This is a genomic window from Candidatus Zixiibacteriota bacterium (assembly GCA_036480375.1).
Lineage (GTDB): Bacteria > Zixibacteria > MSB-5A5 > GN15 > JAAZOE01 > JAZGGI01.
Genome location: JAZGGI010000029.1, coordinates 1 through 57,671, shown reverse-complemented (window position 1 = coordinate 57,671; position 57,671 = coordinate 1). Strand labels below are relative to the sequence as shown.

At 42.5% G+C, this 57,671-nt stretch carries 50 protein-coding genes and 1 riboswitch (1 of these 51 running past the window's edge); of the genes, 32 read left to right on the top strand and 18 right to left on the bottom strand.

Going from position 1 to position 57,671, the window contains the following annotated elements; genetic code table 11:
* From V3V99_09760 to V3V99_09700, 13 genes are all read left to right on the top strand, one after another.
* Window positions 1-201 carry the 3' end of a DUF4384 domain-containing protein gene (locus tag V3V99_09760; GenBank protein ID MEE9442939.1) on the top strand. 1,266 nt of this gene lie to the left of the window's left edge, so only the last 201 of its 1,467 coding nucleotides appear in the window; the start codon falls outside the window, past its left edge; its stop codon occupies window positions 199-201.
* A 56-nt stretch (window positions 202-257) separates the two neighbouring features.
* Entirely contained in the window at window positions 258-557 is a 300-nt protein-coding gene (locus V3V99_09755; GenBank protein ID MEE9442938.1) for a hypothetical protein, read from the top strand.
* 140 nt (window positions 558-697) lie between these two features.
* Window positions 698-1,732 (top strand): heat-inducible transcriptional repressor HrcA, encoded by a 1,035-nt coding sequence (gene hrcA, locus V3V99_09750; GenBank protein ID MEE9442937.1) that lies wholly within the window; start codon window positions 698-700, stop codon window positions 1,730-1,732.
* Window positions 1,733-1,755: 23 nt separating this feature from the next.
* Window positions 1,756-2,388, top strand: coding sequence for a nucleotide exchange factor GrpE (gene grpE / locus V3V99_09745; protein MEE9442936.1), 633 nt, complete (start codon window positions 1,756-1,758; stop codon window positions 2,386-2,388).
* A gap of 20 nt (window positions 2,389-2,408) precedes the next feature.
* Complete coding sequence (gene dnaK / locus V3V99_09740) at window positions 2,409-4,346, top strand: molecular chaperone DnaK (protein ID MEE9442935.1); 1,938 nt, start codon at window positions 2,409-2,411, stop codon at window positions 4,344-4,346.
* Between the two features lie 17 nt (window positions 4,347-4,363).
* Window positions 4,364-5,521, top strand: a complete 1,158-nt coding sequence (dnaJ, locus tag V3V99_09735) for a molecular chaperone DnaJ (protein MEE9442934.1) — start codon at window positions 4,364-4,366, stop codon at window positions 5,519-5,521.
* A 10-nt stretch (window positions 5,522-5,531) separates the two neighbouring features.
* A complete protein-coding gene (locus V3V99_09730; protein ID MEE9442933.1) occupies window positions 5,532-6,401 on the top strand; it encodes a 50S ribosomal protein L11 methyltransferase in 870 nt (289 codons plus the stop codon).
* The gene (locus tag V3V99_09725; GenBank protein ID MEE9442932.1) at window positions 6,401-7,141 is read left to right on the top strand and encodes an RsmE family RNA methyltransferase; all 741 of its coding nucleotides are present in this window, start codon (window positions 6,401-6,403) and stop codon (window positions 7,139-7,141) included. The genes V3V99_09730 and V3V99_09725 overlap by 1 nt, the downstream gene beginning before the upstream one ends.
* A gap of 24 nt (window positions 7,142-7,165) precedes the next feature.
* Window positions 7,166-7,951, top strand: coding sequence for an A24 family peptidase (locus V3V99_09720; protein MEE9442931.1), 786 nt, complete (start codon window positions 7,166-7,168; stop codon window positions 7,949-7,951).
* An 81-nt stretch (window positions 7,952-8,032) separates the two neighbouring features.
* Window positions 8,033-9,889, top strand: a complete 1,857-nt coding sequence (locus tag V3V99_09715) for an ATP-binding protein (GenBank protein MEE9442930.1) — start codon at window positions 8,033-8,035, stop codon at window positions 9,887-9,889.
* A gap of 65 nt (window positions 9,890-9,954) precedes the next feature.
* Window positions 9,955-10,515: an elongation factor P gene (efp, locus tag V3V99_09710; GenBank protein MEE9442929.1), complete on the top strand. Its 561-nt coding sequence runs from the start codon at window positions 9,955-9,957 to the stop codon at window positions 10,513-10,515.
* Window positions 10,515-11,159, top strand: coding sequence for a ribonuclease HIII (gene rnhC / locus V3V99_09705; protein MEE9442928.1), 645 nt, complete (start codon window positions 10,515-10,517; stop codon window positions 11,157-11,159). Before efp ends, rnhC begins: the two co-directional genes overlap by 1 nt.
* The gene (locus tag V3V99_09700) at window positions 11,156-11,950 is read left to right on the top strand and encodes a hypothetical protein (protein ID MEE9442927.1); all 795 of its coding nucleotides are present in this window, start codon (window positions 11,156-11,158) and stop codon (window positions 11,948-11,950) included. Before rnhC ends, V3V99_09700 begins: the two co-directional genes overlap by 4 nt.
* 39 nt (window positions 11,951-11,989) lie before the next feature.
* Here V3V99_09700 and V3V99_09695 read toward each other — a convergent pair whose 3' ends face one another.
* Window positions 11,990-12,724: a hypothetical protein gene (locus V3V99_09695; GenBank protein MEE9442926.1), complete on the bottom strand. Its 735-nt coding sequence runs from the start codon at window positions 12,722-12,724 to the stop codon at window positions 11,990-11,992.
* 261 nt (window positions 12,725-12,985) lie between these two features.
* Here V3V99_09695 and V3V99_09690 point away from each other — a divergent pair, with 261 nt between their 5' ends.
* The 11 genes from V3V99_09690 (at window position 12,986) to V3V99_09640 (ending at window position 25,408) form a co-directional block, all read left to right on the top strand.
* Window positions 12,986-15,094 (top strand): GAF domain-containing protein, encoded by a 2,109-nt coding sequence (locus tag V3V99_09690; protein ID MEE9442925.1) that lies wholly within the window; start codon window positions 12,986-12,988, stop codon window positions 15,092-15,094.
* Between the two features lie 121 nt (window positions 15,095-15,215).
* Window positions 15,216-15,343, top strand: a riboswitch (FMN riboswitch).
* Between the two features lie 84 nt (window positions 15,344-15,427).
* Entirely contained in the window at window positions 15,428-16,513 is a 1,086-nt protein-coding gene (gene ribD, locus V3V99_09685) for a bifunctional diaminohydroxyphosphoribosylaminopyrimidine deaminase/5-amino-6-(5-phosphoribosylamino)uracil reductase RibD (GenBank protein MEE9442924.1), read from the top strand.
* Between the two features lies 1 nt (window position 16,514).
* Window positions 16,515-17,153 carry a riboflavin synthase gene (locus V3V99_09680; GenBank protein ID MEE9442923.1) on the top strand — a complete coding sequence of 213 codons (639 nt, stop codon included), beginning with the start codon at window positions 16,515-16,517 and terminating at the stop codon, window positions 17,151-17,153.
* A gap of 14 nt (window positions 17,154-17,167) precedes the next feature.
* Window positions 17,168-18,373, top strand: a complete 1,206-nt coding sequence (locus V3V99_09675; protein MEE9442922.1) for a bifunctional 3,4-dihydroxy-2-butanone-4-phosphate synthase/GTP cyclohydrolase II — start codon at window positions 17,168-17,170, stop codon at window positions 18,371-18,373.
* Between the two features lie 10 nt (window positions 18,374-18,383).
* Window positions 18,384-18,860 carry a 6,7-dimethyl-8-ribityllumazine synthase gene (gene ribE, locus V3V99_09670; protein MEE9442921.1) on the top strand — a complete coding sequence of 159 codons (477 nt, stop codon included), beginning with the start codon at window positions 18,384-18,386 and terminating at the stop codon, window positions 18,858-18,860.
* A complete protein-coding gene (gene nusB / locus V3V99_09665; protein MEE9442920.1) occupies window positions 18,857-19,264 on the top strand; it encodes a transcription antitermination factor NusB in 408 nt (135 codons plus the stop codon). The genes ribE and nusB overlap by 4 nt, the downstream gene beginning before the upstream one ends.
* A gap of 171 nt (window positions 19,265-19,435) precedes the next feature.
* Complete coding sequence (locus tag V3V99_09660; protein MEE9442919.1) at window positions 19,436-21,910, top strand: DUF2723 domain-containing protein; 2,475 nt, start codon at window positions 19,436-19,438, stop codon at window positions 21,908-21,910.
* A gap of 45 nt (window positions 21,911-21,955) precedes the next feature.
* Entirely contained in the window at window positions 21,956-23,023 is a 1,068-nt protein-coding gene (locus tag V3V99_09655; protein ID MEE9442918.1) for a glycosyltransferase family 4 protein, read from the top strand.
* Window positions 23,023-24,027, top strand: coding sequence for a lysylphosphatidylglycerol synthase transmembrane domain-containing protein (locus V3V99_09650; GenBank protein ID MEE9442917.1), 1,005 nt, complete (start codon window positions 23,023-23,025; stop codon window positions 24,025-24,027). The genes V3V99_09655 and V3V99_09650 overlap by 1 nt, the downstream gene beginning before the upstream one ends.
* A 102-nt stretch (window positions 24,028-24,129) precedes the next feature.
* Complete coding sequence (locus V3V99_09645) at window positions 24,130-24,660, top strand: hypothetical protein (GenBank protein MEE9442916.1); 531 nt, start codon at window positions 24,130-24,132, stop codon at window positions 24,658-24,660.
* A 559-nt stretch (window positions 24,661-25,219) separates the two neighbouring features.
* Window positions 25,220-25,408 carry a hypothetical protein gene (locus V3V99_09640; protein MEE9442915.1) on the top strand — a complete coding sequence of 63 codons (189 nt, stop codon included), beginning with the start codon at window positions 25,220-25,222 and terminating at the stop codon, window positions 25,406-25,408.
* Between the two features lie 159 nt (window positions 25,409-25,567).
* Here V3V99_09640 and V3V99_09635 read toward each other — a convergent pair whose 3' ends face one another.
* Both V3V99_09635 and V3V99_09630 read right to left on the bottom strand, forming a co-directional pair.
* Window positions 25,568-26,935 carry a pitrilysin family protein gene (locus tag V3V99_09635; GenBank protein ID MEE9442914.1) on the bottom strand — a complete coding sequence of 456 codons (1,368 nt, stop codon included), beginning with the start codon at window positions 26,933-26,935 and terminating at the stop codon, window positions 25,568-25,570.
* Window positions 26,932-28,257: a pitrilysin family protein gene (locus tag V3V99_09630; GenBank protein MEE9442913.1), complete on the bottom strand. Its 1,326-nt coding sequence runs from the start codon at window positions 28,255-28,257 to the stop codon at window positions 26,932-26,934. Before V3V99_09630 ends, V3V99_09635 begins: the two co-directional genes overlap by 4 nt.
* Before the next feature lie 181 nt (window positions 28,258-28,438).
* Between V3V99_09630 and V3V99_09625 the strand changes: the two genes are divergently transcribed.
* Entirely contained in the window at window positions 28,439-28,960 is a 522-nt protein-coding gene (locus V3V99_09625) for a rhodanese-like domain-containing protein (protein ID MEE9442912.1), read from the top strand.
* On the top strand, window positions 28,957-29,412 hold the full coding sequence (locus tag V3V99_09620) for a MauE/DoxX family redox-associated membrane protein (GenBank protein ID MEE9442911.1): 456 nt from the start codon (window positions 28,957-28,959) through the stop codon (window positions 29,410-29,412). The genes V3V99_09625 and V3V99_09620 overlap by 4 nt, the downstream gene beginning before the upstream one ends.
* Here V3V99_09620 and V3V99_09615 read toward each other — a convergent pair whose 3' ends face one another.
* The 8 genes from V3V99_09615 to V3V99_09580 all read right to left on the bottom strand — a co-directional run bounded on the left by V3V99_09615 (window position 29,413) and on the right by V3V99_09580 (window position 37,258).
* Window positions 29,413-30,699: a secretin and TonB N-terminal domain-containing protein gene (locus tag V3V99_09615; GenBank protein MEE9442910.1), complete on the bottom strand. Its 1,287-nt coding sequence runs from the start codon at window positions 30,697-30,699 to the stop codon at window positions 29,413-29,415.
* Window positions 30,696-31,166 (bottom strand): hypothetical protein, encoded by a 471-nt coding sequence (locus tag V3V99_09610; protein MEE9442909.1) that lies wholly within the window; start codon window positions 31,164-31,166, stop codon window positions 30,696-30,698. The genes V3V99_09615 and V3V99_09610 overlap by 4 nt, the downstream gene beginning before the upstream one ends.
* A complete protein-coding gene (locus V3V99_09605) occupies window positions 31,159-31,731 on the bottom strand; it encodes a hypothetical protein (GenBank protein MEE9442908.1) in 573 nt (190 codons plus the stop codon). The genes V3V99_09610 and V3V99_09605 overlap by 8 nt, the downstream gene beginning before the upstream one ends.
* On the bottom strand, window positions 31,728-33,308 hold the full coding sequence (locus V3V99_09600; GenBank protein ID MEE9442907.1) for a hypothetical protein: 1,581 nt from the start codon (window positions 33,306-33,308) through the stop codon (window positions 31,728-31,730). The genes V3V99_09605 and V3V99_09600 overlap by 4 nt, the downstream gene beginning before the upstream one ends.
* A 38-nt stretch (window positions 33,309-33,346) precedes the next feature.
* The gene (locus tag V3V99_09595; GenBank protein ID MEE9442906.1) at window positions 33,347-33,799 is read right to left on the bottom strand and encodes a prepilin-type N-terminal cleavage/methylation domain-containing protein; all 453 of its coding nucleotides are present in this window, start codon (window positions 33,797-33,799) and stop codon (window positions 33,347-33,349) included.
* Between the two features lies 1 nt (window position 33,800).
* On the bottom strand, window positions 33,801-34,223 hold the full coding sequence (locus V3V99_09590; protein MEE9442905.1) for a prepilin-type N-terminal cleavage/methylation domain-containing protein: 423 nt from the start codon (window positions 34,221-34,223) through the stop codon (window positions 33,801-33,803).
* Window positions 34,224-34,308: 85 nt separating this feature from the next.
* Window positions 34,309-35,526, bottom strand: coding sequence for a type II secretion system F family protein (locus tag V3V99_09585; GenBank protein ID MEE9442904.1), 1,218 nt, complete (start codon window positions 35,524-35,526; stop codon window positions 34,309-34,311).
* Complete coding sequence (locus tag V3V99_09580) at window positions 35,504-37,258, bottom strand: ATPase, T2SS/T4P/T4SS family (GenBank protein MEE9442903.1); 1,755 nt, start codon at window positions 37,256-37,258, stop codon at window positions 35,504-35,506. The genes V3V99_09585 and V3V99_09580 overlap by 23 nt, the downstream gene beginning before the upstream one ends.
* A gap of 85 nt (window positions 37,259-37,343) precedes the next feature.
* Between V3V99_09580 and V3V99_09575 the strand changes: the two genes are divergently transcribed.
* The 3 genes from V3V99_09575 (at window position 37,344) to V3V99_09565 (ending at window position 41,248) form a co-directional block, all read left to right on the top strand.
* Entirely contained in the window at window positions 37,344-39,020 is a 1,677-nt protein-coding gene (locus V3V99_09575) for a hypothetical protein (protein MEE9442902.1), read from the top strand.
* A 139-nt stretch (window positions 39,021-39,159) separates the two neighbouring features.
* Window positions 39,160-40,857 carry a dockerin type I repeat-containing protein gene (locus V3V99_09570; GenBank protein ID MEE9442901.1) on the top strand — a complete coding sequence of 566 codons (1,698 nt, stop codon included), beginning with the start codon at window positions 39,160-39,162 and terminating at the stop codon, window positions 40,855-40,857.
* Between the two features lie 175 nt (window positions 40,858-41,032).
* Complete coding sequence (locus tag V3V99_09565; GenBank protein ID MEE9442900.1) at window positions 41,033-41,248, top strand: zinc-ribbon domain containing protein; 216 nt, start codon at window positions 41,033-41,035, stop codon at window positions 41,246-41,248.
* A gap of 91 nt (window positions 41,249-41,339) precedes the next feature.
* Here V3V99_09565 and V3V99_09560 read toward each other — a convergent pair whose 3' ends face one another.
* From V3V99_09560 to V3V99_09550, 3 genes are read right to left on the bottom strand one after another with little or no spacing between them, the layout of a single operon-like run.
* Window positions 41,340-43,043 (bottom strand): M6 family metalloprotease domain-containing protein, encoded by a 1,704-nt coding sequence (locus tag V3V99_09560; GenBank protein MEE9442899.1) that lies wholly within the window; start codon window positions 43,041-43,043, stop codon window positions 41,340-41,342.
* Between the two features lie 6 nt (window positions 43,044-43,049).
* Window positions 43,050-44,345, bottom strand: coding sequence for a DUF5723 family protein (locus V3V99_09555; GenBank protein MEE9442898.1), 1,296 nt, complete (start codon window positions 44,343-44,345; stop codon window positions 43,050-43,052).
* A gap of 2 nt (window positions 44,346-44,347) precedes the next feature.
* The gene (locus V3V99_09550) at window positions 44,348-46,375 is read right to left on the bottom strand and encodes a hypothetical protein (GenBank protein MEE9442897.1); all 2,028 of its coding nucleotides are present in this window, start codon (window positions 46,373-46,375) and stop codon (window positions 44,348-44,350) included.
* Window positions 46,376-46,952: 577 nt separating this feature from the next.
* Here V3V99_09550 and V3V99_09545 point away from each other — a divergent pair.
* On the top strand, window positions 46,953-48,467 hold the full coding sequence (locus V3V99_09545; GenBank protein ID MEE9442896.1) for a carboxypeptidase M32: 1,515 nt from the start codon (window positions 46,953-46,955) through the stop codon (window positions 48,465-48,467).
* A 64-nt stretch (window positions 48,468-48,531) separates the two neighbouring features.
* On the opposite strand, the gene V3V99_09540 is transcribed toward V3V99_09545, so the two are convergent.
* The 3 genes from V3V99_09540 to V3V99_09530 form a co-directional block, all read right to left on the bottom strand.
* Window positions 48,532-50,787 carry a C10 family peptidase gene (locus V3V99_09540; protein ID MEE9442895.1) on the bottom strand — a complete coding sequence of 752 codons (2,256 nt, stop codon included), beginning with the start codon at window positions 50,785-50,787 and terminating at the stop codon, window positions 48,532-48,534.
* A gap of 646 nt (window positions 50,788-51,433) precedes the next feature.
* Window positions 51,434-52,132: a DUF1573 domain-containing protein gene (locus tag V3V99_09535; GenBank protein MEE9442894.1), complete on the bottom strand. Its 699-nt coding sequence runs from the start codon at window positions 52,130-52,132 to the stop codon at window positions 51,434-51,436.
* Window positions 52,129-53,121 carry a cysteine synthase family protein gene (locus V3V99_09530; GenBank protein ID MEE9442893.1) on the bottom strand — a complete coding sequence of 331 codons (993 nt, stop codon included), beginning with the start codon at window positions 53,119-53,121 and terminating at the stop codon, window positions 52,129-52,131. Before V3V99_09530 ends, V3V99_09535 begins: the two co-directional genes overlap by 4 nt.
* Window positions 53,122-53,271: 150 nt before the next feature.
* Between V3V99_09530 and V3V99_09525 the strand changes: the two genes are divergently transcribed.
* A complete protein-coding gene (locus V3V99_09525; GenBank protein ID MEE9442892.1) occupies window positions 53,272-53,745 on the top strand; it encodes an SPOR domain-containing protein in 474 nt (157 codons plus the stop codon).
* A gap of 117 nt (window positions 53,746-53,862) precedes the next feature.
* On the opposite strand, the gene V3V99_09520 is transcribed toward V3V99_09525, so the two are convergent.
* Entirely contained in the window at window positions 53,863-55,896 is a 2,034-nt protein-coding gene (locus tag V3V99_09520; protein ID MEE9442891.1) for a tetratricopeptide repeat protein, read from the bottom strand.
* Between the two features lie 218 nt (window positions 55,897-56,114).
* Between V3V99_09520 and V3V99_09515 the strand changes: the two genes are divergently transcribed.
* Window positions 56,115-57,506 (top strand): hypothetical protein, encoded by a 1,392-nt coding sequence (locus tag V3V99_09515; protein MEE9442890.1) that lies wholly within the window; start codon window positions 56,115-56,117, stop codon window positions 57,504-57,506.
* Window positions 57,507-57,671: the final 165 nt, after the last annotated feature.

Sequence of the window (57,671 nt, the reverse complement as noted above, 5' to 3'; positions counted from 1 at the left end):
CCGAAATCGATCAAATCAAGACCGACACAGCGCTCAACCCCGGCCAAGAAAAAAGGTGGGGGCTCTTCGAGCGTGAAGTCCTCCTCAAAATCCTCCGGTAGCCATAAAAGCTCCGGAGGTTCAAAAAGCGGTTCTGTCAAGTCGAGCAAATCCCCAAAATCATCATCGTCATCTAAAAGAGGAGGTTATAAAAAACGTTAAGACAAGGGATTATTTTTATGGCATTTGCCGATGAATAGCATATATTGAATGATATCATGAAGAAAGTTTTCAAAATATTTGTAGTTTTCTGGCTGGTACTCTTTTTGGCAGGTGGCGCCGCGGCCATCGATAAGTCCAAAAAGAAAGAAAATCCAAAACCGGATACCAAAAAGGTCGAAAAGCAAAAGCAGGCTACCAACAAGGATCAATCTCCCAGCCAGAAGAAAAAATATGATAATTTTATAGATAACAATAACAACGGAATCGACGATCGAGCGGAAAAAAACAAAACAACGACAACAAAAAAAGAGAAATCCAAAAAAACCGTAAAGAAAGATAAGCCGCCAACCCAATAAATCACTTCATTTCGTCGGGAACTTCTTAATCCTTACTCAGTTAAATAATGGTTGACAAATAGTGAATTTATATATTTTTTGTCACTCGCTAAGGGAGAGTGCCAATTTGACGCTATCCCATTGAATGATTGGATATTATCATGGCGTTTGAGAATCTTTCCGCTCGTGAAAAAGAGGTACTGGCATGCTTGGTTTCTCATTACGTGGAATCGGCTGATCCGGTAGGCTCGCGCGTCATTGCCAATAAATTCAAACTGGGCATATCACCGGCGACGATCCGTAATACAATGCAGGACCTCGAGGAATTGGGATTGGTTATTCAGCCTCATACCTCTGCGGGGCGGGTTCCGACCGATACCGGTTATCGCCTGTACGTAGACATGTTACTTGGCCGGGAAATGCTAACCGAATCCGAGAAAAAGGCGATTGATGATCGCTTAAGCCCCGGATTTGGTGGAATTGATTCAATCCTTGAGCAAACGTCAAGAGTACTGGCAAACCTGTCCAATCAGATAGGTGTGACCGTTTCACCTAAGCTGGATAATTCAATCTTATCCCGAATTGAATTGATCCATATGGCCGAGGGGAAGGTTTTGGTGGTGTTGGCTTTTCGTTCGGGGTTGGCCAGAACGATTCTTCTTGAGATTGAAGCATCCATAGGAAATGACGAATTATCGATGATGTCGCAAGTATTAAATGAGAAATTATCGGGATTGACGCTTGGTGAAATAAGAAACACAATCCAGGAAAGATTGTCAGGATCTGATGGTAATCCACGTTTGTTAAGAATTTTTCTTGATGAGGACTCAGAAATTTGGGATAGTGTATCGATCAATCAATTGCATGTTGGCGGTACTGAGAATCTTTTGAGTAAACCGGAATTCGCCAACCGTGAAAAATTACAGGATTTGATTAGATTGCTGGAAACTCCGGCAGAGCTAATTCAGGATTTAAATGCTGAATCTGATTCGGACGGCGGTATAATTATCACAATCGGCGCGGAAAACAAGGCTAAGGAGATTCAATCCTGTTCGGTTGTATCGGCTTCGTATAAGGCCGGTTCCACATCGGGTACGATTGGAGTGATCGGACCGACACGGATGCCTTATGGTAAGCTGGTTTCATTGGTAAAATACGCTGCCGGCCAGCTGAGTAAAGCCTTTAAAAGCGATTAGAACAAGTTTATGGTATCTGGACTATGGGAAAGAATAAAGACAATACTGAAAATGAAGTAAAAGACGAAAAGCCGGAGATCGACGAATCCGGAGTTTCTGGCCATGAAGTTGAAATAAAAAAAGAATCTGATGACTCGTCAGAGGCTTCCGGTGAAGAGGAAATAAAAATACCTGCTGAGCAAGAAGTGCAACCACCGGAATCGGAATCAGAAAGGTACATTCGGCTGGCCGCCGAATTTGACAATTATAAAAAACGCACGGCTCGCGAGTTTGGAAATTTAATAAGGACAGCCAATGCTCGCTTGCTGCGATCATTGGTAGAGATTGCGGATAATTTCGAACGGGCTCTTGATAAGAATAACAGCAATGACAATGTTGATGCATATATACAGGGCATCGAACTGATTTATAATCAAATCACCGAACTTCTGAGTAAGGAAAATGTTAAGCCGATCGAGGCGGTTGGCAGGGCTTTTGATCCTAATTTACATGAAGCGATGATGCAGCAGGAATCCGATGAATACGAAGAAGGTATAGTCATTCAGGAGATTCAAAAAGGGTATCAGATTGATGAAAAGGTTTTGCGGCATGCTGGCGTTATCGTAAGCTCGGGTTCCAAAACGAAAAATGACAAAGAAGAGAATTCCGAAAAATAAATATACGGAGGATTTGATAGATGGGTAAAGTTATAGGGATTGATTTGGGGACGACCAATTCATGCGTCGCGGTTCTCGAAGGCGGCTCACCGGTTGTTATTCCCAATGCCGAAGGTGGGCGAACGACTCCATCGATTGTCGCCTTTACCAAGGACGGTGAGAAACTTGTGAGCTCATCCGCGAAAAGACAGGCCATTACCAACCCTGAGAATACGATTTTTTCAATAAAAAGATTTATGGGCCGCCAGCATAATGAGGTTAGTACGGAAGAGAAAATCGTACCTTATAAGGTAGTCGCCGATGACGGTGGAGATGTCCGAATTTCGGTAGAAGGTAAAAGCTATGCTCCGCCCGAAATTTCAGCGATGATCCTGCAAAATCTTAAGAAAACCGCGGAAGAATATCTTGGCGGCGAGGTAACCCAGGCGGTCATCACCGTACCGGCTTATTTCAATGACAGTCAGCGTCAGGCCACCAAAGATGCCGGTCGTATCGCCGGTCTGGAAGTTTTGCGCATAATCAATGAGCCGACAGCCGCTTCATTGGCATATGGTCTCGATAAGAAAGAAAATAAAAAAATCGCCGTTTATGATTTGGGCGGCGGCACGTTTGATATATCGATTCTGGAATTAGGCGAGGGCGTTTTTGAGGTACGTTCAACCAATGGCGATGGGCATCTTGGTGGAGATGATTTCGACCAGAAGATTATTGACTGGATGGCGGATGAATTCAAAAAGTCAAACGGGATCGACCTGCGCCAGGATCGCATGGCTTTGCAGCGCCTGAAGGAAGCAGGTGAAAAAGCCAAAGTTGAGCTCTCATCTACAATGCAGACCAATATAAATTTGCCGTTTATCACCGCCGATCAAGCGGGACCCAAGCATCTTGACTTAACTTTAACGCGGGCCAAATTTGAGGCGTTGTGCGACGATTTGATTGAACGGACAATTAAGCCCTGCCGTAAGGCTCTTGATGACGGCAAAGTCGCCCCGTCTGATATTGATGAAGTCATACTTGTCGGCGGGATGACTCGAATGCCGAAGGTTCAGGAAACGGTTAAAATGTTATTCGGTCGCGATCCCAATCGATCTGTAAATCCGGATGAAGTGGTCGCGGTGGGCGCCGCGATTCAGGGGGGAGTGCTGGCCGGTGATTTAAAAGACGTCGTTTTGCTCGATGTGACACCGCTATCGCTGGGGATTGAAACTCTGGGCGGTGTTATGACGAGATTAATCGAACGCAATACCACTATCCCGACCCGGAAATCCCAGATATTTTCGACCGCTTCGGATAATCAACCGGCGGTTTCAATTCATGTTATGCAGGGTGAGCGCGAGATGGCAATTGATAACCGGACTTTGGGGCGATTCGATTTGGTCGGAATCCCTCCGGCGCATCGCGGCATTCCGCAAATAGAAGTGACTTTTGATATTGACGCCAATGGTATCGTTCACGTTTCGGCCAAAGACCTCGGAACAGGAAAAGAGCAAAAAATAAAAATCGAATCATCTTCGGGATTATCCGAAGAAGAAATCGAAAAGATGGTCAAAGACGCGGATGCCAATGTCGAGGCCGATAAAGCTAAGAAAGATTTGATACAGGCCCGCAACGAAGCCGACCAATTGATTTATACGTCCGAAAAAACCCTCAAGGAATACGGCGATAAAATCAGTGAAGAAGAAAAGAAAGCCATTGAAGAAGGTATTGAGAAAGTAAAATCCACGCTTACTTCAGAAGAAGCTCAAGCGATTAAATCCGCATGCGAGGAGTTGATGCAGGCTTCGCATAAACTGGCTGCCGAAGTGTATAAGCAAGCCGGTGCTCAGGCGGGCGAACAGGCCGCAGGTCAACCTGGCCCTGAAACGACAGAAGCCGGAACCACTCAGGACGCGGCTGGCGCTCAAGACGGCGCTGTTGACGCTGATTTTGAAGTCGTTGATGATGACGAAAAAAAGTGATTTAGCTTAAGGCACGGATGGAGAAAAGAGATTACTACGAAATCCTGGGCGTTGATCGTTCAGCTTCCGAAGATGATATAAAAAGGGCGTATCGCAAATTGGCGATGAAATATCACCCGGATCGAAATCCGGGCGATGCTCAGGCCGAGGCTAATTTCAAAGAAGCGACCGAAGCTTACGAAGTTTTGAAAGACTCCCCAAAGCGCCAGACCTATGATCAATTCGGACATGCCGGATTGGGGCAGGGCACCGGGTTTGGCGGAGGCGGATTTGGTTTCGAGGGCTTTGATCTATCCGATGCCTTGCGGGCTTTCATGCGTGATTTCGGAGGGTTTGGCGGGTTTGATGATATTTTCGGAGGGAGCGGCCGAAGGCAAAGGGTTAACAATCGCGGCCGCGATCAACAGATTCGGATAATGTTGTCTCTGGAAGAAATCGCCACCGGCATCAAGAAAAAAATCAGAGTAAAACAAAGAGTGTCGTGTCCTGAATGCTCGGGGTATGGCAGTGCACCCGGCAGCGGTAAGAAAACCTGTCCGCAATGTAAAGGCAGTGGCCAGATTCGGCGCGTAACAAGATCGCTATTCGGCCAGATGGTCAATGTCACTACCTGTGATGTATGCCGCGGGGTCGGCCAGGTAATTTCGACACCCTGTCCGGTATGTCGTGGTGAAGGACGAGTGCAGGATAATATAACGGTAAGTGTCGATATCCCGGCCGGGGTGGCTGGCGGTAATTATATCCCCATTGAAGGCAAAGGCGAGGCCGGTTTGCAGGGAGGGCCACCGGGAGATTTAATTGTCGTTATCGAAGAAAAGGATCATGATATTTTTACGCGGCAGGATAATCATATAATCTGCCAGCAATCAATTTCGTTTTTATCGGCGGCATTGGGAGATACAATTGAAATTCCGACTCTCGATGGAATGACCCGGCTCAATATTCCGGCCGGCACTCAGACCGGCAAAGTTTTCAGACTCAGGGGTAAGGGTATCCCATTTTTACGGCGTAACAGTCGAGGGGATCAGTTAGTGCAGGTTCAGGTTTGGACGCCTAAAAAACTCAACTCGGAAGAGAAAAAGATTCTGGAAAAGTTAATGCGCTCGCAATCATTCCAACCGCCCAAATCGACTAAGTCATTTTTCTCGAAACTGAGAGATTCGCTCGGTGTGTAGGTGATTGTCTATGGCGGAAGACGATTTATATTTTGAGATTTCCGTCCCAGTTTTACATTCTGATGTTGACGCTGTTTCCAATTATATTATAGAGAATATCGCCAGCGGAATTCTTCTTGAGGATGAAGACGACAATTTACAGACTATTATAAAATTCTATCCTTCAAATGGCATTGACATAAATTCCAAATTGGAATGGCTTCGAAAATACCTTCGCGCGATAAACCCCGAATATGAAAAGATAGAAACGTCTCGAAAATCAATTAAGAGCCTCGATTGGATTGAATCGTACCGGGCTTCGGTTACGCCTATATTCGCGGGAAATTCAATAGTTATAATCCCGCCATGGGATGATGAAGATTACCAGGACAAAACAACGATTATTATCGAGCCTAAGATGGCATTCGGCACCGGTCGACACGAAACGACTCGGAGCTGTTTGGCCGTTATGGAAAAGATTGATTTTAATCATAAAGTGGTTTTGGATTTGGGGTGTGGTTCGGGAATTTTGGGCGTTTATGCCGCCAAAAAAGGAGCGTCAAAAGTTCAAGGATATGATATAGATACTCTGGCGGTAGATAATAGCCTTGAGAATTTTGAGATCAATCACGTATGTGATAAATGCAAGGCTGAATTGGGATCGATAGAAAATATCACGGATGAAAAATATGACGTGGGTATTGTCAATATTATAAAGGCCGTTATTCTTCCAATTATGCCTCGTCTCAAGGAGATTATTTGCCTGGGAGGATACTTGATTCTGTCGGGATTATTGATAAATGACAGGACCGCTATTGAGAACGCATTAAGTGAGCATAACCTTGTCGATTGCGAAATTCATCTTGACGGTGAATGGATTACTTATAAGATTCAGATGTGATGCATACGTTTATTTATAAAGCGGCTAACAAATGCGATGATATAATTTTTCTGATCGGAGCAGAAGCGCGTCATGTTGCTACTGTTTTGAGATTGTCTGAAGGCGAGATTGTACGTTTGATTGATGGTCAGGGTGATACGGAGATTTGTGAAATCGCAGAAATTTCAACGGGGCGAGTTGAATGCCGAATAATTAAGAAAGTAAGAAATAGTGGCGAAGCTTCTTTATCAGTAACATTGGCGGCAGGGTTGTCGCAAGCCTCCAAATTTGATTCTATAATCGAAAAAGGTACCGAGGTTGGTGTGCGGAATTTCGTGCCGTTGTTAACCGATAAGGGAAAAGTAAAGATCGATAAGCCGGGCACACTGACTCGAAAAATGAATCGCTGGCAACGAGTCTGCGAAGCGGCCGTGAAACAAACGGGACGATCAATAATACCTCACATAAATGAGCCTATATCGTTAGAGGAATATTTGGGTAAGACTGATTCTCAGTCAACAATCTTGTTTCATCCCGAGGGTACTCAATTGAACGCAACGGATATATTTTCTAACTTTCGGGGCAAAGCGTTAACAATCATAACGGGTCCTGAATCGGGATTTTCGCCCAATGAAATTGACATGGTGATCAAGAAAGGCTGTGCCGTTTACAGTCTGGGGGAGAGGGTTTTAAGAGCTGAGACGGCCGGTATCGTATTTTCAGCCCTGGCCATTTATTTATTTGAATCGGTGAAAGCTTAAATAAATACTTCCGATACTGTCTATATGGATAAACAGTTGTATATATATTTATTCCTGACATTGATAGGGCTTTCAATCGGTTCGTTTATGAATGTCCTGATTTATCGTCTTCCGAGAAAAATACCCTTGATATTTTCTCGTTCATCATGCCCCAATTGCCGCATGCCAATACCTTTTTATTGCAATATTCCGGTGCTTTCTTATTTGATATTATTGGGCCATTGTAAAATATGCCGCCATCCGATTTCACCCAGGTATCCGTTTGTGGAAATATTAAACGCCGCCGCCTATATTCTGTTCTATTATCTATATGGATGGTCACTGCAGTTGCCGGTCCATTGCTTTCTGGTGTCATCTTTGATTGCAATATTCTTCATTGATCTTGAGTTTCAGATAATTCCCGATGCCATTACGATTCCTGGAATGATTATTGGATTGGCCAGCGCGATTTTTGTTACTCCTCCCGGAATAATAAACTCCGTTATCGGGTTTTTTGTCGGCGGACTGTCGCTTTTGGCGATTGCCTATTTGGGCGAATGGTTATTCAAGAAAGAATCGATGGGAGGCGGGGACATAAAAATGGCCGCGATGCTGGGGGCCTTCGTAGGGTGGCAGAAAATTATTCTCATATTTTTCGGTGGAGCCGTAATCGGTATGTTAGTTTCCATTATCTGGATGCCATTATCGAAGAAAGTCCGGCATGAGCGGGTAATTCCATTCGGACCGTTCCTTGCGCTGGCGGCGTTTATTATTGTCGTTTACGGTGATCAAATACTGAAGTATTATATAGAGAACTTCCTTACCGCTTAAAGCACCATAATGCAATAAAATCAATAATTCGGATATTACTTCATTCTCAACGAAAACCATCTTTATGCCGAAGTATAAAATATGCGTACCCTGATAAATCGATATGAGACTGAAATCAGAATGGGGTTACTCATCATCGTAGTTCTCCTTCTGCTTCTTAATATCAGTACCACGTATTTGTTTTACCAGGCCAAGCGTCGGGCAATTTCCGAAATAGACGAAAATCTCGCGTCCGCTCTGGATTATGGCGCGGCAATGATCGGGAAAAACAAAAAGGGTATATTATTACCCGAGCAAGAGGAATATCTGAAAAGGAATTTTGGGCTGCTGGGGGCGCATTTGCATATCATGGATTCCCTTGAGGCTTTTAATAAAGTTCCCGGCAATTTAAGTAAATTAGACAAAGCATTCCCCTCCATTGAAGCCGAGGACTGGAAACGATTATGGCAAGGGGAGATGAAATTCCATCGTGGCAGAATCGCCGGAATAAGATATGGTCTTGCCGTTAATCGTCTTTCTAACGGGAAGGTTATTCTTTTAGCCTTGCAGGCCGATTCCCGAGTCGTCGATGACATCGGTCAGGCATCGCGATATGCTATTTATCCGGCCATTATAATTCTAATCCTGCTGGTACCTCTGACAATAATCTTACCCCGCTTGATTTTGCGGCCATTTAAGCAAATGCGTAAGACGGCGGAGGAAGCCGGGCATCTCAAGTCGATTTCCGATGATGATGATGATGTAACGCAGGTAATAAATTCCTATAAAGATAGCATTAGACAATTAAAAGAGAATGAGATTGAACTAAAACGCTTATATGAGGAAAGCTCAAATAAAGCCGATCGACTGGAAAGGCTGAATAAATATATTCTAAAATCCATTGGCTCAGGTATTATAAACGTCGATTTGACCGGTAAAATTATGGGCTATAATCACGCCGCGGTTGAGATTTTATGTTATGAAGAAAGTTCGGTGCTTGGAAGGCATTATCTGACCGCTTTCTCCGACGAACCGGAAATAAATCGTATTATTGAAGCAGGACTGGAACGAGGTGAAACTGTCTGCCGGAGAGAGCTGGAATTGTTCCGTCAGGGCAATATGCGGGTATGGTTGGGTATTGAAAGTTCTCAAATTTTCGATGACCGGAACCGGGCTATGGGCATCACCCTATTGATTACGGATTTAACCGAAGTAAAACAACTTCAATCGGAATTGGAGATAAATAGACAAATGGCCGCCCTGGGAGAAATGACGGCGGGACTTGCGCATCAACTCCGTAATTCGCTGGCGGCAATCTCAGGATTTTCCCAACTTCTCAAGAAAAAAACCAAGGGAGAATCATCAATGTCCGAAATTGCCGATTCGATTCGGTCGGAATCGGCCGCCTCGGAACAAATGGTTCGCAGATTTCTTGATTTTTCCCGACCGCTGTCTTTATCGCCGGATCAGATAGATCTTGGGGAATTAATAGATGACATTGCCCAAAAATTTATGCTAATTGGACAAGAACGAAATATATCGATTATCATAACCCTGCCGATCGAACAAATTGGAATAATTGGAGATTCCCTGCTACTGAAAGAAGCGTTCTCAAATGTAATTGATAATTCGATTCAGGAAATAGATCACGACGGCAGAATTGAGATTTCGGCAAAAGTCCATGCCATGAATGAAGTAATTATTTCCATAATCGATAACGGCCCAGGAATTGATAAAGAAATGATGAATAAATTATTCACGCCATTTGTCTCTTCGAAGCCTTCCGGTACGGGATTGGGCCTTGCCTTAACGAGAAAAATAATAAATCTACATGAAGGCAGCATTGGCTTTGACGGCACATATCAATCCGGAGCTCGCTGCGAAATTCGCCTTCCCCTATCAGTCGCCACGGATACAAATAATCGAATTTTTGATTCTCGCGACATCAAAAATGTGTAGCGAACTGCCGTATTTTTATTATATTTGCCCCGTCAAAAATATAGCGAAGTAAATTTGGAGGTACAATGATAACAGCTGGTGATTTTCGCAAAGGTATGAGAGTTCTTATTAATGGAGAACCGTATATAATCGTGGATTTTTCGATCGCCAAGATGGGGCGTGGGCGCCCTCATACCAAGGCCAAAATGAAACACCTGATTACCGGTTCAGTTTTTGAAAAATCCTATTTGTCTAATGAAACTTTTGAGCTGCCGGATCTGGAAAATAGAAAAATGCAATATTTATATAACGATAACGACGGCTATCATTTCATGGATTCACGCACCTTTGAGCAAAGCGCTTTATCCGATGAGAATCTGGGTGATACCAGATTTTATTTGATGGAAAATCATGAGTACTCCATTTTGTTTTTTGAAGGTCGGCCGATATCGCTCGATATGCCGGCTTCGGTAATTCTTGAGGTTGTCGATGCAGAACCGGCGGTCAAGGGAGATACAGTATCAAATATTCAAAAAGGCGCTACCCTGGAATCAGGTCTTAAAATAAAAGTTCCTCTATTCGTTAAACCGGGCGATAAGATTAAGGTAGATACGCGCACCGGGCAGTATATTGAGCGGGCTAATTAGTGGACGATTATAACGGACCCATAATCGGCGTCGATGAATCGGGGAAAGGCGATTTTTTTGGCCCGCTGGTGATTGCCGCGGTTTGCCTTAAACCGGATCAAAATCAAAAATTGATTGAATTGGGAGTTAAAGACTCCAAAAAAATCTCAGATAAGAAAATTCAGCGTCTGGCCGAAGAAATTAAAACTCAATGTGATTTTGATGTTATTGTCATAAATCCCCTGAAATATAATCAGCTGTATCAAAAGATAAAAAATCTGAATAAATTATTGGGTTGGGGGCATGCTCGAGCTATAGAGAATATATTGGCAAAAACATCCGCAAACAGAGCAATCTCCGATAAATTCGGAAAGGAAAGATTTATCAGGGATAATTTGCAGGAAAAGGGGAAACAGATTGAATTGATTCAGATGGTCAGGGGCGAGGCTCATCCGGCCGTTGCGGCAGCATCGATTGTGGCTCGATCTGAATTTGTACGGCGCATGGATTATTTGTCAAAAGAAGTGGGACTAAAACTTCCTCTGGGCGCTTCATCGATTGTAGACAATGCCGGAAAAGAATTAGTAAAAAAAGAGGGACGCGGCGTTTTGGATAAGACAGCCAAGACGCATTTCAAGAATTATAAAAAGATATTTACCGGATGAAATTGCTGCATGAAATATTAAATGATCAAACCTCCGGGGCATCCGCTCTGTATAAGAAAACACTATATCTTCTTCAATCTGAATCAAAATACCGCTCGCCGGATAAAGCTCTCAAGGTAATTTATAAGATAAAAACTCAATTCCCCGAAATGGCTGTGTTTGAATATCTGTTTCAGTCTCTCAACCGAGTAAATAAAGAGGATCTCACTTCGCGGCTGCGGTTATTAATGTTGGAATGCTCTACCGAATTGGAATTCATAAATGATAACTTGAAGAGATTGTGGCGTAAAAAACGAAGAGTCATAACTTTTTCAAATTCATCTATAGTTGAGCATATCCTTTGTAAAAGCCAAAATAAAGTTGAGTCGGTTCTGTTATCCCAGGCTTCTCCGAGGAATGAAGGAATAATTCTCGGTAAAAAGTTAAACAAAGCGGGATTAAAGGTTGAAATATGCACCGACGCCGCCTTAGCAAATTTGATTAGAAAATCTGATTATGTATTTCTTGGCGCCGATTGTGTAACAAGGAAATACTTCGTTAACAAGACGGGAACCTATCCGTTACTTTTGGCCGCGAAGGCAAAAGGCGCCAAATCATTCATTCTTTGTGAAAAATTCAAATTTGTTCCATCATATAAGTTCGCTCCAAGACCGCAAAAGACCTCAGAAATAGCAAAAGCCTTGAGCGAGAAATTGAAGGTTCAGAATTACTATTTCGAGAAAATTCCCTTATTTCTCGTGGATTATTTAGTTTCGAGATCGGGAATGAAAAAAATAACCGGGAGACAATAGGCTCCCGGCCAAGTTATAACATGGGGATGGCGACAAGTTTTAATATTCTACTTTTTGGTAATCCGTAATTATGCTTAAAATTTTATTAGTATTGCTGCTCAAAGCATCTGAAACACTTTCATATTTTACAAGACCAATCCCGGCGGCATACCAGAAGTGGGCATAAGAATTTTCGCCGGTTGGCCATTCCACCTTCAAACAATTACCGTAGGATGTCCCGTCAAGAGTTGCTATGGTTTCTTTGCCAACAATGGTCATCATCGTATATTCAGAGCCGAGGGTTTTATTAAATTCACCGTACTCATCGGGAGGATCATCGCCCCCATCACCCCAATCATAACCGGAATCATTGTTGTCGGATGAGTTACTCTCTTCGATACGACTCCAGCTATGACCAATTACGAACGGAGCTTCCAGAATTTTTTCCCCTGACTGATTGGTCGAAAAGGATTCATAAATCGCGTTGTCTTTGGAATACATATAACTGTACCACAACTCATTGGTAGTGCTATTGACGTGTCTGATAGTATATCCGGGATTACCATTTATCGATATAGGTTCAGTCACTTCAACGCTATAATACTCGGTAGATGGTTCAACGGTCGCATAATTGATTCGCCAACCTTGTTCCAAAGGCACGTAGACCGTGGCTGGCGCATTTTCAGAAACGGATGATGTTGAACTGACAAATGAATTATCGGAACAGCCGACAAGCCAGATCGATAGTGCAACAATTGCGATTAATGTCATCCGGAATAGTTTTCTCAAAAACATATAACCTCCCCTCATAGTCGGGTCAGTGGTTTTTCTTCTTTGCCGTGAGAATTGCAAAGTTGGTGCCAGAACAGGAGAGAAATATAAGATATTGTGTTTTAAGAGGATCGAGAGATCGATTTACCGCCGGCGAGTTTTTAATTCAATTCAAATATTGGGATTAACCCACAGATTGTGGATACAAAGCCCCATGGCTTAAATAAAAATGCGAGTTGCCGATAATAGAAAAGGAGACAAAGGCTTAAAAAGGTGGAGGCGGCAATGCCACAATTGTATTATGATATGCTCTATTTCGCGACGTTTGTAATTGTATTTTGGGCGATAGTTCGTGCGGGCGGAGGAGCATTCAAGGCTACCCCCGGGGCATTTTCAAAAATAGTTATGGGATTATCTTTTCTTACCGGATTTTCAATTATTCAGCTACTGGGAAATCAAGGCTTGATGAGCGGATTACCCTTTATGAATGATCCCTTGATTAGGCAAATGATAGAAGCGGCCTTAATAGTTATCGGACTAATTACTCTTCTTACCGGAGTGGGAACATGGTTGCCGTCATGGACGCGATCAAAAACCCCCAGGTCCAAATATCAAAAACGATATTATTGTCTCAAAATGATCAATCAGATTTTGACTAAGAAACTTGATTTTGATACGGCAATGGATCAAATTACAAGCTTCTTATCGGTCTATCTTGAAATACCCAAATGCGCCGCCTTTAAGTACTCCAATCGTAACGAAACTTTATACCTTGCAAGCGCCTGTGGCTTTGAATCGAGAAAACCGGAAGTGTTTCGTGAGATTACTTTGTCTCAGACCGAATTAAAAAATACGCTTTATAAATCGCGGGTTATTATAAATGTCGGAAATCATCCGGTATTTAGTCATGGCCGTGAACCGAGCATTTTAATACCTATTCATAATCAGGGACAGATATACGGCGCCATTTTGTGCTGGATGGGCGACAAGCCTAAGATTGACGATGATTTTATGGATTTCCTTTCTTCGATTAGTGAAGTGACCGGAACTTTTACGGCCAATCTGATTAAAACTACCGGCGTCAAGATTATGAGAAAACATCAAAAAACTAATCAGGAAATCGCCTCGCTATGCAATCAAGTTTCATCGGCTCAACAATTGATGCATCCCTTTTATAGGACCTTAAAGAAAAACCTGGGTGTCGAATATATGTCGCTGGCCGATCTTGATAATTCGGGTGAAAATATGATGCGCTATACAATTGGTGCGAGTGGTCGTATGCTTTTGGAAAAGGGCGTCAGTTTATCGACTAAGGGTACTGAGATAGAAGCAATATTCAAAAATTGTGCTCCGATTCTATCTCCCCAGGTTACTCCGGAAATGAAGTTGGCGGGCGACGATGGATTATTTATTTCTTCCCGCATGGAATCGAAATTGGCATGCCCGATAAAATCAGGAAATAAAGTCCTGGCCGTTATGGTCCTGGGTAATTCTCATCCCGGTTATTTCAAACAAATGCATCTGAATCAGGTTATGAATCTGACGGATTTGATATCTCCCGTATTACAGCGTGAGCGGCTCAGCCGGAAACTGGAAACGCTGGATGACCAGGTGGTACGTTTGCAATTGATGGAAAGAAAATTACAGGGCGAAGTCGATATCGATGAGTTTTTTGAAAATGCCTGCGAATTATTAACCAAGCGAATGAAATGTACCATGGCTAGAATTTCTTTGGTGGATGAGGATAAAAAGACCTTAATTAGCCATGCCCATCGAACCGTCAGAGAAACTGGAATTTCATTGAATGATAAATCAATCATTCCTTTAAGTCTTTTACCGTGGCACAAGATGGCTATAGATGCCGAAAAACCGATGATGATAAATCAGGAAGATGCCGAATCACGAATGCAACCCCAGGAATCTACTCAAACTCTAATGCCGAATATTAAATCGGCGATGCTGGTACCGATAACTCTTAATAACAAGGTGCGGGGTATCATATCCATCGGTGAAGTGCGTAATTGGAATCGGCGGTCATTCAATACCGGCGATATGTTGATTGTGCGCGATGTCGCCGCCAAGTGCTCAACCGCGTTGAAAATCAATAAACTGGAATCGGGGCCTAAACATTCTATTATGGAACCGGTTTTCGAGGAAAGCTATGCATCGGCTAACCGAGAATTTCTAACAAAAATAAAAAGTCCGATTACGTCGATTATGGGTGCCGTTGAACTGCTGCAAAACCATACCGATACTGAAGACGAAAAAGCAATTCGGTATCAGATTATGATTATGAAATCAGCCGATCGATTGAAAGAATTGACCGATTGGGACGCTGTTTCTTCTTTTGTTCATGATAGTGAGGAAATCGAACCGGAGCAGGTCATCGGATAAAAATTATTCAATATTGTTATATTCGCTACTTATCGGAGAATGTGGAAAGCCCATATTATCCGATAAAATTTATCTCTTTTTATTCTATTGACAAAATTCAAAGATCGTATATATTCCATGCAAATATCTTCGGGGTGAGGCGAAATTCCTCGACCGGCGGTGACAGCCCGTGAGCGGAGTTCAAAAGAAGTCTGCTGAGCCGGTGAAATTCCGGCGCCGACGGTATAGTCCGGATGGGAGAAGATAATACTAAACGGCTTAATATATAGCTGTTTTAGAAATTAAGGGTATATATCAGACGCTCCCTATCCCCGATATGATGGGGATTTTTTTATGGCCGATGACAGGTTATATAGGGACATGATGCGCCGGGCAATTCGGTTGGCCCGATGGGCGCAGGGTTATACCTCCCCAAATCCTGCCGTCGGAGCGGTACTCTTTAATGATGACGGCATTATCTCAAAAGGATACCATAAGAAAGCAGGCCTGGCGCACGCCGAAATTGTGGCGATTGAAAAAGCCGGAGAAAAAGCCAGAGGCGCGTCAATCGCTGTTAGTCTCGAACCCTGCTGTCATACCGGTCGAACCGGTCCCTGTACGCAAGCCATAGTAAAAGCCGGCATTAAACGAGTCATTTACGCTGTCAAAGATCCCAATTGCAAAGTCAATGGAGGGGGAAGAGAATATCTGCAGGAGCACGGGATAGAAGTCATTTCTGATGTTTGCCGAGAAGAAGCCTACAAACTCAATGAAGAATATTTCCACTTTCATAAAACCGGACGACCCTTTGTTGTATTAAAAATGGCTCAGACTTTGGATGGAAGAATTGCGACCGCAACAGGCGAATCACAATGGATATCAGGCATTAAGGTACGGACTTTCGCGCATCAATTAAGAGCTCGTTATGACGCTGTAGCGGTGGGCTCGGGAACGGTAAGAGCCGATAATCCCTCGCTAACGGTGAGGCACGTCAGGGGAAAAAACCCTTACCGGATAATCCTGACTGTTTCAGGTCAGCTTCCCGCAAATCTTAATCTGTTTATCAATAATAATGATAACAAAACGGTGGTAGCGGCCCCCGCGAATATCCTAAAAACGATCGATTTTTCACATGTGACCACCTGGTCAATCCGCAAATTAAAAAGCGGCTTGGATATTAAAGGCTTGTTAAATAAAGCAGGAAAAGCAGGATTGATGTCTATTTTATTTGAAGGCGGGTCGCAGATAGCGACAGAGTTATTTAATAAGCGGCTCGTGAATAAGTTTTATCTCAGTTGTTCGCCTATTTTGATTGGCGAAGGAATTGAATCAATCGGCGCTCTCGGAATAAAAGAAATTTCCGGCAGCATAAAATTCAAAGACAGTTCTTTCAGGAAAATGGGAACGGATATCCTTTTCAGCGGTTATCCGGTGTGGTAATATGTTTACAGGATTAATTGAAAGCGCAGGCATCATAAAAAATATTTCCTCGCGCGGGAATTATCGGGTGATAACCATTTCGCCTGAGCCATTATTTGAAAATATTGAAATCGGCGAATCGATGGCTGTTTCCGGGCCATGTTTGACTGTGACAGCGTTTGATAAGAATTCCTTTACGGTTGAAGCCTCGCAGGAGACAATTAAACTAACGACAATAAAAAACCTCGGAGTGAGCGACCGCGTGAATCTTGAACAGGCTCTCCGCTCCGACGGAAGATTGGGCGGTCATTTTGTCTCGGGCCATATTGATTGTACCCTGAGAATTATTGATATTTCAAAGGTGGGCGAAAGCCGGCAGATTACCGTTGAGCTCGCCGATAAGTATGCGCCCTATGTAATCGATAAGGGATCAATATGCCTTGATGGTGTCAGCCTGACCGTGACACGCTTGGATAAGAAAAGTTTTTTGGTAAATCTTATCCCGGAAACGCAAAAGCGTACGACTTTATTTAACAATAGAATCGGGGATGAACTAAATATCGAATTTGATTTAATCGGCAAGTATATCCTGCGTCATTTAGACAGGATATCTAATTCCGAGAAATTGTCGGTTGAGTCTATGCGAAAAATGGGTTATTAGAATAGAGGTGCAACATGGCAAAATTTTGTACAGTCGAAGAAGCGATTGAAGATATAAAATCCGGTAAAATGGTCATCGTTGTTGATGATGAAAATCGTGAAAACGAAGGCGATTTTATCATGGCAGCCGAGATGGCCACACCAGAAGCCATTAATTTTATCAGTAAGCATGGGCGCGGCCTCATTTGCGCGCCCCTGACGCGCGAGAGGCTGGGGCAGCTTGACCTTGAGGCGATGGTGCAGCGTAATACCGCATTACATGGCACTCGATTTACCGTCTCGGTTGATGCCGTTAACGGCACGACTACTGGAATATCCGCCTATGACCGGGCGACGACTATTAAGACGTTGGTTAATAAGGATGCCAAACCGGAAGATTTTGGCAGACCCGGTCATATATTTCCATTGCAGGCTTTGGACGGCGGCGTTCTGGCTCGGGCGGGACACACTGAAGCCTCAGTGGATTTGGCTCGTCTGGCCGGATTCGCTCCGGCGGGTGTCTTGTGCGAAATCATCGACGATGACGGAAATATGGCTCGGGTTCCGCGTTTGTTGAAAATGGCCGACGAATTTGATCTAAAGATTACTACTGTGCAGGATTTAATTGAATATCGAAGACATAATGAAAAACTCATAACTAATGTGCTTGAGGCCAAACTGCCGACCTGCTGGGGAGAGTTTCGACTGCATCTCTATAGGAGTGAGATTGATGATCATCATCATTTGGCCCTTGCCAAAGGCGATGTGGCGGGCAAAAAAGACGTTTTGGTAAGGGTGCATTCGCAATGTTTGACGGGCGATGTTTTCGGTTCTTCCCGGTGCGACTGCGGCGATCAATTGGCTTTTGCTATGCAGATGATTGAAAAAGAAGGAATGGGTGTCCTTCTGTACATGCGCCAGGAGGGGAGGGGTATTGGATTGGTAAATAAGCTTAAGGCGTATGTTCTTCAGGAAAAAGGTCGCGATACCGTTCAGGCAAACGAGGAGCTTGGCTTTAAGGCCGACCTGAGGGATTATGGAATCGGAGCTCAGATTCTAAAAGATATGGGACTTTCGACCATTCGCATTATAACCAATAACCCCCGTAAGCTGATTGGGTTGCAGGGGCACGGTCTCGAAATAACCGACCGGGTTCCGGTTCTTTGCAAGCCGAATGAGCACAATAAATTTTATTTGGAAACGAAACGCGATAAGCTGGGACACTTATTATCATTATTGTAAGGAGGATAAAATGCCGGCAAAAACATATATTGGGCAATTAAGCGGTAAGGGGCAAAAGCATGCCATCGTAGTTAGCCGCTTCAACGAACTGTTGACTTCAAAACTTCTGGAAGGCGCTCTGGATTGTCTGTCTCGTCATGGAGTCGCCGAAAAAGATATAAGCGTTATTTGGGTACCGGGGTCATTTGAAATTCCGTACGCCGCGCAGAAAGCGGCCTTAGCCAAAAAGTATGATGCTGTTTTGTGTTTGGGCGCTCTCATCAGGGGCGATACTCCGCATTTTGATTATATAGCGGCCGAGGCGTCAAAAGGAATCGCGAACATTGCATTGCAGACGAAATTGCCGGTAATTTTCGGTATCGTTATGGCTGATACTCTTGATCAGGCGATAGAACGGGCCGGTACAAAGGCTGGCAATAAGGGTTGGGATGCGGCTCTATCGGCAATTGAAATGGTTGATCTTTACAGGCAGATTGATAAAGCATGACGAAAAGACGACAAGCGCGGGAATTTGTTCTCAAGGTATTGTATGCGTACGAAATTTTTAACCGTGACGTAAATGAGATAATCGAGGAAGTCCAAAAGGAAAGCTCAATTCCTGCGGGGCAGATTTCGTTTATTCACTTTTATGTCGGGGAGACTATAAAAAATCTGAATTCCCTCGACAAGGAAATCGAGCGACTGGCCGAGAATTGGAAACTGGACAGGATTGCCGTAATCGATCGCATAATTTTGCGGATGGGATTATGCGAGCTTCATTTCATGCCCGATATACCGGAAAAAGTTGCTATTAATGAAGCCGTTGATTTGGCCAAAAAGTATAGCACTTCTGATTCCAGTTCTTTTGTCAATGGGATTCTGGACGCGGCCTTAACTGAAATAAAACAGTGATCTAAAAATCCTAAGCAATTGTTAGTAAGGAGCATAAGCGGGTGGTATTACGAAAGCCCGCTTTTTTTATGGCTGGACATAGAGAATTTTTGTGTTATATTTATTGCCTTCAAAGTATAATAAACTAAACGTTTATGGGTAATTTTGAATTGGAGAGAACAGTCAATTTTGATGATAAAAGATAATTATCTGCATAAATCTCTTGCCGGCGCGCTATTCATAATTTCTCTGATAATATATAATATGACTAAGGCTCCAACCCTATCTTTCTGGGATTGCGGTGAATTTATTACCTGTGCCCATATCCTGGGAATACCTCATCCTCCCGGAAATCCCCTCTGGGTTCTTCTCGGTCGCATATTCAGCATCTTACCGCTTCATGAAGATATTTCGGCTCGAGTGAATATGTTTTCGGCCGTAAGCGGAGCCTTTGCGGTTATGTTTGCTTATTTGGTGACGCGCAGATTAATAATCATGTGGTGGAAGCCGGGTCAAATTGACGGCTGGAGGAGATTTACGGCTTATGTTGGGGCAGTTGTTGGGAGTATGATGTTCGGGTTTTCACAAACCCAATGGAATAATTCCGTCGAAACCGAAGTGTATTCACCAGCGATGCTTTTAATGATTATCATAATTTGGTTGTTACTTCGCTGGATTGAAGAAAGGGAAAAACCAACCTCAGTCAAATATCTACTATTAATTAATTTCCTGGCGTTTTTGTCAATCGGTATTCATCTGACGACGTTCTTAATAATGCCGGCGGTTTTTATAACCGTTATTTTATATTCTCCGAGATTGCGAAGAGAAATCTTTTTTTATGTTACAGGATTCTGTCTTGTTCTGATCGCCCATAATATAGATCTGTTTTTATGGTCAACCGGAATATGGCTGCTGGCGGCTATTCTTGGTGTGATAATTACACGCAAATACATCTGGAAATTTTCTCTGGCGCTGATATTAGCCGCCATTATAGGATATTCGGTGCAAATATATACTCCGATTCGTTCTGCTCAAAAGCCGGCTATTAATCAGAATGATCCATCATATTCCTTTGCGGCTTTCAAGAATTTTCTCGAACGCCGTCAATACGGGCGTGAATCAATGATTGAGCGGGCTATGATGAGACGGGCGGAGCTTAAAAATCAATTCGGAGTTTATCCTCGGATGGGATTCTGGGGTTTCTTTTCAAATCAATATGGAATAAACGGCCGTTCATTTGCGTTTGTGTTCGTTTTGGGATTGTTGGGAATTTGGGAGTTGATGCGCAGGCGTTCAAAAATCGGAATTCCCTTCTTTTTATTGATTTTACTTGGAACCGTATTTTTGGTTTGGTATATGAATTTTGCTGACGGTACCAGAATCGATCCGTTAACCGGTGACGGAAACCTTGAAGTCCGCGACCGCGATTATTTTTTCACTCCCGGATTTATCCTTTTTGGAATTGCAATTGGATTGGGAATAGCCGCCTTAATGGAAATGGCGCGTGAGTCAATTTTATTTAAGTCAAAAATTCTACGCCGTACGACAATGTTTGTTCTGTCTCTATTGGTCTTTCTTGGCGCTGTACCGGTTGTCGCCAATTATCATGTGTCGGATCGTTCGGGCAATTATATTCCCTATGATTTTGCCTACAATAACCTAATTTCGTGCGATGTTAATTCAATTTTATTCATCGGCGGAGACAATGATACTTTTCCGGTGTGGTGTCTGCAGAATGTTTATAAGATCAGAACCGACGTGACAGTCGTAAACCTTTCTCTGGCGAATATGGACTGGTATATCAGACAAATTCGAAATACAAAAAAGATTCCGATCAGATGGACAGATTCTCAAATCTCGAATCTGCGGCATCGTTTACTGGAGGGCCAGGTAAGGTACCGCATTCAGGATCAGGTTCATGATGAAATCCTGGCTGTAAACCGCTGGCAAAGACCGATTCATTATTCAATATCTATTCCGCCAAGTATGCGGCAATATCGAGGTCAGAAGATTGACGATAGGTTAGTCATGCAGGGTATGGTTCATCGTCTTGAGTCGGGAGATAGACCGGGTCAAATCGATATGGAAAAGGCCAAAGATCTGTATTTTAGTAAATTCAAATTTCGTTCAATTGCCGATGATAATATCTATAAGGATGAACGAACCAAGGCTTTAACCGGCAATTACACGACCGGATTAACACTAATGGCTGATTCTTTGCGTATGTTGGGACAGTTTGAGGAAGCGATAGAGCTGGCTGCATTTAGTACAAAGATCGTTCCCTATAATGTCGGCGCTTACAACTACCTGGCCCAGCTTTATATTGAATCGGGGCAGGAGCATTTAGTCGACTCGATTGTTAATTTCATCCCTCGCGAACGTGCCATAGAGATGTATTATACCTGTGCTATGACTTATGATAAAATAGGAAATCGACAAAAAGCTAAAGAAGTAATGAGCGCTACGCTTGATACCTTTCCCCATTTTTATAATGGATTTCGGCTTTACTCAAAATGGTTGTTTGAGGACCAGGAATGGAATCGGATGAGAGCTGTAATTGCAAACTGGCTGAAGAATAATCCTGATGATCCAGACGCGCCAAAGATAATAGAAACGATGAGAACTTTGCCCGCAAGCCAAAATGACACAGATTCTCGGGGAAATTGATTCGTGAATATTTTAGCGCTAAATTGGCAAGACTTGAAAAACCCCATGTCGGGGGGAGCTGAAGTTCATTTGGAGGAATTGCTTCGTAGGATCGCGTCCTCTGGCCATTCCGTAACTCTATTGTGTTCTAATTACATAGGAGGATTATCTGAAGAATTAGTTGAAGGTGTAAGAATTATTCGGACGGGCAACCGATATAACTTTAATCTAGTGGCTCCTTTTCATCTCAGAAGGCTTGTTAAGTCGGAGAATTATGATTTATTTCTTGAAGATATCAATAAGATTCCCTTCTACACCCCTCTATACCTTAATTTGCCAACGATAATTATTATCCCGCATCTTTTTTCTACGGCGGTATTTCAGGAAATTAATTTTATTTTGGGGAGCTATATATATCTCGCGGAAAAGCCTCTTACACGAATCTATCGTAATAAGCAATTTTGTGTCATATCCGAATCAACCGCAGGAGATATGATAACTCGAGGAATTCCTGAAAAAAATATTTCCGTGATTCATTGCGGCATAGATCGAGAGCTATATAACAATGGCAAGGGATTTCATAAATTTGAATATCCGTCGGTCCTATATTTGGGTCGAATTAAAAAATATAAATCGGTTCAACATCTCATTTCCGCCTTTACAATCGTAAAAAGCAAAATACCCAACGCAAAATTATCCGTGATCGGAATCGGAGATTATCTCGATACTCTCAGAAAACAGGTTCAGGAGCTAAAAATATCGGATGCGGTGGATTTTCCCGGATTTGTTTCCGAGGAGAAAAAGGTCGAAAATCTGTGCCGCTCTCATATTATGGTATATCCGTCTCTGAAAGAAGGATGGGGACTGACAAATATTGAGGCCAATAGTTGCGGTACAACGGTTATTGCGGCCAATACTCCCGGACTATGTGATTCGGTCAAGCACGATGTCAGTGGATTATTATATGAGTATGGAAATATTTCAGAGTTATCTGACAAAATCATTATGCTTCTCACCGATGAAAATGTGAGAGAGAAACTGGAGCAGGGCGGTTTGAGTTGGGCGGAGCAGTTTAATTGGGATAAGGCGGCTGATAAATTCCTTGATTTGTGTAAAGAGGTAGCCGGAAAGTAATGAGCGCGAGAGGCAAAAAAATATTTATGCAGATTGCCGGAATAGTTATTTCGGCCGCTCTTCTGTCCTACCTATTCTATAGAGTCGATTACACCGAGCTTACCGAAGCGCTCAAAGATGCCAATTACTGGTGGTTGATTCCGAATGTGATTCTCATTATGGTCACGATGATTTTCAGGGGATTGCGCTGGAAACATATGTTTTCCCCGATAAAAAGTATTCCTTTCTCAAGATTGTTTTCGATTACGATGATTGGCTTTATGGCTAATAATGTTCTTCCCTTTCGCCTGGGAGAATTCGTCCGGGCGTATTCATTGTCAGTTAAAGAGGATATATCGAAATCAGCTTCGCTGGCGACTATATTTGTCGAGAGAATTGTTTTTGATTTGCTGGCCTTACTAATCATATTTTTTCTGGTTCTCTTTGTATCCCCGTTAATTCTCAATCAACAACTGAAATTTGGAGTCGTCGTAACCATCGTCGTGGGATTATTGGGCTTGTCATTTGCTGTTTATCTGAGCCGCCGCGGAGAGCGGGACAGCCATATTCTTAAAAGACTGCTCGGTATAATGCCCGGGAAAATCAGGCCCATTGTAAACGAAGCAGTAAAAAGATTCGCCACCGGGACGGAATTCATGAGAGACTGGCGGCAGATTTTCTGGGCAACTTATCATACTTTCATGATCTGGATGATAATGGGGATTTCAAATTACTTTATTCTGCTTGCATTTGGGTTAAAACTGCCGCTGGCCGCGTCATTTGTGATTTTAGTGGTCGTATCCATTCTCATAATGGTACCGGCGTCTCCGGGATTTATCGGCGTTTATCATTATGGGGCGGTGTTGTCATTAGGATTTTACAATGTTGACCAATCGACGGCGTTATCCTGCTCTATTGTTATGCATGCCGCTCAGTATCTGGTCGTTACATTAGTGGGTTTTTATTATTTGCGCAAAGAGCATATTTCGTTGAAGCAAATTGAAAAAGAAGTAGAGTATAATTAAATCGTCAAACGCAATAATATCATTAAAACGTTAAATCAACCTGAAAATCTAATCTTGACTTAAAATATTCAAATCTATATTTTTTTGCCGGAGGTTAATGATATGAAGAAATATATTATCGCCATTATACTGGTGTTGGTTTTAGTGAGTATCGCTTATATCAAGGTGATTTATTCAAGTCAGGAAAAACAGAGAATAAATTATACGGCTCCGGATGAGAATTATATCAGCAAAGATGATGTCTTATCCATGACTGATTCTCTGAGGCAGTATCTGATCGATTCAATTTATGCCGATATATCCGATTCCCCGGAAACGATCAGCGATAACTCCGGTGCCGACGAGCAAATTGCCCTGCTAAATCACACAATAGATTCTCTTGAAAATTCATTTAATGATCTGAACGCCAAATTAGATATATCCAGCAATGAATTACAAAACGTCAAAAATGATTACTCCGACCTGAAATTAAACCTGGCCGATAAATACTATAAGGGTGAACTTGCTAATCTTCCCGCGGATTTATCCGATTATGAAAAAACCGTATCGATAAAAGAAATAAAAAACAAAATAAAAAAATATTTTGATCTCACAACAAAACAGCTAAACGGCATCGCCATAAAATATAATTGAAGCTGTTGAAAAGTCCGAATCGCCACAGGCGTAATGGGATTGAATTATGGTCCGCAAAAGGGAATCTGATTTTGCTGAGATTATTGTCGACCAATTATTCATAGAATCCTTCCCAACAGAGTCTTCGGCCTACTTCAAAACTGATTCCGACAAGATTCGAGATAAAAAGTTCGACAAATTTCGCAATAGATTTCGATGGCATTTATCACGATCACTTAGTCCGAGACAAAAAAAGGTCATGAAGTTGACTATTGCTGGCAAAAAACAGCGAGAAATAGCGGTAATTCTGGGAATCACACAACAGGTTGTAAGTATTTATAAGCGCCGTGCTATCAACAAGATAAGAAAATTATTAGTTGGTTAGGTGTATGTATATTTCCTTATTTATGAGAGGATTATTTTTAGGCAAGCGAAATACCCATCTCATTACTTTATAATGATGGATCCCTCACACCGTAGAAAGCACCAAAAAATATTTAGCTGGAGGTGGTAACATTGTAGGATTACTCCCCACGTAATACCGCCGTTCTAAATCAATTGAACCTCAAGGGGAGGTGTTATGCCGAAGAGAAAAAAGGCGATCAAGTACGCGAAATTAGGAGAAAAGGATTTGTGGCATCCTTACGGCTTACAGTCATTGAATTCGGAAAGATTTATTGTCGTAGTCAATCGAATTCTCAAAGGCAAGATCGGATTGTTGCCCGGGCGGCAAATGGGGCCGTTGCAGGGGACATCATTGGAGCTTTAGGAACGCCGCAAATAGCCTAATGATTTCTTACAGGATGAGGGGGGATTCTCGTTGCTGTAAAAGTAAAACTTGAAAATTGGTTTTTGTGAACTGCGTCAAGCGCATGTTTAAAAGCCCTCGTATTTTTAAAACGGGGGCTTTTACTTATGATTGATTTCATTATTGATAGAAAGGGATTACTTCAACTTTTCCGTATTTTTCAAGTTGCGATAGCACTTCTTCAGCTTTCCCGACAAGAACCAGTTTATAATGCATAAGCGGAAAGTTATCTTTGGCGGCCTTCATTAAGGTTTCACTGGTTAATTTTTTAAAAGACTCCTGGTAATCTTCGTAGAAAGATTTGTCAAGATTATAGAACCATAGATTAAGAAATTTATCCGAGATACCTTCATTGGTCTCGAAACTCAGAGGATACAGGCCATTGCGATATTTGATTGTTCCAGTCAATTCCTCATCGGTCAGGGGAATGGTGTGAATCTTCTGCGTTTCATTTAAGATAATATCAAGGACTTCACCGACGGAAACGTTTTTGGTAAAGGTCGAAACGTACAAAACTCCATCGCCTGAAAACTTGGATGATCTCATGCTGACGCCGTAAGTTAATCCTCGCTTTACGCGAATTTCATCAACCAGGCGGGACGTAAAAGAACCGGCAAAGATTGTCCGCGCGGCTTCAAACGGAATGCGGTCCGGGGCGCTCATACCGGGACCGTTGGCGCCGAATCTTATCTGAGTCTGGCTGGCATCTTCTTTGTCGTAAAGAATAATTTCGACGCCTTCGGTTTTTTGAAAATCAGCCTTGACGTTCGGAAGATTTCTTTTGCCTTTCCAATTACCGAAATACGTTTGACACCATTGTGTGACCATATCAGCACTGATGTCTCCGCATATTACCAGCAGACAATTATCGGGAGTATAAGCATTCTCATAGAAATCCAGGGCAGCTTCCCGATTAATGCTCGAAATCGATTCCGGATTTCCCGAAGGGATATGGGAGAAGGGGTTTTCACCAAGAATGGAATTAAAGATATGCTCAGTAGCCATTCTTGACGCGTTTTCCAGGCGGCTTTGAAGATTGGCAATAATGCGGGTTTTTGTTTTGGTAAATTCATCTTCGGTGAATGACGAATTAAGTACGATATCGGCGAGAATTTCGATCGCCGATTCACCGTATTTGGATAAAAATTCACCCGAAAATCCGCTCATTTCACGCCCGCAATAATTGCTTAAAGAACCGCCTCGAAACGATATTTCTTCGGCTAATTCTTTGGCTGTACGGGTAGGGGTGCCGCGCATCAGCATTTCATTGCATAAATTTGCCAACCCAAATTTGCTATCAGGATCGTGTATCGATCCGCAACGAAATCCAAAATCCAGGGAAAACAACGGCAAACCATGTCGTTCGACAACGAGAATTTGCAGGCCATTATCGAGCTTTATAGATTTCGCGTCGGGAAGATTAATCTTGGCGGCGATAGGTGCGCCAAGAATTAAAACCGCAATACAACAAATAAATAACTTTTTCATTGTCCACCTCCTTCCGGAATCAAGACCGCAAGAGTGGAATTATTTTTCGTAAAATACTTCGCAGCGGCGTTTTTGACTTCATCTGCCGTGACGGCCTTAATCTTATCGACAAAACCGTACATCGTTTTCCAATCACCATATAAACTATGGTAGTAGCCAATTTCATGGGCAATGCCGTTATTGGTTTTATAATTCCTGTAAAAATTGGCAGTTAATGCATTCTTGGCTTTTTCCATCTCTTTTTTAGTCGGGCCATTTTTTATAAAATCAGCAAGAACCGAATCAACAGCATTCTCAACCTCCTGATATGTCTTGCTTGGTGATACTGCGAAGTAAAAATTGAAAAGGGAAGGATCGTATCCCCATCCAAATCCGCCGTACATTCCGGTTATCAATTCCAAATCGTTTAACAGAGCTTGTTGCATTCGGCTCGATTCTCCGGCAGTTAAGACTGATTGCAGGACTTCCATAGCATAAAGATCGGGACTGTCTTTATCACCAACGTGATAACCCAGCATTATATGCGAATGACTCGCGGGATTATTGATAATTACCCGGCGCGGCCCCCTCTGTTCGGGTTCATTCTTGACTACCGGCGGAGGCGGAGGTCCGGAGGGGATATCTTTGTAGTAATCCTCAAGTAATTTAATTGCCCTGGCAGTTTCGAAATCTCCGGTAATGACCATTACGGCATTATTAGGCGCATAATACGTCTTGTGATATAAGAGGCAATCTTCCCTGGTAATACTGTTGAGATCTTCCATCCAGCCTATAACGGGCCAGCTATAAGAGTGAGCCTTGTATGCTGTGGCGTATAGTTCTTCGTAGAGCAACCCGGTGTTGCTATTATCAATTCCGACCCGGCGCTCTTCTTTGACGACTCCGATTTCGGACGCGAGCATTTCCGGCTCGAAAGCAAGATTCGCCATCCGATCCGATTCCATATCAATGACTAATTCCAGAATATCCGACGAGAAGTTTTGATAATACGCTGTCATATTTCTGGAAGTATACGCGTTAGAATACCCGCCATTTCGCTCCAGGGTCAAATCAAACATTTTGGGTCCGTATCGTTTGGCTCCGTTAAACATCATATGTTCAAAAAAGTGGCTGATACCCGTGATGCCGGGCCGTTCATTGCGCGATCCTACTTTGAAGAAAGTATAGGTGGATATAAGCGGCGCGTTATGATTCTCATAGAGCAGAACGGTTAGACCGTTGGCAAGTTTGTGTTCGGTTACGTCGTACTTAAATTCCGCCAGAATCGGCGATGCCGCAAAAAGCACAATTAAGAAAATTATAAATTTTTTGGATAGATTCAAAAATACCTCCTTGATTATTGATTGTTAATTCAGATCTATTCCATTTTTATCAATTTAAGATACGCTATTTTTTCCTGACCCGAAAGGAAAAATAATTATTTAACAATTCTTACGAGATGTATATAAAAGTGGTTGCGTATTAGATAGGAACCTATTTGAGCGCTGTCAGGTATAAGAACCAATGATGAAAAATTGGATAATTCAAATATTGATTATACTTCTGCTGTCGGCAGTTCTGGCGGTTGGTATCAATAGCATTCGCGATGATGGAATATCGTTTATCGGCAATTGGCCGTCCCGGACGGCTGAGGCGGGCGAGATGATTCTTCCACCGTCGGCCGAAGAAGGCGATCCTCCATTTATTTCTCTGGATGAAGCCGTTGCCTTATACCAATCAACGGATAACATATTTATAGACGCCCGCGATCCTGAAGATTTTGAATATGCCCATATCAAAAGGGCTATTAATATTCCGTTTGATTATCTTGACGAGCATTGGGAGCAGGTCATCGCCGAAATGGATAAAACCGCCCATTATGTAATCTATTGCAGCGGCACCGAATGTGAATCATCATTATTCCTCGGACGGTATTTTCGTGATGAAGATTTCGTTAATAGCAAAATATTTTATGGCGGCTGGGGCGAGTGGGAAACCAATAATCTTCCCATAGAGGCAAAATCAAGCGAGGGGGAAAACCAGTGAGAAAATTCCTTTCCAATGATTTTGTCACGATGATATGCAGGTTATTATTTGGCGGGATATTCATCTACGCCTCGCTGGATAAAATTATCAGCCCCGACCAATTCGCGCGCATCGTATACAATTATCATCTATTACCGGGTTCGCTGGTGAATGTATTCGCCTTAATCCTTCCGATGAGCGAGTTTATGGCCGGATTATTTTTAATTTTAGGTGTCTTTTACAAAGGAAGCCGCAATTATCTTATAATCCTGATGATTGTGTTTATGATTGCCATAAGTATAAATATTTTTAGAGGCGTAAATCTTGAGTGCGGATGTTTTACCGTCAGCTCCAAAGCGAAATCGCACGGTCTTTATTTAATTTTACGAGACATCGTTTACCTGATACCCGGAATCGCTCTGATGTTCTCGCACAGCGTCAGATGGATGTTACAAACACCATCTCGGGATTAATCAATCAATTATCCGCGGTGTCAGGAGAATCAACAAGTCGGTAGTCTTAATCTCTTTCGTATTATGCGTAAACAGTGAACCCAAAAACGGGATTTCACTGAGAAGAAATATTTTGGATTGATTTTCGATTTGAGATTCTTTGAGCAGTCCGCCCAGAGCGATCGTCTCATTATTTTTCACCGTTACAGTGGTAGTAATTGAACGCCGCGATGTAATCGGCTTTTGATTTTCGGCCGGCCCGGTGTATCCAATAATCTCTTCGACAATCGGATGGACCCGCATTGTAATCGTGGAGTCATTATTTATTCGAGGTGTGACTTCAAGAGAGATACCGATCTTTTCATCCTGAAAAGTAACAATATCCTGAATGACGGCGCCTTCGGAAAAGCGATTAATAGTCTGAATTGGTATTACCGTTTCGATATTAATTTTGGCCGGTTCATTATCCAAAGTGGTCACGCGCGGATTGGATAATAATTTGGAATTATTCCGCTGTCGCAGGAAGTCTATAACTATATCCATTTGATGGACCGATAAATGACCCAATTGCCAGTTGCCTGTTTCGAGCGGCATCATTGCCGCTTCGGTGGTGTTATCTGAGAGTGATGATGATTGCTGTCCCGGAGCCGCCACGCCGTTAATTGAAGCCGAGATGGACTTAGGCCAGTTAATTCCCAGTTTTTCATCATCGGTTAAATTGGTCTCGATGATTTTCGCCTCTATTGTGATTTGCCGTCTTCTTATATCGATTTGATCCAGTAACACCCCAATTATTTGATGATTTTCCGGAGTGTCGAATACCACCAGTTCATAAGCTTCGATTTTGGCTTCAGGAGCATCCTCTTTGGGAGGAGGAGCTATCGGTATTATTTTGCCCTGGCCGGATTTAAGCGGCTCTATCGCGGCCGCCGCCGCTTCGGCGGAAATAAATTTCAATTTATATGTTTTGGCAATATGTTCGCCCGCAACCTGCTTATCTGCCTTTTTTACAATAATAACATCTTCACTGAAATAATAATTGAGACCGTTCGGCAGGAGTATCGCGTCCAGAGCGGTATTGAGGCCGACATTATTTATATGGATGGAAATATTTTCTTTGATGTCTGATGAAACTACCAGGTTGAGGTCATTTTGAACCGCCAGCATCTTCAATACCGTATTAATCGGGGTCTCATCGAAATTAAGACTAACCCTGGCATTGGGATTGAAGTTATTTGGCCAACCGCTTTGTGTGAAGACCAAAAAAAGAGCAAACCAAAAACATATTATTCTAATTTGTGATTTCACAATGACTCCTTCCGGGGAAACAGAGTTATGGTTTTCCCGGCTTTTTCCAAAACGACGCTTTCCCTGGCAATGTTTTTAACATGATAACCGCTGATTAGATCACCAACACCGAGGACGCGACCGTTTATAAGCGCCTGTGCGTTTGTCTGTCGATAGAGAATTCCCAAAAGGTGCAATTTTATTTTTTTTGTTTTTCCGGTTACCCTTTTTCGATTATGATAAAACGGGTTTTTGGTGACAGGTTTTTCAGCGTAAAATGCAAAAACTGAATCATGGATTATTTGGTTTTCGGGTATGGCTTGATTCTGTCCAATGTTATTATTAACCGTATTTGCGGCCACCTGTTGTTTCGCAATATCCTGCTCCTGGGGTTTTTTTGCCCATCTTTGTGACAGGTTGGAATATCCCCAGATGACGGCGATGATGAATATTCCAAAGACTATTGATTTGCGGACTTTTTCATTCAAGGCTAAACAACCCCATACGGTTTGAAAGGCCGGCTACAAAGGCCAGATTAAAATAACAATCGGGATAGAGTTTTTCGGAGCCGATGATATGACTCTCAGTCAGATGGTGGAAATATACGCTTTTTTCAATCTCCTCACATAGGCGCGTGATATTGTCAAATCTCCCGCGGATCTTGACGCTCATCGGAAGATATACAATTGATTCGGCGTTGTCCCATTTACGTAAGAATTGGATAACTTCATTGAGAGACGGCGTAATTTCTTCTAACTGATATCCCGGACGATGACAAAATGAATCAATCGTGTGGTAGAGTGCGATAACTTCATCTTCTCCGGAAAAATTAGATTCGATATTACCAATCGCCGAATAAATTTCCTGATTTTCCGCCAGCAGATTATCGATATTGGATAAAGAGGTATGATAGGCTTCGAGTTTTTTGTGTTCGCGAAACAACTCATCATTTAATGACCTAATTCGGCTATCTGCCGGTTTACCAATGAAAAGATAAAAACCACCCAGAAATAATGCGAATATAACGGTTCCTGTTACAGTCAGCTTGATCATACTTGAATATCCATCATTATTTGAAAATCAAGATCGAATTCTTCATCCTCTAAATTCTTGTTATGACTGATTACTTCGACGTTGTTGAAATACGGATATTCTTCAAGAGCCTTGATATATCCGGCCAGAACAATCTCGGGAGAAAAGTTTTTGATCCTCACATGTCCGGTTAATCGCATGGAGTAGCCATTTTCTTTTTGAATCGTATGAATTTCCGTAAGATTAAGACTTTCGGGAATATCAAAAGATAACGATTTGATCAAGACGCCTAAATGCGAGTGCTGCTTATCGGAACTCATACGAAGAAATTCTTTGCCGCGATTTAGTTTCCCGACAATATTCAAATAGGTGTGATAAGCCGGTGAATTTTCTATTTCAGTGATTTTGGCGCGAATACTTTCCAATTCCGACTCGACTTTTTGTTCCTGGCTCTGTATCATCCCAAAAAGGCCGCAGGCAATAATGATAAAAGCCATCGCAATCAGACCCACTCTTGAATAAAATTGACGCTTCACGGCCTTTTGTCTGATTGCATCCGGAGCCAAAGGTCGAAAATTCGGATTGGCGGCCGCGGTTGCGATCACTGGTAAATTTTTATATAGGTCCCGAATTGATATACCCGATATCCTGGGCATTTTTGGTGCCGGATCTAATAAATATTGACAGGGAATTCCGGTCGTGGAATTTATGTAATCAAGCAATTCAGAGTTTTGGGATGTTTTGCCAGAGATTAAAATCGTGTCAATCGCCGCGTCTCGAGTGTGGGCTATATATATATCGATAAATGATTGCAATTCACTAATAATCGATTCAATATTTGTGATTCCGGTCCGAACTGAAGAATCAAAAAAGGGCAGGGACATAAATTCCTGGAAAAAACTCAACTCATTATTATGAAGAAAGACAGCAAAACTGAGATTGTTATCAAGATGAATATGCAATTGATACCTACCGGCATTTTTATCACTGATTTTGACGAAATCTGAAGTCAAATTTGGCAGGAAATTAATTTGTCCCGGCTTCAGACCCGCGTTATAAAATCTTTGATAAAGATCCTCAATAATCTCTGATTTCACCGCCGTAATATTAACGCCCAGTGAACTTATTTTTTTGCTTTCGCCACGCACTTTATCGGCGATATGGTAATGAAGGCGGCAATCGCTGAATTTGAACGGAAATAGTTTCTCTCCTTCCCATAGTACAGCGTTGGATATTTCGCCGGAAGACATAACCGGTATATACATGCGCCTGAATGCCATATTTTCGCCATATAGGCCGATATTAACGGGAATAGCGGGCAGTTGATTCTGATACAAATAATTCCTAATAAGCTCAACTACTTTTGAAAAAATTTCCTGAGATTGGGAACTTTCAATCAAGTCAAGTGGGAAAGAGGCGATATCACGAATAAAATTTTTGCCGAATATATTTTGAATAAGACTGAGATTAACCGAATGACGACCGAAAATAACGCCCAACCTCAATCCAACCCGTAATCCGGTCAACGGCGTCGTTCTGAATGTCATTGTGGCGACGTCATTATCTATTGTTGACAAATTTTGATCCGCCATTTTCATTTTGCGCGCTCTTCCGGATACGGTTTAAAAATCATCAATTAAAAGCTGACTACAATTGAATCGGGTCCGCCAGCCGAAGTTATCTTGCGATTAATCCCATCATAAATATAAGCGACATCCCAGGCATCTTTTAGATAGTCATTACCGGCGCTATCAACATAAGGCCCATTCCATCCGCGATGCAGGAATCTATCATAGGTCGCAATTGAATCGGGCTTAATCGCCAACTCCGAAAGCGTAATCGGAGGATGGCCTACATCACCTTCAAATCCGGGGTTGGCGTGACGGTTTCCCGCGATGACTTGGGGATTTCCGATTATCGCCCGTTTCAGCGTAAGCATTTCGGTGCGAGTCGCGTTCGTTTTTGAATTTTGGGAAACATCGCCCATTTTGGGAATAGCAACCGCGGCGACAATTCCCAAGACAATAATAACTATTATCAGCTCGATTAAGGTGAACCCTGAAGAGTTTAACCTCTTTTCGACTGGCATATTACCACTGATTCTCGCCGGCAGTATTAGTATTGGGCCAAATTTCTCCTGTCGCAGTATTATAGGCCCATCCACAGTCGATTCCAACTATCGTACCTCTGGATACTCCGGCAACAATACTATCGGAGTAATTGGCATCGGGGCAATACGGGTTCTTCGGTATCTGCTGTTCCATTACGATACCGATCGTACCCAGGCTATCAAGAGCCGGCCAGGTGGCGGATCCGGTTTTTACAGCCTGGTTAGCGTAATAAATAGTAATAGCCGAACGTAACCCCCCCAGGGCGCCCCGACAGGCTGCTTCTCTTGCATCGGAGGTTATATCCTGGTATTTGGGAATGGCGATAGCAGCGAGGATACCAAGAACGACGATTATAATTACTAACTCAATAAGAGTAAAACCGGAATTTTTGGCAAGACGCATTTTTTCACCTCCTTGAAACAGTTAAATAGGGTTAATAGATTCCTATAAATCATTATCGGATTATTAATTGCAGATTTTAGCCTGCTTATCGAAATACCTGAATTAAATTCCACATCGGAAGGAAAATCGACAAAGCCAGTATCAAAATCATGGTTCCGATCACTACTATTAATATTGGTTCTACCAATGCGGTCAGATTGCGAGATTTGTACTCCAATTCCATTTCGTAATGATTGGCTAATTCACCCATCATTGAATCGACTGTTCCTGATTCCAGACCAACCTGAAAAACCTCTAAGGCCATGGCCGGGAAATGTTTATATTCTTTTTCCCCTTCAAGTCCTATTTCCTGTCCCTTTTCAAAAGATTCGGCAATTTGGGAAATTTCGGAGGCGATGACCTTATTTGAGGTTGTTTCCTGAAGAATATTCAGGCAGCTGACCATAGGAACGCCACTTTTGAAGAGTGACTTTAGCATTGTCGCAAAACGAGCAACGTTGAACTTGATGGTTAAATCCCCAATAATTGGAATCTTCAGGATCAACTCATCCCAAATAAGCCTTCCCCTGGTTGTCGAAATGAATCTTTTCAAACCAAAAATTCCAATAATTATCAAGGCCAAAATCAGATACCAGTAAGAAGAAAAGACATTACTGACCGAGATCACGATTTTGGTCGCCAGAGGCAACTCAGCTCCGAATTTACCGTAGATGCTGGAAAATTTCGGAATTACAAAAGACATCAAAACGAAGATGGCAATTGTAATCGCGATTATTACCATGATAGGGTAGCGCAATGCCGATTTAATCTGGCGAGCGAGTATCATTTCTTTTTCAATAAGGTGCCCTAATTGCTTCAGAACTTCATCCAATGTTCCCGAAGTTTCCCCAGCCGAAACCGAAGCAATATATATGGATGGAAATTTTTTCGGGTGCCGGCTCATGGCTTTTGAGAGCGTTTGACCCGACTGCAGATCATTTTTGATTTCCGCAATTTCTTTAGACAAGCCCAATTCCAGGGCGCCCTTTTCAATAATTGACAGGGCGCGCAGGAGTGGTATACCGGCCCGGTATAGGGTCAATAATTTTTTGGTGAAGACAATCAAGCTTTCGCGATTGGTCGAGCCGAAATTCCCCAAAATATCTGAAAAAGAAATACCTTCAGAGCGCGGCCTTATACTGGTTGGGATTAATCCTTGTTCCGAGAGCGATTGAATTACAATATCGCGCCTTTCAGCATCGGTCTCACCGGTAATGAGATTACCGGCGTGATCGCGTGCCTTATAAGTCCAGACTTGCTTCACTTGAACGTACCTGATTTATGGGCTCAACCGCGAATGAATTTGATACCGGAGAAGTCACTTTCAGAATTTCATCAAGTGTGGTTACGCCATTTGTGACGAGTTCCAGGCCATATTCAAAGAGAGGGCGATATCCAAGACGTTTTGCTTCATTGGCGATTGCGGCTTCCGATTCATGATTTAAGATCATTTCGCGAATAGAATCATTTATCTCGGCCAATTCGAAAATTCCGGTTAATCCTCCATAACCCGATTCACGACAAGCGCGGCATCCCGCACCATGATAAAATGTAATATTGCCAGGAATTCCGTCCGGAAAGGCGCGATTTAAAACCGCTGCCGACGGCGAGGTTGTTTCCTCAATGCATTCACCGCATATTGTTCGAACCAGCCTTTGAGCCAGAATCGCCTCGAGAGCCGAGGCCAGCATATAGCGTTCAATACCCATATCGTTCAGTCGCGTGATGGATCCAATCGCGTCATTAGTATGTATCGTTGAGAAAACAAGATGGCCGGTCAGAGCGGCGCGGGTCGCGATAGCGGCCGTTTCGGCATCTCTGATTTCACCGACCATTACGATATCCGGATTCTGTCTTAAAATTGACCGTAGAGCTGAGGCAAAAGTTAAATTGGCTTTCTCGTTTATCTGGACCTGATTAATTAGAGGGAGAGAATATTCGACCGGATCTTCGACTGTAATAATATTTTTTTCAATGCTGTTTATCTCCTGCAAAGAAGCATAAAGCGTTGTAGTTTTTCCCGAAGAGGTCGGTCCGGAAATCAAAATGAGTCCCTCGGAAACCTGAATATGCTGCCGCCAGGCCGCCAGTAGTTTCTGTTGCATGCCCAGTTCAGGTAATCCTGTTTTGAGATTTTGCCGGTCAAGAATCCGAATTGCAACCTTCTCCCCGTGTATGGTCGGCAGGGTCGAAACTCTTAGATCAACGATGTTGTCTTTAACGGCTATAGACATGCGTCCGTCCTGGGGTAATCGTTTTTCGGAAACGTCAAGGTCGGACGCGATTTTTAATCGAGATATTATTTCAGCCTGTAATTTTTTGGGAGGCGCGGCCTCCTCACGCATGATTCCATTAACCCTGTAACGAATCCTCAGTTCTTTTTCATCTGGCTCAAAATGAACGTCAGAAGCCCCGTCTTTGATCGCCCGGGTTAAGATCATATTAACCATGCGGACTACCGCGCCCTCGCCGCCGGTTAATTGTTCAAGGTTTATTTCAGAGGGTTCTTCAATTTCTTCGGATTCTTTTTCATCACCCAGGATTTCCCGAACAGAATCGGCGACAGTGTAATATTGCTCTATGGCCCTCGTAATTGCGGTCTTACCGGCCACGATCCTTTTGATGACACACTTGGTATGATATTTAATTTCGTCAAGGGCTATCACATCCAGAGGATTGACCATCGCGACGGATAGAGTGTTGCCCATTTTAAGGAAGGGAATGAGAGTAAATCTTTTAGCCATTTCAACCGGAATAGCTGCCAAAACATGAGGGTTTATAATCAATGAAGAAAGATTAATTTTGGGAATCTTGAGCTTTTCGGAAATAACCTCTACTAATTGATCCTCGCTTATAATTCCGGCGCCGACGAGAACGTCACCTAATTTATCATTGGAACCTTTTTGAATTTTAAGGGCGGTATTTATTTGTTCCTCGGTTACATATCCCTTTTCAACTAACAGGGTTCCGATTTTTTTTGATATTTCAGGGGCCATATTGGAAAATTTTTATCTGTTAGAAATTTCTCTTTTTTATCATATTATCGGTCTTAAAACGATTATCTTGAAGAAGGCAGCGTGAGTGAGAAAAACTAATTTTGGCGCAAAATCAACAACGAAATCCGTCCACCAGATACTAAATCTCTTTGTCTCGGTTTTGGCGTTATCTCTGACTCAGCATTTTAATATTGCTTTTGCGCAAACCGCTGATCAAGTAGTCATTGATTCAATTGAAATCATTACTGAAAATGTTTTCAATTTAAACGATCCCCGCTATAATAATTTCCTTTTCAAAATCGCCAATAAAACACATATAGTTACAAAACATTCGGTAATCAAGCGCGAAATGTTACTCGGTAAGGGTGATGTATTTGACACGAGCCTTGTTAACGAAACGGTTAGAAATTTACGCCGACTGCCTTATTTACTCAAAACCGAAATTTACTTGATAAAAGGGGATAACGGTGAAAACATAATGGTTGTCCGTACTTCGGATAAATGGACGACGGTCGGGGGAGTCTCCCTGCATCGCGCAGGGGGTCGCTCAGATATCCAGTTGGGAATTGAGGAAAATAATCTTCTCGGGTACGGAGTATTCACATCTCATGATTATTTTGTTCTGGAAGGCGATCGCAATTATTATCAGGGGGAAGTCCGGGATTCCCGATTTATGGGGTTGAATTATTCGGCCGGTTTTTTCTATTCCGATAATCCCAGAAGCGGACAAACGATAATATCGCTTAATAAACCCCTGTATAATCTCAATCAAAATTGGGGCTGGAACCTGAGTTATAATCTGAATAAACAAAGACTCGATTATTATATTGCCGAAATACTGGCCGGGCGCGATCGGTTCACCGGAAAGAGGTTAAGCACTAATTTTGTTCTCCGATATGGTCCGGATAACCTAAAGTACAGTTTTTATTTGGGGCATACATATACCAAGCTCAAGCCGCGACAAAGGTTTATTACATCGGATTCTATCGATTTCAACGGAAATATCCTGGATTCAGCTGATATTTTACGGCTATTGCCCGAAAAGCCGGTCGATACATTAAGCCATACTCTTGAATTGGGATTTCGGCTGCAGCAGGTCAATTTTAATACTTATCACAGAATAAACAGGTTTCAAAAGGCTGAAGATGTTAATTTGGGAATTGATATACTGGTGATGGGATTACTGGCATATGAGGCTAATTTCAAAAAACCGCTATATCAAAGAATAAATCTTTGGCCCCAATTAACGATTGGATTTGATAAAGGATATTTCAGGGCCGGTTCTAATCTGAGTTTCTGGTTTTCTGATGGCGCCTGGATTAGAAAATATGTAAAGCATTACTTTAAGTGGTACGTCAAATATCATAATAATCACACTCTTGCCGTAAATATCAATGCCGTATTCAATCATTTTCAAAACCATTCACTAACTTTGTATCTTGATGAAGACAGAGGAATGCGCGGATATCCGGCATTCATTCTAAACGGTGATAGCAGAATTGTCGCCAATATTGAAAACCGCATATTTTCTGATCTTGAAATTTTATCTGTTGGTTTAGGGGGAGTCATATTTGCCGATATTGGCAATATATGGACACGGGAAACGGCTTTTTCAATTAGAGAATCTAAAATATCGATTGGATGTGGAATGCGATTTGGATTAAGTCGAAGTACGCAGGCTGAAATAGTCCGCGTCGATTTGGCCTATGCGATAGAAAGAAGAAGCTGGCAAATATCTGTAGGCACCGGGCAGTATTTTTAGCCATAAGTATTTGAAAATAAAGCGCAACATTTCCGGTAAAGAAATTATTATGTGCTTGACATATCCAAATAATAAACTAATTTATAGTTAGGAGTATTTTACTCGCCCAAGGATTATTAACCTGTTGAGTAGGAATAACATGGATCAACTTTTTAATTTCAGGATGGAAACGAAGGCTCTATTCATATCCTTGTTTCTGTGCATTGTCTTTAATTTGACAGTTGCGGCGGAGTGGAGCAATTTTGATGATATCTCCGTTGCTTATGAAAAAGGTCTGATAACCAGGACTGAAATGCTGTATGAAAAAAGCGTTATCCTGTTCACTCCAATCGAAATTTCTGACAAAGCGGCCGCGATTAGCTCTGATAATTACCTGAAATCCGCCACAGGTTTAATAGGTGAAATTAAGAATAACTGGGACAAATTTACCCCCGATCAAAAGGCATCGTTGTCAACTATGCTGGCCCGCCCCGGCAAACAATGCACTTATGATTCACCTTTAGGTTATTTTAAAATTTATTATGATACCAGCGGAGGAGAGGCGACTGTTACGGATGATTTAGATGCCAACGAAATTCCGGATTTTGTGGAAAGAACCGGTATTTATGCCGACAGTTCATATGTCACCTATGTAAATAATTCGGGTTATTATCCGGCGCCACTGGAAGCGGGTTACGATAAATACGAAATATTCTTAGTGTCTATTATGGCCTACGGCGCGACGGTATTCGAACAACCCGCTGATTCGCCCTGGAATGATTATACCTCATACGTAATGATTAATCGCAATTTCACCTTTGCTCCTCCCAATGATGACCCGGAGGGCCGTGTTATCGGGGCGCAGAAGGTAACATGCGCTCATGAATATTTCCACGCCGTTCAATTTGGATACGCCAATGATCTCGATAACAATTTATGGTGGATGGAAGCCTGCGCCACGTTTATGGAAGAATGTCTTTTCCCTGAAGTAAATGATAACTATGCCTATTTGCCCTTTTTCTTTAATGTTCCCGAGGAAAGTCTGAATTCCAGCGTGTACCTCCATATGTATGGCGCCTTTGTCTGGCCCATGTTTCTAAAGGAAAAAATAAATTCCCTGGTTATCAGAGACGTTTGGATGGCCATGAGGAATAATACCCCCTTAGATGCGGTTGATTCCGCCTTAATCGGCACGGGAAAAACCTTGAAAACAATTCTTCCTGAATTTGTCATCTGGAATTATTTCACCGGCAGCAGATATGTTGAAGATAATTATTACTCTGAAGCGATTAATTATCCTGAGGTACCCATTGATAGATATCATACGACTTTGGTACATGATTCAATTTTGCCTGTACAACAGCCATTCGGATTAGCCAGCAGTTATGTTGAATTCGAGGTTGGACCGGATGATAAGGGTATATTTGAAGCTATTTTGGAAGGCAGGCCGGTCGTCCGATGGGGTATCGGGACAATCTTCATGTCCGGGGATGCCAACGAAATATCTCATTATACCGCCTCCGCCAACGAACCGCTTTACGTTTATAAACCGCACATAGAAGATTTCGATAAAGTAATTATCACGCCGATAACGGTTACATCATTATCTTCCGGCAACTATTATTACTTGACTACCAAGTTACATCCTTATGGTGACGCCAATAATGACGGACAAATGAATGTCGGCGACGCCATATATCTGATAAATTTTATTTTCAAAGATGGTCTTCCACCTATGCCGATTATGGAATGCGGCGACGCCAATTGTGATGGTGGAGTGAATGTTGGGGATGCGGTGAGGATAATTAGCGCAATCTTCAAAGGAGGGGAGGAGCCCTGCTCTGAAAGAATACCTTAATGCTCTGAAAAGCATAGGTCCAAAACACTTTATTGTATAAACATAAATTACTATTGTTTTATGTTGACAAGAATATATGACGGTGGTATATAAACGTAAATCTCAACTAAGGCAAATTGGAATTATTGCAGGACTATTTACAGGGAAGTAATTAATTCGATCCGAGAGGGGGATCATGAGTTCAGGTTTTGAAATGAAGATCCTGATATGTGGCGATTGTGGCGAGGAGTTTGTATTTACAATTGCCGCACAGGAGTATTTTGCAGAGAAAGGATATACAGAGGATCCTAAGCTTTGCAAGACATGTTATATGCAGTTAAAACGGGAGAAAAAGAGTCAAGGGCGAAACATCGAAGCTGATTTTGATTATTCTACTGTAAAGGATGAATAGCGCAAAAGCTTCACCGTTAACGGTTCACAACTCTTCGGGGGTTACTCTTCAATTTCCGATGTATCGAATAGCTCCGGGTACGTAAAAGACATTATTTAGCGAGAATCATCTTTCGAACTTCATAACTGTTGTCGGTTATGAATTCATAAAGATATATTCCGCTCGGCAGGGTGTTCCCGGCGTTATCGGTACCGTTCCATTGAAAACTATATGTTCCGGACGGCATTATACCTTTATCATATTCTGAAATTATTTCCCCCAGTATATTGTAAATTTTAATCCCAACGTGCCCGGTATTGGCTAATGTGAATCTTATCGTGGTGATGGGATTAAAGGGGTTGGGATAATTTTGCTCCAGGATTATGCCGGGAAGAGATAAACTGGCGCCTTCGCCTCCTGGGTTTTGTTCATTATCCGAAGCGAGCGAAACGGAGAAATCGGCATACATAATCTCGCCACTATTGGAAATATTGGTTACCGATACGAGAGTAGTGTCACCAGCATAACTATTTGAGCCTGGATTCGTCCATGGCGCGAATTCATTGACGTTATTCGTGCCTGGAAATTGATCGCCGGCATCGCCAGTCGAGATAAGCTTTTCCAATTGATATAGGTTGTCAGCCTGTTCCAGGGCCACTAAATAGTTACCGAAAGCATCATGGGCGGGATGCCATTCATAATTATTATGAGTCAATCCTTCATCTATATGCCATATGCATAAGCCTGAACCGGGGAGAGCCGCGTCGTATCCGACGCGCTGTCGATTTTCTACCAGAAAATATTCATCGCCAATGACGCCGTTTATCCACAGGCGATAAGCTACCGAATTATTTTCTACTTCTGGAATAGCGGCGTTCGATTGGCTTGATATGATATTAATCGGCGTTAACCAGCCCAATTGAATCCTACTCCATGCATCGGGGTGGGCCGGACTATCTCCTAAGTATCCATTCCAGCATCCAATCGACATCAAAGAATAACTACCGGTTCCGTAAGAACCGTTGTCTTCATCGTACAAATCCGGCAAGCCAAAGGCGTGAGCCAATTCATGACAGTAAACGCCCATGGTCAAATCATTCGGTGAATTCCAATATTCCGGCATAACGGTATAATCGCTGATATAGACTCCGTCTTTGCTGCGCGGTTTGATAGCCCATTTATGCGACCACATATCGGCGGTATTCCCGGAAAATTCGGCGCCTGGCCCGGAATGAACAATCATAATAACATCGACATACCCATCGCCATCGTTATCATATTGTGAATAATCTATATTAGCATCAGCCAAATCTACCAAATCTTCACATAGTTTTTGTGAGTTATTGGGGTAGGCTGAATTTATTCCATAGTTATCATCTACGTAAAAAGCATATTCCTGCGGCGCTCGGTTCCAGCCCAGCGTCGAGGGAAGGTTTATGGAAACAATATCAATTTGACCGTAAGAAATTTCGTTATAGTAATTTCTTACGGTACCCGATTGGTTTTCAAATATCAATGTATCCAAAAACGATGATTGCGTCTGCGAAAGGTTATCCGAGAAATCAACGAGCAAGCACAAAACTCTGAATGGACCGGAATTTAGTGATGATTTATTTTTTTGTGCAATATTTCGTTTTTCCCGCATGTCTGCAGACGTAATTGATTTATTGCAATCGGGATATATTATCTCGCCGGAGGAGATTTTACTCTTCAATTTTGGATGAGGAGGCATGGCCGGTGACAATCCGGCCATACCTATAAACAGTGCAATCACTATCACATAGAATCTTTTGGCAATAAACAATTCCGGCATCATTAACTCTTAGATTCTGAAACCCATGTTGAGCGCAAAATTCAAACCCTTGCCTGATGCTCCGCTGATGGCATTGTAGCTGGCAATCGCGAAATCTAAAAATACGGCTGAGGCATTAATCCCCAGGCCGCCAGCATACGTGACGCCTCTTTTGCCTCCAATGCCGAAACCAGCTCGTATTGGCAAAAAGCTCAAAAGATGATATTCGGCTCCGGAGGTTATCCGTGGCCTGGAACTGCTGCCTGCTGCCTTCTTAAATCCCTGTTCCCATTCGACGGCCCAGAGCAGCGACCCCGTGGTTTTTGCGAATCCAAACCTGATTTTGGAAGGCAGTTTGGTTGAAAAATTCGGTATGGCAACGGTTGTATCGGAAGAAGTAATGATATCATCTTTACTCATATTGGTGACTGTCAGAGTATCGAATTCGAATGAATAGCGATGTTCCTCGGTATCTTTGTTCCAGGAGATATTGTTTAGAATATTAAAAACCGTCACCCCGACCGTATAGCTATTGTTCAATTTCAATGAGCCACCCAGATCGACGGCATAACCGCTGCCGCCCAGAGCCGTTCGAGACACTATACTGCCGGAACCTTCAAATCCGGTTGCCAGTGTAACAGCCTCGCCGTTTAGGTGTGTAATTTCTTCATACCCGAAACCTTTGACATATTTGAATGTCAAACCGGCGGCTAATTGACGGTCGCCTTTATGATAAAGGCGGCGTCCATAAGAAAAATTAGCGGATGCGACGCCAAATCCTTCGCCGTAAGTTCCATTGAGGGTAAGCGTGTCATTTAAGGTGTTGCCGTTGAGAAGAAGCTCCGCCACGGCATGGCTGATACTGATTTCAGCCGCTCCATATCCCGAGAATGAAATGGCTATGTTGCCAAATCCAAAGGATAGAGCGCTGGCTTCGACATCAGCGGAAACCTTTAATCCTTCCGCGGGGATTTTACTTAAAAGAGTCGCTTTATCGCCTTCGCTCAAGGTCGCTCCGGTATATTTGTTATAATCATCCAGAGAAAAGCTGTTATTGGATATGGCGGCGCCTACACCCACAAGTTGAAAGCCGTTATTTTTTTTGCCTTCTATCCCGAGATTAGCAGGATTGAAATAGGGACAGTCAAACCCGCGGGCCAGGGATGAGTATGCTCCGGCCATTCCAATTGCGCGAGCATTTGATAGCCCTGAGCCCAGGGCTGGATTAAAAGTCACAGCAAGAATTCCCAGAAGACAGATGGCACAAGTAATAACCTTTTTCATATTGGCCCCCTGATCAATTTTTGAAAATAAATTACCGGTCATGATTAATCCTCCCACAGATCTTCGCTAAAATTGAAATCAATCTCAATGTATCCGGTAATTTTCAAATAATCCGAAGCGCTCATTTTCACCGATGTCCCATTGGTACTGTGCAGAGTTATCAACTCACCGATCCATAAAGAGTCATTATTGAGAACCAGAACCGAGATAGAATCCATTGTCACGATGTTTTCAGTAATTATGGCCGAGGATACGGTGCCGTCGGGATTGAGATTCCCGGCCGGAACATCGATAGGACCTAAAATCACTTCAGGATTGGTATATAATGTTGCCGAATCACCGTTCAATAGTATTTCAGCCGATAAACCGACCGGTAGGTGGTTTTCAAAGGTCGCGAAAAAATTAGCCAGTTTGAGGCTGTTGACTATGCCGCTGTCTATATCAAGATTCGTATCTTCCCACTCACCATCAAATGTAGATGAGTCAATAACCATTTCCAGCGGTGAAGATAGGGTTACTTTGGTGACAATATAATCACTGGAGCTTATGGATCCCTGGGATACACCGTCGCCAAACGTGGCGCTTCCGGCAACAGTAAAGACTTCCGGAATCGGATCCATAAATGAAGCAAGGTTACTATCTACAATTATTGTCGTAACGGGGTTTGCCTGCGTCCCGGGGGCAATATTTCCGGTTATAGTCTTATGCTGGCCTTGATCGCCATCAACGCTGATATTAAAACTTCCGGGGATGTTGACAGTATTTTCTACTTCGAGAACAATCACCGCCGCCGGCAATTGCATCTGATCAAAACCGGTTGGTATCTCAATTTCCTGCTGGATTGAATCAAAATTGGCCGATGTGGGAGCAATAATGCCCTGCACATTTCCGATGTTGAAATTTTGCAGAGTGGCCGCTACGCGGAAATCGTCGTTGGCATTTATTGTTACTTCGTAAGGACTTGATGAAGCAACGTCGGCGCTAACATCTACGCTCAATCCCTGCGGCATGGTTTGATCAAGAGGTTCAATAGTATAGCCGCTGAGATCATATATTAATGTATTCTGTTGCTGAGCTAAAATAGGCTGATCTACCTGAAAAGAAATACCGCCTTCTTTTATATCAGGCAGTGAAATTGTCAGTGTTGCGGGAATGTTGGTGTTATTATAGATATCAAGTACCAGTGTTCCCGATAGCAATTGAGCAATCTCCAATTGATGTTCAGAATCAATATCCACGCTGTTATTGAATGCTTTTGTTATCTGTGGGGTCTCTGCCGTGGCTGAGGAAACGTTGAGGCCGTCGGGCATACCTACTGATGATGTCAGCGATTTTCCGGATAATGAGAATGACAGCTGTTGTTGAGCATGACAGTGAATTTGGGCGCTTAACTGATTAGAGATAGTCTTTCCGGCAAGATTAATACTGTCAACCGATGACGATCCAGACGGAATCCCGCCGGGAATGGAATAGGAAGTTATTTGAATATAATTAACTTCATCATTGATAGTTACTATTACAGTATCCAGATACAAGCCGAAATTATTATCGATTGCAATTACCGCAAATCCTGATGCAACTGTGGCGCTGGTGAAATCACCCAGAGCCGGTAATGTACTATATATGGTAAAAGAAGTATCTGGAAATGTGCCGGCTGGCACTCCGGGAAATTGATCTGATAGATTGATATCGAAACTCGTAGCCGCAATTGGATCAAGAGAAATTATTCCCAATGATTCTGCCACCGTTTCAGTTATATCAGTAATTGAAAATGAACCATCGATGACAACTGTATCGAGCAGATTTTCATAGAAAAACATTGGATTACCGTTCTCGTCGACGGTTAGATTTTCCTGGTCGATTTTCTCGATAATTTCAGACATTATCCAGGTTTTGTTGGCCAGCGGAACTACTATATTTGTGCGCCAGCTCGGAGCCTCCGGCTTTTTAATTGTGCATTGAACAAGCGTCAAAAAGACTATGATGACAACAAAAGCGCAAACCAGATGGCCAAGCCAGTATATCATCTTTCTTGATAAACTTATCTTATCGCGTTTTCTTTTCGAGGCCATTATTCCTCCCCCTAAAAAGGTTTATTAGCTATGGGCATTTTTGCAAAGCCTGTGCCGAGTCGCTCAAATAAGTTATGTCTATGATTGTCAATGAGATAAAGATTGTGAAATGGCCGTGAAAGATTTCAAATTATGGGATTAATCCTACAGTCAATAGGGCGGGTAATTATTTTTTGAGTTATCTGGCAATAAAGTTGACAAATGTTATTTACTTATGTAATATAATGATATGAGTGTTCGCAAAAACCGTTATGCCCGCCTTCTCGGTATATTGAATATGATTCAAATTTGAAAAATGGAGGGCTTGACTATTCAATTCAGGCCAGTGGCTTAGAAGAAATAAGCCGGTGGCTTGTCGGTTTCGGCGCCGACGCTAAAGTAATTTATCCCAAAAAATTATCCGACCTGGTCTGTAATCTCGCTGAAGGCGCATGCAGCGATTATAAAAAAAGGGGCATTAAATAAAATAATTCCTGCGATACGTTATCAGAAATTGATTTAAATTAAACATTTGTATATATTCAACCGTAAATGTGTAAATATCAAATTAACATATATTCAGACACAAGGAGATTGAATGAACGCACAGGAAGTTTATAATGAACTGATAAGGGAAATAAAAGAAATCAGTCTGCTCGGTTCATGTTATGGTGTGCTCGAATGGGATCATCGAGTTAATATGCCACCTATGGGGGCGGAAATTCGCGCGCAGATGACAAGCCTTTTGGCCGGAATGATGCATGAGAAATTTGTTTCGCCCCAGGTCGGTGAAATGATATCGGCCGTTGAAGAGTCGGACCTTGTCAAGGATCCTTTATCGGTAGAAGCGGTGAATATTCGCGAGCTGCGCTATATGTATGATAAAGAAATCAAACTGCCCAAGGATTTGGTTGAAGAGATCGAAAAAACAACCGCCCTGGCTCACAATGAATGGGCGGCCGCCCGCAAGGCAAGTGATTTCAAAATATTTGAGCCTTGGCTGAAAAAAATAGTCGATCTGACTAAGAAAAAAGCGGAAGCCTACGGTTATGAAGGCGAGCCGTATAACGCCCTATTGGATAATTATGAACCGGGAGCGACAGTTGACGAAGTTGCTGATGTTTTTGAAAAATTACGCGTGGAACTGGTTGAATTGCTGGTCAAAATAAAAGATGCTCCCGAAAAACCGAAGGTATCGATTGTCGAACAACCGTATGATATCGCCAGGCAGAAAATTTTTGGAGAAATGGTCGCCGACAGGATAGGGTATGATTTTAATCAAGGCCGTCTTGATGTAGCAACGCATCCTTTTTCGGCAGGATTTGGCCCGGGTGATTCGAGAATCACGACTCGTTATAACCCTAACCATATCAATGAAGCACTATTCGGAACAATTCACGAAACCGGGCATGCTTTATACATGATGGGAATAGACCAAAAAACCCATTTTGGAACCCCAATGGGTAAGTCAATTTCTTTGGGAATTCATGAGTCGCAGTCTCGAATGTGGGAAAATATGGTCGGGCGCTCTAAATCGTTTTGGAAATATTTTTTCCCAATTGCCAAGTCGATTTTCAGAGAGCCCTTAAACGGAGTCACTCTCGATGATTTTTATGGAGCTGTTAATAATGTTGCGCCGTCGTTCATCCGCGTCGAAGCCGACGAAGTAACTTATAACCTGCATATTCTTTTGCGATTTGAAATGGAACGGGCTCTGTTAAACGGCGACGTCAAAATCGCCGACGCCGCCAAGGAATGGAACGAACGCTTTGAGAAGTACTTTGGGATAAAAGTGGACAAAGACGCCAATGGCTGTCTGCAGGATATTCATTGGTCTTCCGGTTATATCGGGTATTTCCCGACTTATGCGCTGGGGAATATTTATGCGGCCCAATTCTTTGCCCAGGCCAAAAAAGATATTTCCGATCTTGAACAACGGTTTGAGCAGGGAGATTTCTTGACTTTGCGGGAATGGTTAAGAGAGAATATTCATATTCACGGCCAGAAATACCGGGCCCAGGATTTATGCAGGAATCTAACCGGTGAAGGATTATCCCATATTCCTCTCGTTAAATACTTAAACGAGAAATTTGGTGAGATTTACGGATTATAGATTTGATATTTAAACGAAAAAGCCCGGGCTCAATCCGGGCTTTTTTTTATTTTTCCTCGCATGATTATTGCGGGCAATCGGTGCAGGGAGCAGGACCGCTCTTAAAGGCATAATTAATTATATAAACTGCATCTCCAACATTACAATCTCCATCGCAATTAGCGTCTCCGGCGATTTTCACCGGTAATGGTTCGGGGCCACCCTTAAAGACATAACTAATTATATATACCGCGTCTCCAACATTGACCGATTGATCACCGTTAGCGTCACCGCAGGCGAAATAGGGATCACCGGTAATCGATATATCATCAATATACCAGCCTTCCTCGGTAACATAACCATCCGAGCCAAATCTAAACATGATTTGGACGATTCCCGCATATGAAGAGAGGTCAAACGAAGCCTGAATCCAATCGAAACTACTTGAATAACATGGGGTTCCGGGTTCAAAGGGACTGGCGGGATTATTTATAATGCCGCGAGGATACCCCCCGTCAGGAGTTATAAAAAACCAATTGCCGTCTCCCGATGAAATCCAGACATTACCTCCGTCCCACGCACTATCGGGATCAGAATCACCCTCGGCGTCCATCCAGTGCCAGAATTCCAATATGGCGTTATTTGGCAATAAAAATGGGGGAGAAATCAACGCTCCGTCGGAATTATTGGCGTAATCATTTGTCCCTGCGCCGCCGTACTTCCAACTCGTAGTTCCGCTGTAAGCTCTTTGGGTTTCAATGTGCCATTGATCTACATACATCGGAATTATTTTCCTATGTGTCCAATAACCCGCGCCGGATTCCAAATCATCGGAAAAACCTGATTCATTTCCGATATAAACGAAAATAGAATCTGAATACGAATATCCTCCAAATTCGCTTAACGTATAATTTAGCGTAATAATATAATTCGTCGGACAAGTGGGAGATATTGATAATTCAAGATTATCGAGAGATGTGCATTGCTCTCCCCATTGGATAATCTCCTGAAAAGAAATGGACTCAGAGGTTATATCAACATTTTCGTCTGCGCAGGAAAATGTGCCGGTAGTGTTGACGGCGCCAATTCCAAAATTTTCTATAGTCAAGGAAATTGATACGCTTTCTCCCGGTTCAATTTTTCCATCTCCGTCGGCTTCGGTCATGGAATTACCGATATATATAAACTTCGGCTTATCCTGCGGTTTAATGTTCACAATTACAAACTCTTCCTCGTAAGGGCAAATATCATCGGGATCAATCCACCCGCAATATAGATTGTCAAAAACATACCAGGTGGTAAAGCTATTGTTCCATCCATAATTCATATGATATTCATATTGACCGGCGCCCTGATCGCGATAACCGTCACAAACAATAGAATGTAAATTAATACGATATTGAGCCGGACGTCCATTGTCGATCTCTTCGCGAATGACATTAAACCAGCTATTGAGATCATGGTCAATACGGTGTTCAACCCTGATATCAGTGCTATACTTGAAATAAGTAGGGAAGACAACGGCGCCATATGACGTTGACGCGCCCGACCCGCACACTCCATAATTCATTTCAAACGCGACACCAACCTCGTGATTCAACTCAGCCAGGGCGGCCTCCTGTTCGGCCGTACAACCGGCATGGCAATTATCGGGAATATTAGCCCAATCGTAAGAATCGGAATAATCGGCCGTTAACTCCTGCGCGGGGGTGCTTCCGTCACATGAATTATCGCCTTCCCAAATATATGAATGCTGGCCCATACCCGCAGGGGGCCATTGCCAGTAAGCCAAAATCTGCGCCGTGGCGGTGGCCACACAGCCAACTACGCAGCGCCCCCCGTCACCGGTTGGACAGTAATCATTATAGGGACTCCTCTGGTGCCAGGTTGTGGTGGTAAGCGGACCGGCTTCGACCAGAACGGATTTATCAAGGATATCGCCTGATAAAAATTCCTTTTCCGACTTGGTATATTCTCCCCATTTTGCTTGCTGTTGCGGATCAAAAATAGCCATATCCTCGACTTGGGACGCTTCCAGACTTCCATAATTTTCCGCGAAAATCTGGAATTTTCTCGATAAAGTCTCGCGCAAAAGCGAGAGAAAACCATTTTCCTGATTTTCATCCAGAGTTGATACCTCAGAATATGCTTTAATAGGGCTCAACTCCTTAAGGGACGGAACTATAATGAAACCGGACGGAGATATATTATATATGCGGGCCAGAACCGTATCATTAGAGTAGATTTCCTGAATGGATACAATATCCGGCGTTGCTGTTCCGGCCCAATGCCCATTTTGGACTACAGTTTTAGCAAGCCAGTTCCGACACACTCTTTCCATTTCATTTTCGGTCGCAACCTCCGCTTGTATAATTGATGATAAACATATTAACGGAATGAGAAATAATGCCAACCGAATGCACGCCAGGCAATTTCGGGTAAATTTTTCAAAGAGTCGATAATTGAGAATCATTTTATTTATCTTTCTGAGCCTAAATGTTAATTTGTCGATTTCTTAAGTACTTACCTTCTTCCCCAAAAATATAGAATTCGAGTTACTCCTGTTTGGACCGGACAATGAGGCATTATTTTTTGGGCGGTATTCGGGCAATTTTTTTCATGCTCTGGCAAATTCTATCTCAAATATAATCGAGAATTGTCCAGATGCAATAAAATAATTTCTTATTTGCCAAAATTACGAATTTCAGCCGCTTTACATATTACGGAACATAAAAAAAGAGGGCGCACTCCGGTCGGGTAGAGGGGGCTAGGAAACTACCCAGGGACAGCAGAATGTCACCCTCATTTAATAATTCTTAAAACTTATCTTGGACTATGACGAATTTATCCGCAAAATGTTTAAAATAATTTTAATTTCTATGCCCTTTTTTTATCATAAGAGTTACTTTAAATGTGAAAATCTTTCAAATTTTTAAAAAATACGGGAAAAAATCAGGAAATATTCGTTAAAAGACGGATATAATACATTAGAATTTGTTGGTTTTAACCGGGATTGTAAGCTGGAATTTTTCCTTGCGCTCTAATTCAATGACGATAGCGGCATAATGTGGCCCATAAGGTAAATTTTCCCACACCGGAGAAATCTCAAATTCGACTGTACTGTTACCTTTTAGCTCAAAATTGGATTCAGAGACGACGAAACCGGAATCGTGATCGATTTTTATACTCACGGACGCTTTCTCATTAATTAGATTCTGCAAAGAAAACTTTTGGGATTTTTTACCCATGATGAAAACGGTTGATATTGGATCGATTTTCACTGTTTTCGGAGAGCGTCCTATAATTAAGGCAAAATATACGTGAATTTCAGGATATGGTTCATAATCGGTTACAATGCGAACATCTTGTTGAACTTCACCTCTATAAGTTTTGGAGTCGAATTTTACCGGCAAAGTATAAATTTCCCCCGGCGGTATCGTAATGGGAGCACGGGGGACATGAGTGCAATCGCAACCGGGGATCAACTCAGTTATTGTTATTGTGTCTTTGTGATGATTCAATAATGTATAATGGTGGCTAACCTGGGCGTCTTGAGGTATAAATCCATATACCCAAACAAATTCCGAGGGTAACAGGGGAAAGTCATTGGTATCTATATTATCGTCAGCGATTCCCATGGAAATCAGAAAAAGCCCTAAAAGAGCAATCAGGGTTATTATCTTCATGTTGCTGTTGTCTCCTCAATTGAAAAACCATGACTGAGCATCCATTCGTCGGAGAAGCACTTCGAAAGATACCGAATCGCCGAATCGGCAAAGATAACTACAATTAAATCGTCGGGAGTTAAGTCTTTGGCAATTTCCAGGGCGGCATAAGTTGCAGTTCCGGAAGATCCTCCGGCCAAAACACCAAATCGTCTGGTTATCATACGGGCTATGGAAAACGATTGCTCATCAGTGACCGAAATTACATCGTCAATAACATTTGGGTCAAGAGCTTTGGTTACTTTTTCCGATCCGATTCCCTCTACTAAATAGGTTTGTGAATCATGTATTTTGCCGGTTTTAATATAATCGGCAAACATGGAGCCGGCAGGATCAACAGCAATAATCTTTACATCGCTATTTTGCTCTTTGAGATATCGCCCGACGCCGGAGACGGTTCCTCCGGTACCAATCCCTCCGATAAAATGCGTGATTTTCCCGTCTGTTTGTTTCCAGATTTCGGGACCGGTACTGTAATAATGAGTCCTGATATTGTCCGGATTGTCATATTGATTAAATAGAAAGTAACCTTTTTCCCGGGCCAGGCTGCGAGCCAGTTGATAGCAACTCCGCGGATCATCCCAGGCGGCATCGGTAGGAGTGCGAATAACCTCAGCGCCCAGAGCCTTGATGAGATCTACTTTTTCCTGACTCGTTTTTTCCGGCGTGGTAAAGACTGCCTTCAGACCATAGGCGGCCGCTATCATGGCGACACCCACCCCGGTGTTTCCAGAGGTATTGTCAATTATGGTATCACCCTTTTTCAAGCGACCTTCTTTGAGAGCTTCCTCAATAATGAATTTCGCAAGACGGTCCTTAACGGAACCTCCGGGATTCATATATTCCAGTTTGGCGAGTATTTTCGGTCCCGGATTTTGTTTATCATAAAACGGCAATTCAATTAATGGCGTGTTGCCGACCAAATCTGATATTCTATTTGGAAATTTCATCTACTTGAGTTCCTTTCACATTCTTCCGACATATTATTATACAAATTAAAGAGTGAGTTCAATGTTTTTTTTGCGGATTGTTATATGCTTGACAAAAGTTTTTTTTGCTTCTACACTGTCAATAGTCAAGGATGAAGATAAGGAGGTGCCATGGCACGCTATATAATTATTGTGGTTCTCTGTAGCGGACTGGTCCTGATCGGATGCAATAAGAATCAGGAAGAAGTTGACGCCCTTAGTCAGGAGGCAGCTCAGGACGACGCGGGGGCCGTAATGGATTCCCTGGAAGGAACCGGTGCGGGTGAGGAAATCGACACCCTTGCCGAAGTAACCGCCGCGGAGACGAGCGAAGCGCCTGAAGAGCCGAGTTCTGCTCCGGATTATTCAAGTTTATCCGGCTTTGTCGTTCAAGTCGGCAGTTATTCTACTTATGAATTCGCTCAAATGATGGCTGATAAATATATCGGCCGCGATTATCCGGCGTTTGTCGTAAGCGCTAATATTGATGGAATCACGTATTATCGTTTACGTATCGGGGTATATGAGACGATGGAAGAGGCCAAAGAAGTTGGTGAACTGGTTGCGGATCGTTATACGGCTGACTATTGGATAGACAATAATTGAAAATCGTAATCATTTAATAGTGATTCCGGATTATTAATCGATAGTTAAATCGCAAAATTAAAAACCCATCATTAATCGGTAATGATGGGTTTTTTATTTATAAGTATAAATCAAGATTTATGGTCTGACATATTCTCCAACAATTCTGTGAATAGCGTCAAATTTGGAATTATTCTTGAAAGATTTAATCTCATTCTCGGATACATTCTTCTTGAAATCGGCGTATGAGTCTTTAACTTTTTTGAAATCATCGCGAGCAAAATAATTGAGCATCAGATAGTGATAAACTTCAGCGGAACGCCGCGACAGGTCTTTAGCTTTACGAAGTTTTTTATCGGCATCCCGGTTTTTACCCATTGAGAAGTATATTTTGCCCATTTCAAAATTTGCGGTAAAATTGTTTTTATCTTTTCTTAAGACTTGTTTGTACAATCGAAGCGCTTCTTCGATATTATTCTTGCGTTTATAATATGAAGCCATATTGAGATGCGCCGGGATTGATTTATCATTAATATCAAGAGCCTTTTCAAACATATTCACGGCCGCGCTCTCACGCTTTTGGCTCGCATAGATTTCCCCCGCTCGCACATAATCAATTTCTGCTTTTGCGGATTGATTATTACTCAGATAGGCATCGGCCCGCAGCTTATAGGCATCGGCCATTGAGGGCTTTAAATTTATTGCTTCTGTCAGATTGCCAATCGCATCTTGTATATTACCGTTGGCCAGATTTGAATTGCCCATTTCATAAAAATCATTAGCGGTTTTCTGAGGCGGCGGTTCCGGGGCGGTTTCTTTCTGGATCAACTCAATCTTTTCGAGATTGGCCTTTAAAACATATGTTTCGCCGCTTTGTAACCTGACAGCACCTTTCCAGCTTTTATATCCTTTTTTGCTGACTTCGGCCGTGTGCTTGCCCACACGAAGTTTTTTATAAGTAAGGTTTCCCAATCCCAAGACCTGTCCGTTCATTTTAAGACGGGCATTTTCGACGTTGGCCTGTAATCTGAGCGACGAATATTTATTTTCCGCTTTATTTATCTCGGTAGATTTTCCCGTTGGGGAAGAATTAGATTGTTTTTGACTTTTATTTGATTGAGTCGATTGTGACGTCTTTGAATAAGAATACTTAGATTGTGAGGCCACTTCAAGATTGGCGAAAGCTCCCTTGCCCCCCAGGATCAATGTCGAGATTTCGCCTGCGGCAATTGATATTTCTTCAGATATCAGGGAACCATCTGATAATTTATATTGAATGGTATAAACACCGGTCGGGATTTTATCAAACCTGAAGAAACCCTGGGCATCGGAAATGACTTTTTTGCCTTCATTGGGCAGTGATATTTCCGCTCCGCCGATAAAGGGTTGATTATTATCTTCAAGAATAATTCCGATAATAGAGCCGTGTCCGGGAGTTGTCGGTGATATAAATTGGGAGCCAATTATTATCAGAAGTACTACCAATACGGTTGCGAAAGCCGCGATAGCATATTGACTCTTAATTTTTTTTGGCCTTAGGAGATAATGCTGATTGGAAAGTATCAGTTCCTCGCCCGTACTCGGAGAATAATTACCCGTCAATTGAATGAAGTTCCTGTGAAAATAAGCGGTCTTTCTAACGGGTGAGGATTGCCTTATCACCGGTTTCGGAGTTGATTCGGTTTTATTTATCTTAATTTTGTTTTCGTTGTCGATGTTTCTCTGTAGATCCGTGATAGGTGCCGTCTCTTGAGCATTCTCTTTGGAATCATTTGAGAGGTTGTTTATGATTGAACCTGCCGAGGTTGGCAAAACATAGTCATCATTTTCCTTAAATAGGTTGGAACGGATGTTTTTAACCTCTTCATCGGTGAGCCTTCCCGTTTTGTTATTGTCTTCCGATCCTTCGTGGGATTCAGGTTTTGCCTGGTCGCGGGTAACTAATAAATCACCGGGGTCACATAATTCAATCGAATCATCCTCATTGGCTTCAAAATCTTGATTGATTGCCATTAAATCTTCTTCATCCGCACCTAAATCAATGTGAGATGAAAACTTATCATCCTCTTCGACGGGTGATCCGACCTTTTTATCGTATGGCGCGCCGCAATTCGGACACATTTTTATTGATTTATCAACCGCTTGATATTTACAAATTTCACAGTAGGGCAAGCCCACTCCTTCATCATGTTTTTTTCACTAAACAAATTATCGGCTTATAAGTCTTATACTTGAGCAGTCGTTAATTAGCTTTTGCTTCTCAACGACCCTGAAATTCAAAAACTTAGGGGGATATTTATTAAAAACGGCTTGACATGAGCTATTGTTTTCGATAAATTATTTGTTCAAGTTTTTTTTGCGATGATGTCTTTGTCGGGAGGATGAAGAGGATGAGTTTCAACTTGAAAAACTGCTTACTGCTTTTGGCGGTTTGCGGGATTATTTTGGCAGCTTTTGGATGCGGGCAAAAGGATGATGTGTTAAAGCCTAAAGAATTTGCCTCTTTAACATTAAGACCTACCTATTTGCCGGAGCTTGATACCTTGTATGTCTACGAGCTGTGGGCAGTAGCCGAGGCTGACAATGGGGATTTGACTTTTAGTTCGATAAAATCAAGATCGGATACTACAAGAAGCAAATTCCTTTGGGATAATTCCCTTTATCGATTCCGTGACATTGACGGAAACGCCATTGACAGCGTATTTGAAATGCCGGGGTCATATTATGACTACGATTATCTGGCGATCTCAATTGAGAATCGTAATGATCTCGATCTCTCAGAACCTTCGGGGACTTTCATGCTAATTGATGACATTGTCGATCCGGTTAGCAGGCCGATTATTTTGAAATTTCCGGTCAGTTTTTTTGGCGCCATTGGTACATATATTACCGCCACCCCGACCGATGACTTTGTGAATTTTTGGAATGAGGATAAGGGGCTTTGGCTCTGCGCTCGATCGCTGACTCAGAGGTTTAACCATGATACCTTAGGCGTCGATAGTGTTGAAGTTGTTAATGTCGCTCCACCCGTGGATTCAGATACTACTGCGCTTGACACAATCGGAATCATAATTCCAGACACCGGTTGGACAATAACTGATACAACAATTATTTTTGGCTATGATACAATTCCGCATCGACGCATTAATATTGAATTCGAGACCGCCGTTGTTCCCGATTCAAACTACTTATTGTTCCCATTTTACGACATCGATAGTATCAGCGCCTTCCGTGGATTGGTTCAGTACTTCAATTATGCCGCTTCTCTTGAAAACCTTCCCGATGTCAGCCCTTTTGGTTGGCGTTATAACGCTTGGGTTTTTCATGAATATTTCCCGGAAGATGCCAATTTACCAGAAATGGTTCCTTTCGGATATAAATTGCAGGGTAGGTATGTCGGCGAACCGTCCTGGCGCGTTTTGCCCTTAGGAGCGTTTTTACGTCCCGACTCAGCCGATATATCAAACCCATATATTGATAATCGCGAAGTACCCAATTTTCCTGGCGAGGATTTTATATTGAATTTACCCCCTGGTTATGATGCCATTAATTTCAGAAATGCTAGTGACAGCGATGCGACCGGAGGTTTTGCCGCCGCGATCGTTGTAGGTGTGGAGCCTGATCCGGCAAATTTAACAATTGATGAAACCCGTAATTTCCCACTGTTTTTCCTTTCGAAAGATATCCCATATAGGGGTCCGGTATTCACTAACGATTTAATATTACATAACTACAGCCAGTTTTTACCGGTAATTGAAGTTAATGTGAGTTTTCACGAATAAAGAATCAAAATGTCCTTGAACCGGCATAGAAATATGCCGGTTTTTTTTATGCGGCCGTAGGCAGAACACCACGGCTTTAGCCGTGGATGAATGAGCCTTGAGGCGGTATAATACCGTTATGGAAGTTATCAAGACATCGCATAGCATGTATTGTTTGCAATATCA

Coding starts and splice junctions, on each gene's coding strand:
- V3V99_09755 (MEE9442938.1), top strand. CDS start 258: ATGAAGAAAGTTTTCAAAATATTTGTAGTTTTCTGGCTGGTACTCTTT.
- hrcA (MEE9442937.1), top strand. CDS start 698: ATGGCGTTTGAGAATCTTTCCGCTCGTGAAAAAGAGGTACTGGCATGC.
- grpE (MEE9442936.1), top strand. CDS start 1,756: ATGGGAAAGAATAAAGACAATACTGAAAATGAAGTAAAAGACGAAAAG.
- dnaK (MEE9442935.1), top strand. CDS start 2,409: ATGGGTAAAGTTATAGGGATTGATTTGGGGACGACCAATTCATGCGTC.
- dnaJ (MEE9442934.1), top strand. CDS start 4,364: ATGGAGAAAAGAGATTACTACGAAATCCTGGGCGTTGATCGTTCAGCT.
- V3V99_09730 (MEE9442933.1), top strand. CDS start 5,532: ATGGCGGAAGACGATTTATATTTTGAGATTTCCGTCCCAGTTTTACAT.
- V3V99_09725 (MEE9442932.1), top strand. CDS start 6,401: ATGCATACGTTTATTTATAAAGCGGCTAACAAATGCGATGATATAATT.
- V3V99_09720 (MEE9442931.1), top strand. CDS start 7,166: ATGGATAAACAGTTGTATATATATTTATTCCTGACATTGATAGGGCTT.
- V3V99_09715 (MEE9442930.1), top strand. CDS start 8,033: ATGCGTACCCTGATAAATCGATATGAGACTGAAATCAGAATGGGGTTA.
- efp (MEE9442929.1), top strand. CDS start 9,955: ATGATAACAGCTGGTGATTTTCGCAAAGGTATGAGAGTTCTTATTAAT.
- V3V99_09700 (MEE9442927.1), top strand. CDS start 11,156: ATGAAATTGCTGCATGAAATATTAAATGATCAAACCTCCGGGGCATCC.
- V3V99_09695 (MEE9442926.1), bottom strand. CDS start 12,724: ATGTTTTTGAGAAAACTATTCCGGATGACATTAATCGCAATTGTTGCA.
- V3V99_09690 (MEE9442925.1), top strand. CDS start 12,986: ATGCCACAATTGTATTATGATATGCTCTATTTCGCGACGTTTGTAATT.
- ribD (MEE9442924.1), top strand. CDS start 15,428: ATGGCCGATGACAGGTTATATAGGGACATGATGCGCCGGGCAATTCGG.
- V3V99_09680 (MEE9442923.1), top strand. CDS start 16,515: ATGTTTACAGGATTAATTGAAAGCGCAGGCATCATAAAAAATATTTCC.
- V3V99_09675 (MEE9442922.1), top strand. CDS start 17,168: ATGGCAAAATTTTGTACAGTCGAAGAAGCGATTGAAGATATAAAATCC.
- ribE (MEE9442921.1), top strand. CDS start 18,384: ATGCCGGCAAAAACATATATTGGGCAATTAAGCGGTAAGGGGCAAAAG.
- nusB (MEE9442920.1), top strand. CDS start 18,857: ATGACGAAAAGACGACAAGCGCGGGAATTTGTTCTCAAGGTATTGTAT.
- V3V99_09660 (MEE9442919.1), top strand. CDS start 19,436: ATGATAAAAGATAATTATCTGCATAAATCTCTTGCCGGCGCGCTATTC.
- V3V99_09655 (MEE9442918.1), top strand. CDS start 21,956: ATGTCGGGGGGAGCTGAAGTTCATTTGGAGGAATTGCTTCGTAGGATC.
- V3V99_09650 (MEE9442917.1), top strand. CDS start 23,023: ATGAGCGCGAGAGGCAAAAAAATATTTATGCAGATTGCCGGAATAGTT.
- V3V99_09645 (MEE9442916.1), top strand. CDS start 24,130: ATGAAGAAATATATTATCGCCATTATACTGGTGTTGGTTTTAGTGAGT.
- V3V99_09640 (MEE9442915.1), top strand. CDS start 25,220: ATGCCGAAGAGAAAAAAGGCGATCAAGTACGCGAAATTAGGAGAAAAG.
- V3V99_09635 (MEE9442914.1), bottom strand. CDS start 26,935: ATGAAAAAGTTATTTATTTGTTGTATTGCGGTTTTAATTCTTGGCGCA.
- V3V99_09625 (MEE9442912.1), top strand. CDS start 28,439: ATGATGAAAAATTGGATAATTCAAATATTGATTATACTTCTGCTGTCG.
- V3V99_09605 (MEE9442908.1), bottom strand. CDS start 31,731: ATGATCAAGCTGACTGTAACAGGAACCGTTATATTCGCATTATTTCTG.
- V3V99_09600 (MEE9442907.1), bottom strand. CDS start 33,308: ATGAAAATGGCGGATCAAAATTTGTCAACAATAGATAATGACGTCGCC.
- V3V99_09595 (MEE9442906.1), bottom strand. CDS start 33,799: ATGCCAGTCGAAAAGAGGTTAAACTCTTCAGGGTTCACCTTAATCGAG.
- V3V99_09590 (MEE9442905.1), bottom strand. CDS start 34,223: ATGCGTCTTGCCAAAAATTCCGGTTTTACTCTTATTGAGTTAGTAATT.
- V3V99_09580 (MEE9442903.1), bottom strand. CDS start 37,258: ATGGCCCCTGAAATATCAAAAAAAATCGGAACCCTGTTAGTTGAAAAG.
- V3V99_09570 (MEE9442901.1), top strand. CDS start 39,160: ATGGATCAACTTTTTAATTTCAGGATGGAAACGAAGGCTCTATTCATA.
- V3V99_09565 (MEE9442900.1), top strand. CDS start 41,033: ATGAGTTCAGGTTTTGAAATGAAGATCCTGATATGTGGCGATTGTGGC.
- V3V99_09560 (MEE9442899.1), bottom strand. CDS start 43,043: ATGATGCCGGAATTGTTTATTGCCAAAAGATTCTATGTGATAGTGATT.
- V3V99_09555 (MEE9442898.1), bottom strand. CDS start 44,345: ATGACCGGTAATTTATTTTCAAAAATTGATCAGGGGGCCAATATGAAA.
- V3V99_09550 (MEE9442897.1), bottom strand. CDS start 46,375: ATGGCCTCGAAAAGAAAACGCGATAAGATAAGTTTATCAAGAAAGATG.
- V3V99_09545 (MEE9442896.1), top strand. CDS start 46,953: ATGAACGCACAGGAAGTTTATAATGAACTGATAAGGGAAATAAAAGAA.
- V3V99_09540 (MEE9442895.1), bottom strand. CDS start 50,787: ATGGAAAGAGTGTGTCGGAACTGGCTTGCTAAAACTGTAGTCCAAAAT.
- V3V99_09535 (MEE9442894.1), bottom strand. CDS start 52,132: ATGAAGATAATAACCCTGATTGCTCTTTTAGGGCTTTTTCTGATTTCC.
- V3V99_09530 (MEE9442893.1), bottom strand. CDS start 53,121: ATGAAATTTCCAAATAGAATATCAGATTTGGTCGGCAACACGCCATTA.
- V3V99_09525 (MEE9442892.1), top strand. CDS start 53,272: ATGGCACGCTATATAATTATTGTGGTTCTCTGTAGCGGACTGGTCCTG.
- V3V99_09515 (MEE9442890.1), top strand. CDS start 56,115: ATGAGTTTCAACTTGAAAAACTGCTTACTGCTTTTGGCGGTTTGCGGG.